Origin of the sequence: Cryobacterium sp. M91 (assembly GCF_002929615.1) — a bacterium.
GTDB lineage: Bacteria > Actinomycetota > Actinomycetes > Actinomycetales > Microbacteriaceae > Cryobacterium > Cryobacterium levicorallinum.
This window is the reverse complement of sequence record NZ_PJJT01000088.1, coordinates 173,015-229,583: the sequence shown is the minus strand read 5'-3', so window position 1 is coordinate 229,583 and position 56,569 is coordinate 173,015. Positions and strand designations below refer to the sequence as shown.

Genomic DNA, 56,569 nt, shown 5'->3' with positions numbered 1-56,569 from the left:
TGCGGATCGAGCCCGGGCGGCGGAGTGACGAAGCTCAGCAGGGGGCTGACCAGAAGCGAAGAGGAGCTCATCGGAGAAAGTCCATCAGTGTGGGCTGCAGCACCTTGGCGGTGACAGCGAGGGCGGATTGGTAGGAAACCTGTTGCAATTGCAGTTCGAGCACGATCTGGGTGAGGTCGACGTCTTCGAGTCCAACGCGTTGGGTCTCGAGCGCCCCGGTCTTGCTCAGCAGGTTCTCCTGCGCGCGTTCGACTTGCACCTGGCGGGCACCGATGGTGGCCCACTCGCTCGTCATCGTGCCCATTCGGGTGTCGATATTTGTGAGGTGGCTGCTGACCGTAGCGTCCGTGGTCGAGGTGCCGCGCAGGCTCGCGATGACACCGTCGAGTAGATCGAAAACGGATTCCCCGGCGCTCCCACCGAAAATCGCCGCACCATCGCCATCCACTCGAACCGTCGTGTCGGCGCTGATGCGCCGTTCCACGGGGCTGTTGGGTACGCCGCTTCCGCTGACGCCGGTGTAGGACAAGATCCCGGTATCAGGATCAGCAACGAAGGCTGCCTTAGCGTCGGAATTGCCCGCGAACACGCTGCGGCTGAGGTAGGTGGTGTTCGCCTGCGTGAGCAGCTCGGCCTTCAGGCCCTCGAGCTCGACGGCGATGGCTTCCTTGGCGGTGGCGCTGACGGCGCCGTTGGCGCCCTGCACCGTGAGGTCCCGCACCCGAATCATAATGTCGCTCGTGGCCGACATGGCGGAGTCGATGGTGGTGAGCCAGTTGTCGCCGTCGTTGGCGTTGCGGTTGTACTGGCCGGTCGCGGCCTGCTCGGCCCGCACGGCGAGAGCGGATGCCGCGGCCGTCGGGTCGTCGGACGACCGGTTGATGCCCTTGAGCGTGCTGGCCTGTTCCTGCAGCTTGGACAGCTGTGCCATGTTGTCCTGCAGGTTGCGCTGGGCCGCGCGCATCTGGGTCTGGCCGGTGACACGAGTGATCATGATTTACCTTCCTACCAGTCCGGTGCGGTTGATCAGAGTATCGAGCATCTCGTCCACGGCCGTCAACACGCGGGCGGCGCCCTGGTACGCGGTCTGGAACATGAGCAGGTTCACGTTCTCCTCATCAAGGTCGACGGAGGAGTTGGCAAGCTGCTGGCTGGAGGCGTAGGTGGCCGTGGTGCTGGCCAGGTTAGCCTGCTGCAGCTCGGACTGGGTCGCGACAGCGATCTTGGAGACGAAGTCTGACCAGGTCGTATTGGGGGAGATGACAGGGTTTCCATCGACGTCGACAGCCTTGCCTGCGCCGAGCTGGGCGATGGCATCCGCTATGGAACCGTCGTAGGCGCCACCGTTTTCGATGTCGCCAGCGACGATTTCTGAACCCTTCGTGGGAACGACATAGAGGCCGAGGGCGGCAGGTTTACTCGCGTCGGACAAGAAGAACTCGCTCGACAGCGCTCCCGTTGACGACTTGCCAGTCATATAGATGTCGTTGACCTTCGTCCTGAGTTCCGTCGCGAACTCGTTGTAGCCGGTTGCTGCGGTGACCAAGTCACCGGTCGGAGCCAACAACGTCAACGCCCCCGCAATCTCTCCGCCGTCAATCGTCACAGCAGACGTACGCGCGGAATCGGCCCAGGCGAGGGTGACCGCGCTGCCGCCCATGGCGTCGTCGAGCGTTGAAGCCCCAGACACCGTCAGCGCACTGGCCGTCCCGCCACTCACGAGCGCGTTGCCGCCAATCAGCACGTTGACCGTGCCGTCACTCTGCGCGACAACGGATGCCCCGGTGAGCGCCGAAATCGTCGTCGTCAGCAGTTCGCGCTGGTCGAGCAGCTCATTGGCGCTGCCGCCGGTGGCGAGCGTCGTGCGAATTTGCACGTTGAGGGCGGCCACCTGGCTCGCCGCGGTGTTGAGCTCGGACACCATGCTGCCGAGGTCGCCGCGTACCGAGGAGTACTCGGTGCTAACCGCCTGGTAGCCCTGGGCAATCATGGTGGTCAGTTCGCCGGTAGTAGAGAGGAGCAGCGCGGCGGGAGTGGCCGAGTCTGATCCGTTGGAGAGTTCCTGCCAGCCCGCCCAGAATTCGTCGAGCTTGGCCGAGATGCCGTTCTCGCCGGGCTCGTTGAGCGAGGTCTCAATGCTGCTCAGGGAGTTCGCGCGCACCGCGGTGTAGCCGGCGGCCGCTGCGGAGTTACGCACGTGGGCATCCAACTGGGCATTGCCGAGGCGGGCGATACCGTCGACCGAGACACCCTCGCCCACGCGCAAGCCGCCCGTGAGCTGGCCGGTTTCGGCCAGGCTGCCGACCGCCGAGGTAGTCACCCGCTGGCGGGTGTACCCGACCGTGTTGGCGTTGGAGATGTTCTGCCCGACGACGTCGAGACCTTTTCTGGCCGCGACGAGTCCCGAGTAGGCCGTGTTCAGACCGCTGAAGGTACTCATCGCGACTTCCTCACAGGTTTCGGTCGAAGATTCGGGCGTTCGTCACCGGGGCGCCGGTCGCTCCGCTCGCGTTGTAGGTCTTGGCACCGACGTTCGCGCTGGCCATGGTCTCCTGCGTCGACCGAGCGGCGTTACGAATGAAGCGTTCGTTGGAGTCGCGCAGCTCTTTGATCTGCGCGGTGAGATCGCCCATGGCCTTGAGGTGGGCAGCGAAGATTTCGCCCCACGGACCGGTCGGCGCATTGGCGACGAGCTCGCGCAGGGTCGAATCGTCCTGCGTTCCCCACTGGGTAGCGAGGGCGGCGACTTCGACCGAGCGACCGAGGCCGGCCTCGCGCACCAGGTTCAAGACCTGTTCGACCTCGCGGGTGGCGTGCTGGAGCCAGCGTGACTTGCCGCCCTGCAACAGCAGTTGTTCCTCTTCGAGCTTGAACACCAGCAGTTCCAGGAGTTCCCGTTCGCGCCAGAGCAACGCTGAGAGTTCATTGGCGCCCATGAGTCCTCCAACCACCTTTATCGGTCTAGTTCGGCACCTACCCACGTAGATGCAACGATTCCGTCAATCTCACTTTCGGCCGGTCACCCGAAAGCGTTAGAAAAAAAGCTCGCAATTCACGAAAACTCCAACAGTTTGCCGCCGTGATGTTGCCTAAATGCCGGACCACAGCTCCCGGAACGTGCTAATCCCCACTTCGAGGGACAGCAAATTAGCCAAATGGGTAAAGAAGTGCTACCCATTTACCCTTTTCTGGGGTAGATTGAGCCTGTCAGGCCATGGGTCTATCGCGTGTGTCGCCTGAGCGGGCACGATTTGACAGGTAGTGAAATATTTCTGGGGGCCGGCTTGTGAATAGAACTGATCGGAACGCCCTCGTCGTCGAGAACCTTCCGCTCGTTGGATACCTGGTATCCGAGGTCTGGGCCAAGGCTCGTCACCTGTCTCGCGATGATCTGGCCTCGGCTGGCTCCGTCGCCCTTATTACTTCAGCGGATGCCTTCAATCCCGATCTAGGGGTTCCCTTTGGCGCCTTCGCTCGCCGTCGCATCATCGGTGCTTTCGCCGACGAGATGCGTTCCAACGACTGGGCCACCCGCACCGCGCGTCGCCGCATCAAGGAAACCCTCTCCGTGCAGGACACGCTGTCCGCAGCTCTCGGTCGCACGCCCAACGTCGAAGAAGTTGCCGCCGCGCTCGGTGTCGATCGCGATACCGCCGCTGCCGGCCTCTCCGATGCTGCCCGCACGTTGTCCACTCTCGACGACACCACCGCCGAATTTCTCGTGGCCGACACGGCCCTGCCCGAAGCTTCGTTGCTCTCCGATGAGCGACTGGTCTACCTGCGCGCTGCTATCGCGGCTCTGCCGGAGAAAATGCGCGAGATCGTCGAGCAGGTCTACTTCGACGCCCGATCGGTCAAAGAGATTGCAGCCGACCTGGGTACCACCCACTCGGCCGTGTCTCAGACCCGAGCCGAGGCCATCCGCTTGTTGCGTGATGGACTGGGCACCCACTACGCCGATGACACCGAGGCTGAGTATCAGCCGGAGTCGCGCATCGCACCAGCCCGTCGCAGCGCCTACCTCGCTCGACTGGCCGACCTGGCAGCCGTGGGCATGACCCGCGCGGTGCGAGGCCCACTCCCAGGGGTTGCCCTACCCGAGGTCGCGGGCATCGCGTCCTGACCCCCGCATTACCAATTCACTGCCTAGTTTCACCTCACTAAACAGCACCGGCCCACGGACGGGCCGGCGTGACAATCACCTCTCACGGAAGAAAAAATTATGAGCATTCAGGTCAACACTTCGAACTCCGCGTCGGCTGCCCTGCGCAACCTGGCAGCGTCGCAAAGCAGTCTCGCTCAGCCAACCGTCGCCCTCTCGGGCGGAATTCGAGACCGTGTCGTTACCGACACCGTCGAATTCGACGGCAAGCTCTCCCAGGTCGCGACTGAGAACAAGATCGCCGCAAGCACTCCGCTGCGCGACAGCGAAATGGCCGCCGAGATGAGCAAGCACACGCAGGAGAATATCCTCGCGCAGCCGGGCGTTGCCATGTCCGCCCAGGCCAACCAGTCGAACTCCGACGTGCTGCAGCTGCTCCAGCCAGCCCGTAAGTAGTCGTCGCGGCCGCTCCAGCGGCTGCGGTGTGTTCCTGCCACTACCCCGTCGACTTCGGTCGGCGGGGTTTTGGTGTTCTTGGGCCTGGTATTTCTGCGTGCTCCCGATCACTGTCGTCTACGCTGAATGACATGGCCGACTTGTCGAAATACCTGCCGCTCAGTCAGCGACGTATCGGTGACGAATCCGGTGCGAACTCGAACTGGCGCGACTATCTCGTGTCCACTCTCACGGCAACCGCCGACCTGCTTGCGGAGCTTTCCGACGAGCAATGGGAGACACCGAGCCTCTGTGCGGGCTGGCGGGTTCGGGATGTCGCCGGCCACGTCGTCTGGCGAGTTGGCAGCTCGAACCGGCAGCTGGTTAGCACCGCGGCCCGTGCTTATCTTGGGCACTTCATCAATCCCAACCGAGCGATCGACGTACTCAGCCGCGCCGCGGCAGAAGCGCCCCCGGCCGACCTTGTCGCTCAGATCAGGCAGATCGCCGCGGACAAGGCTGCCGGCCACGGGCGCCACGGCATTACCGAACTCACCGAGGCCGTCGTGCACGGCCTTGACCTGGCGCATCCGCTCGGCCTCAAGCTGCCAGTGGCGCCGCCGGTATCCGGCGCGGTGGCACTGCGCCAGAGCCTGATCGCCCCGACCGAGATCAAGGCCATACTGCGCGCTCGCACGCTGGTAGCGACGGATGCGAACTGGCGCGTCGGTCGCGGCCCCGAGCTTCTCGGAACGGCAGAGGCGCACCTGCTGTTCCTGTTCGGCCGCCCCGGCGGTTCACTCGCAACGCCGCTCTAGAATTTCACACAAGAGCTGGCGACGCGCCAGGAAGCAGCGAGAGAATCACGGATGGTCGCGGCGGGACTCCGAGGTCAGGGTCTCACGCTGGCTGACGTCGGTGCCGTTCTTGCGGTAGCCCTGCAGCGCATGACTGCGGTTGAGGCCTCCGGCCGGCGCGCGTGTCTGCAGGCCAAGGCTGGACGCCTTGGTGGCGTGGCACGTGTTTGGGCTCGCGGCACGTGATCGAACCAGTGCCGGCTTCCCAAACACGTGCCGCGACTCTTCTCCTGGAGTCGAGGCGTCCCGACTTCGTTTTGCCTGAACGGATGCTGCCGCAACCTCTTCGACGAGTCCGTCTGACGTCGGTACCGGGCTAGACAAGACGTAACCCCGAGTGGGGCGCGACCGAAACCGCGTAAAACCGGGGATGTGGCGTGTTGCTACAGTGTGCGCGGATGATTCTCGAATATTGGGGTAGACAGTGAGTACCCCAGAGTGGGGGCACGCGAATTTACTCATGAATGATCATGCGGCGTGTCGTTTTATTCATCGTAGATTTCTAGCCTCATCTGGCCTTTTATGAGGGGCACCCATTCGGGGTAGGCCTCGTCAACCACCAGCGCGATGGGGGAGTCGACGTGTCCCGCAAGCGGGGGTGGGCTGTTTTCAGGGCCGAAGGCCTGGGGAAGGCGGGGCATTACGACCAATGTGAGCGGCAACATCCGCATAAAAACGGGGTTAAATCGGGGGTGGACAGGCAAATGTGCCGCCAAGACCTCCCGACGAATGCACTCGTATATAGAGGGAATACCGGCGAAATTAAGTTAATGAGTTTTAATCGCCGCACTGCTTACCCCCATGGGGGGGCGGCCGATAGGTGTAGGTACCGGCCCATGGATGGGCCAGTGTAACAACACCCACTCACGGAGGAATCATCATGGGCATGCAGGTCAACACAAACATCGCGGCAAACAATGCTTACCGCAACCTCGCAACAACGCAGAACGACCTGTCGAAGTCGCTGGAGAAACTTTCCAGTGGCCTGCGCATCAACCGTGCCGCGGATGACGCAGCTGGTCTCGCAATCTCCGAAGGACTGAAATCTCAGGTCGGTGGCCTCACGGTTGCCGCTCGTAACGCTCAGGACGGCATCTCGGTCATCCAGACCGCTGAAGGTTCGCTCAACGAAGTCACCTCGATCCTCCAGCGCATGCGCGACCTGGCCGTTCAAGCCGGTAACGACTCGAACAACACGGCATCTCGCGGTGCGATCAGCACTGAGGTGAGCTCCCTGCGCCAAGAGCTCACGCGTATCTCAGACGCCACTAACTTCAACGGCACGAAGTTGCTCAGTGGCGACGTCGATTCGGTTGCGGCCGGCAATCAGACGTCGTTGTCCTTTCAGGTCGGTGCAAACGGCGATGCCAGCAGCAAGATCTCGGTCGACCTCGCAGGCGCGAACGTAAAGTCCGTTGTATCCGCTCTCAATTTCGGGACCACGGCTGTGAAGTCGGCTTCAGCAGCGACAGTGACGTATGCCCAGGGTTTTGAGATCACTCAGGGCAGCACGGTAGTGACCATCGCTTCACCCGGGACCGCTCCTACCAGCAACGCGGGAGTTGCCACCAACCTCAACGCCGATGCCGGGTTTGCTCAGAACTTCACCGCATCGACCGATGAGGCCGGCAAGCTGGTCGTGACGTCCAAGTCGGGCAGCGCGTCTGCCATCACCATCGACCAAAACACCTCGGGCGCACCCACCGTCTTCGCGACGGCGGTAACGGTCGTTGCCGGATCGACCACCCTGGGATTTGACTCGTCTGCGGCTGCTCAGGCATCCATCACGGCGATCGACGCGCAGATTCAGAACGTTTCAACGGCTCGCGCTGAACTCGGTGCAAACCAGAACCGCTTCGAGAGCGTCATCAAGAACCTGGCCGTCTCGAAGGAAAACCTCACCGCTGCCGGATCGCGTATTCGCGACACCGACATGGCCGAGGAAATGGTCAAGTACACCCGTGCGAACATCCTGTCGCAGGCCGGCACCGCCATGCTCGCGCAGGCGAACCAGAGCAACTCGGGGGTGCTGCAGCTGCTCCAGTAACACCTGAAGTAGGCGTCACCAGCGAGATCGACCGCTGATCTAAGCCAGGTGGCATCCGCTCATGAATGCAAATTCGTGAAGCGGATGCCGCCGGGCTTATTTGTCGTGCCACAAAGTTTTTCGTGATTTCTTCTAACCCCTTCGTCTACCCCCGCCGATAGCTTCGGGTGCCGGGCCATGGATGGGCCGGTGAAGTTAGACCCAATCACGGAGGATTCATCATGGGCATGCAAGTAAACACAAATATTGCGGCGAACAACGCATACCGCAACCTCGCAACAACGCAGAACGACCTGTCCAAGTCGCTGGAAAAGCTCTCCAGCGGCCTGCGCATCAACCGCGCCGCGGATGACGCAGCTGGTCTCGCAATTTCCGAAGGCCTGAAGTCGCAGGTCGGTGGCCTCACGGTCGCCAGCCGCAATGCTCAGGACGCAGTGAGCGTACTGCAGACCGCTGAGGGCTCGCTCAATGAGGTTACCTCGATCTTGCAGCGCATGCGTGACTTGGCTGTTCAGGCCGGTAACGACTCGAACAATGACAAGTCTCGTGAAGCGATCACTGTCGAGGTGGACGCTCTGACCGCGGAGCTCTCCCGCATCGGCACGTCGAGCAACTTCAATGGCAAGCAGTTGCTGGATGGCACTGCGAACTTGAACTTTCAAATCGGCGCCAACACAGGCGACTCGATCAACGTCGACCTGCGCACCGCTGACATTGATCTCCTGGCCACGCAACTCGGCACAGGAACGGCTGGTATCAGTTTCGGCCCTTCAGCTTCGGCTGGAACGGCAGATTTGAAGTTCACTGCGGGCGACAACACTGTCCAAACGGGCGTAAGGGTAGCTGCAACGGACAGCGCAGACGAGATCGCAGCCGCGCTGAACGGTGACGTCGACTTCGTCGGTGGGTCCCTAAAAGCCACGGTCGTTGACGGAGACGTCGTCGTTCGTTCGACTGCCGGCCAGACCGTAGTTATGACGGCAGACTCTGGCATCACGGCTGGCCCGAACATTGCCGCTGGCGGGTTGGACTTCATGAGCTCCGGAACGGCAGCCGATGCTATCGATACGATCGACGGTTTCATTTCCAGTGTGTCTGAGACCCGCGCGCTGATCGGTGCAAACCAGAACCGCTTCGAGAGCGTCATCAAGAACCTGGCCGTCTCCAAGGAGAACCTCACCGCTGCCGGTTCGCGTATTCGCGACACCGACATGGCCGAGGAAATGGTCAAGTACACCCGTGCGAACATCCTGTCGCAGGCTGGCACCGCCATGCTCGCGCAGGCGAACCAGAGCAACTCGGGGGTGTTGCAGCTTCTCCAGTAACACCAGAACAACCGAACAAACAGGTCGATTCTGACCTGAGTCTGGCCGCAGTCAGAGAGCGAATTGGACGTCGCACTTCAGCTGCGGCCAGGCTATTTTCGTGTTCTCGTTGATTAGAACAATCGTTAGTGTCGGTCAATTGCTATCGGAAATAGCTCTAAACCGGGATTGAAACGAGGCTGGCCGGACTTGGCTCTGAGGCAGTCTCCTCGTGGCCCTGCGGACTAATCGACTAATAGGAAGTTTGCACTGAGTCTCCGTAGAAGCGGGGGCGTGAGGCCGGTTTCCTGCGCAAACGGCTCCCCGGGGCTGGTAGGCAGCGCAGCCACGGATCTGTCGACTAATGGATCTTCATATCGTGAATCGGCCGAGTCTATTGACGCTGGTAGGCTTCTGGTGAATCAATGGGGTAGTGGTTCAAGGGGTCGTGTTTGATGAATATGCGCGTCTATTCGCGTACTTATTCGCTAAGAACAGCCGCGATTGCGGATGCTCAATTCCCCTTGCTGAATTCTCTATGGGGACATTGGGCGCATGAGCGCCGGGCGCCGGTATCGCAGCCCGCGTCGACCCGGCCACCGGAGACGGCTCGCTTTGGTCGATGCAGATCTCGGCAAGCTCGATCAACGGCGGGGTCGGGTCTTGCGGACGGGGCACGGCTTGCGAGGCCAGCATGAGACTGGTGCGAGTCGCTGTCGGAGTCGTGCCCGTCCCGTCGGACGAGCCCTTGTCGTGGGTCGAGCTTGTCTAGACCAACATCGTCTGGCGTGAGCCGGTCTCAGGGACGCGCCCATCCCGTCGGTCGAGCTTGCCGAGACCAGCATTGACTGGCGTGAGCGGTCTCGGGAAGCCAGCCATTTGGCATCCGCTGTGAAGGCAGGCCTGTGGATAACTTTTTATGAGCCGGCCGGCACAGTGCCACTCTGGTGGCCATGCCCTATACGTACATGGTGAAGTGCTTCGACGGGACGTTCTATATCGGCAGCACGTGGAGCCTGGAGCGTCGAATCTGGCAGCACAATCATGGAAAGCAAGAGGGCGGTGCCAGTTACACGGCTGCTCGGCGCCCGGTCGTGCTCGTCTACTTCGAGGAGTATGAGCTCATGATCGATGCCTACGGTCGTGAGAAGCAGCTGCAGAACTGGGGCCGCAAGAAGCGGGTCGCGCTCATGGAGGGGCGGATCGCCGATCTGGTGAAGCGGATGCCGCCGGACGGTCCGGACGGATCAGTCGACCCGGCTGCCTGATACGGCTCGCGTTGGTCGATGGAGATCTCGGCAAGCTCGATCAGCGGTGGGTGCGAATGCGCGTTAGGTCGCGTCGGTCGATGGGGATCTCGGCGAGATCGATCAGCGGTGTGGGCGGGTTCGCAGGGCGGGCGGCCGAGCCCAGTGGGGGACTCACTCGAGCCGGTCTCGGGGACGCCCCCATTTCCGAGACCAGCGTGGACTGACGCTGGCGGTCTCGGGATGCCAGCCATGCTGCATCCGTTGGTCTGCCGTGCTCGCGGGACACTTTTACGAGCTAGCCAGCAGTGTGTCGAAACGATGAGCGGCAGGCGCGGAAGATGGCTGGACGAGGGCCAGTGTGCGCGGACTGGCCCCTTTCGGACGACCGGCGTCACTTTGATCACTAAAGTGTCCATTCTCACACTAAAGTGTCTATTGTGACACTTTAGTGTCAGCTGGGTAGAGAACGGAAGGGCAACCATCGTGAACCTGAGTCAGCCATTGAGCGTAATACTGCCGGGTCTTGACGGGCCGATTCTACGCACGCTGAGTAAAACCACACTTCCGTTGACCGGATCGCGAATCGCTGAACTCGTCGAAAACTCCAAGACCGGCGTGAGAAAGGCCCTCAATCGTTTCGTGAATCAGGGCACTGTCTTGGTCCACAGGGCGGGGCCTTCCCTGCTCTATCAAGCGAACCGGGAACATCTCGCTTGGCCGGCCATTGAGGCCGCCGTGCACGCAGCAGATTCGTTCTTGGTCGAGCTCGAAGCGCGAATAGTCGCGGAGCTCGGGGCGCACCTCAATCCGGTCGACGCCGTGCGGTGTACGGTTGCCCTATTTGGCTCAGTCGCACGGGGAACCAGCACACTGCACAGTGATATCGATCTGCTTCTTCTCTTTCCTGATTCCGTCCACGCCGACGCAGCGGAACTACTTGTCGACTCGCTTGCACAGCACGTCCCGAAATGGACAGGCAATGCCTGCAACGTTTTGGAGCTTGACCACCTGAGATTGCTGGCAATGAAAAACGCCAATGACCCGATGATAAGTTCCTTGCTCTCGGACGCTCGCACCATTTTTGGTCCGAACCTACAACGCATGATGGCGGAGTTGTAACCCGTGGCACGTACCAAGAAGTTGACGCAGTCCGATGTTCGGCAACGCGCGGGTACAGCGCGCGAGCACCTGCAGGTTGCTCTTGAGCGGAAGGAATACATTGACGGGCAGATCGGGCCGTCGGCAGAAGCGCAAGTGTGTGCGTCGAACGCAATTTCAGCTGGTATCGCAGCAGCGGACGCCATCTGTGGCGCTGTATTGGGAGAACGTGCCAACGACCAGGACCATACTGCAGCAGCGGATTTGCTGGCGGCAGTCCAGCCCAACGGCCCTGCTCTCGCGAAACTTCTGCGCCGCTTGCTGACGGATAAATCCCAGTTGCAATACGGCGGCTACTGCACTGCAGCTGTTGCCAGAAAGATGACAGGTCATGCTGAAGTATTGGTAGGCGCGATGAAAGGGTTTGGAATAAGAAGTTGACGCTGACGCGCAGCTGGCCGTGAGACTGGCGCTAGCGGCCTCGGGAAGCTCGCCACTTTGCATCCGCTGGTACGGCGTGCGGACCGACCGGGCACGATTTAACTTCGGGGGACTCCCCTGCAGTTAGGCGAATCGCGTCTGCACGTGGCCGCGCCCAAAACGGGTAGCCGCTACGCCGGTTACCGTAGCGCGTACCGATATCGGGGGTGCACAGCGGGCGCGCACACGGCGCGCTGTCTCGGCCCCGACTCGCGCTGACGGTTTACGAACCTGAGGGCGGTGCACGCACAGATTCTCGCCGGGTTTTCTAACCGGGAGGCCCGCGCGGTCGATAGCTTATGGTACTGGCCCATGGATGGGCCGGTGCAGCATCATTTGTTCATGGAGGACTCATCATTAGCGCGCACAGAGACACACATAGTGCTTGCCGCCAGGGCGTACGGCATTCGCCGAACCTTGGCCGAGGTGAACTCCTGATCAAAACGGATGCCGCCCCCGCGTTCACGACGCCGCATCCATCCCATCCGGTTTATCACCAGGGCTGACCCTCAATCTTGTATGGCGGAAGCGAACCGGCGAACTGGACCTCGCCCAACACCGCCGCCATACAGACCCCGTAATAAATGATTGACTGAGCATCAGGAGAGGCACCCCATGTCGATGGCAGTCGATGGGCTCATCAGCGGTCTGGACACGACGTCCCTCATCAACTCCCTCATGACCCTCGAGGCTGGTCCCCAGAACCAGCTCAAGGCCAAGGTCACGAGCACGAACACGCTCATGACCGCCCTGCAGGGGCTGAATAGTCAGATCGCTTCCCTCGCGACCCTCGCCGCGAAGGCAACGGCGACCAATGCCCTCGACCTGTACTCGGCGAAGAGTAGCTCGACCGGCGTATCGGTGACGGCCGGCGCATCCGCTACGGCCGGCTCGATCGACATTGTGGTCGACCAGCTGGCCAAGGCGCAGGTGTCGGTTTCTGACGCCGTGTCGGTGTGGCCCGGATCGAATTTTTCAATCCTGGATGCGTCGGGCGTGGCGACGGCAATTGTCGCCGACTCGGCCAGTCTCGACGATGTCGTCACGGCCGTAAATGCGGCGGATGCCGGAGTGAAAGCCGTAAAGGTTGCTGCCGGGACCGATGGCAGCGGAAATGCGCTGTATCGTGTGCAATTCACCGCGACCTCGACCGGTGCGTCGAGCGCCTTTTCGTTTGAATATGACGCGGCCATCACGCCGCCTGGCATGACGCAGATTACGGCCGCTCAGGACGCCAAAGTTCGGCTCTGGTCCGGAACCGGTGCCGAACAGACCATCACCAGCTCGACCAACACCTTCAGTGACCTGCTTCCGGGAGTGTCGGTGACGGCATCCGCTGTAGCAACCGAAGCCGTGACCGTGAGCGTGTCGCGCAACGATGCAGCGGTAAGCACGATCGCCTCCGACCTGGTGACCGCCCTCAACGGGGTGTTCGCGCTGATCTCGACCAAGAGCGCCGTGGTGAACAGCACCGACTCGAGCGGCAAGGCCATTTTGTCGGCCGGCGTGTTCAGCGGCGATAGCACCGTGCGCGACGTGAAGCAGCAGATTCTGAACGCTGCCAGCCAGCCGATCAACGGGCGTTCCCCTTCGGAGATCGGTATCAGCATCACCAAGAGCGGCACGATGGAATTCGATTCGGCCAAGTTCGCCACGGCCATGGCCGCCGACCCGGACTACGTGAAGGGCGTGCTCGCCACGATCGCCTCCCGGGTCGAGGCTGTCGCCGAGAACGCGTCGGACAAGTACGACGGCATGATCACGTCGAGAATCACCGGGCAGGAATCGCTCGTGAAGAGCCTCGGCACGCAGATCGACAGCTGGGATGTGAGGCTGGCCTCGCGGCGGTCGACCCTCGAGCGCACCTACTCGGCCATGGAAGTACAGCTCAGCAATATGAACGCACAATCCGCGTGGCTCACCGCCCAGGTGAGCGCACTGACCAGCTCGACGACGAAGTGATACCGATGACGATGACTGCAGCAACCCAGGCCCAGCGCTCGCGCTACAACCGCGACGCGGTGCTTTCGGCGACGCCGGTGCGCCTGCTCACCATGCTGTATGACCGCCTGCTGCTCGACCTGAACCGGGCCGAGGCCGCGCAGCTGCGCCAAGACTGGCAGATCGCGTCGGACAACCTGCTGCACGCTCAGGCCATCGTGTCTGAGCTGAGCACCTCGCTCAACGTTGAGGCGTGGGACGGCGGCGAGGGGTTGTTCTCGCTATATACGTATGCGTCGACGGCCATGATGAGCGCGAACACGAGCCGCAACGCGGAGCGCACCCGTGAGTGCATCGCCCTGCTCGAGCCGCTGCGGCAGACCTGGCACGAAGCGGCCGGGATGCTGCCGGCCGCGCCGGACCCCGCGGCTCGCGTCGGCGGAATACTCGGCATTGGGTAACCTGTCGGCTTGGGAGGCGGTGCTCGAAGACCTCGAGCTGCGAGTGGATGCTGCGGCTCGGTCGATCATGGGCGTCACCGACGGCGGGCGGTCGGGTTCCGGCGTGGCCGGGTCGAGCGCGTCGGCTGGTTCTCTGGCGGTCTCGGCAAGCTCGACCAGCGAGTTTTTGGGTGCGAATGTTTTGGCAGCGGCAGACTCCGCCGCGAACTGGGCGCCACCGCGGGGGCTCGGAGCTATTCCGGCGGAACTCGCGGAGCGCGTACGGGACCTGCTGCACAACCAGCACAAGCTCATTGGCGAGCTGGAGACGGCGCGTAATCTGACCGCGAAGCACCTCGCCGCGGTGCGGGCGGTGCCGCCGAAGCGCGACGCGCGGGCATCCGTTTATCTCGACGTTGCCGGCTGACGACCTCGACGCAGCGCGCCCCGCGCCGGCTAGAAAGCTGTATCGCAACAATTTCTGAATTCTTTCAGCAAAACTCCTAACGCAGCATCTCCCCCAGCCGATAGGTCCTATCGAGCACGGATTGCTCACCATCGGGCCAGGGATTGGCCGTTTATGTCTTTCGTCGACGAAACGGGTAGTTGTGCTTGATTCCGTGACCTCTGTGGCCCTCACCAGCGCACTGGATGGCCTCGCGCTTCGCCAGCGCACCATCGCGAACAATATCGCCAACATCAATACGCCGAACTATCACGCCAAGGTCGTCTCGTTCGAGAATGCCCTGGCCCAGTCGGTGCAGGCCGGCGAAGGCAAAGTCACCGCGGCCACGACGCGTTCCACCGAGGCGACGAACCTCAACGGCAACAACGTGAACCTCGATACCGAGACCCTCGCCAACATCGACGCCCTGCTGCGCTACCAGTTCGCGGCGAAGGCCGTTGACGGCCCGGCGACGGCGATGCGCACCGCGCTGCGGACCAGCTGATGACCGACGCGATCAGCATCTCCGGCAGCGGAATGACGATGCACCGCAAATGGCTCGACGCCATCGCCGACAACCTGGCCAACGCCAACACGGTCAAGGCCACCAACGGTCCAGCCTTCCAGGAGCGCTTCATTGTGGCTCAAGAGGGTCAGGGCACCTCCGGGGTTGGGGCATCTGCCGCTTTCGGAGACGCGGCCGGCACTCTCGTCTATGAGCCGACGCATCCGCTCGCCGATGAAGCTGGCTATGTGCGTTACCCCGACATTGACATGGCCGAGCAGATGGCACACCTCATCATGGCTCAGCGCGGATACCAGGCCAACGCGGCCGTGGTTGACCGGGCCAAGACCGCTTACGAAGCAGCACTACAGATCGGACGTGGCTGATGCCTATTGGCGCAATCGGCTTTCCCCCCGCCATCATCGGCGCCAGCACCACTGGCGGCGTCATGGGCTCTTCGAGCACCACCGCGACCGGTGGGGCCGGTTTCGGGAACGCGCTGTCCGGCGCCGTCGACAACCTGCAGGGTCTGTCGTCCGCATCCAACGAACTTTCCATCCAGGCCGTCAACGGCAGCCTCGATGACATTCACACCGCCACCATTGCCAGTACCCGTGCACAGCTCACGATGGAGCTCGTCGCCGCCGTTCGTAACAAGGGCGTCGACGCGTTCAACGAGATCATGAGGATGCAGGCATAATGCCCCGTCAGGTAAGTTCCATCTTTCGCCGCTTCGGCAATGCCGTTCGCGAATTCACCGTCGCCCAGCGCACGGTGGCCATCATCGGCATCGCCGTGCTCGTGCTCGGCGCATCCGCGCTCGGTATGTTCCTCACCAAGCCCGCCTACACCCCCCTGTTCACCGGCCTCAGCGGCACGGACGCCAGCAGCATCGTCGACCAGCTCACCGCCGACGGCGTCAGCTATGAACTCGCCGACGGCGGCGCCAGCATCCTGGTTCCCGAAGCGGATGTTTACAGCCAGCGCATCAAGGCTTCCGCGGCGGGCCTGCCCTCCTCGAGCACCGGGGGATACTCCCTGCTCGACACGATGGGTGTCACGTCGAGCGAGTTCCAGCAGTCGGTCACCTACAAGCGTGCGCTCGAGGGCGAACTTGCCCAGACCATCGGAGCGATGAACGGCGTGCAGAGCGCGTCGGTGCAGCTGGCGATCCCGGAAGACACCGTCTTTGTGTCCGAGAAGAACGCGCCGACGGCATCCGTTTTCGTGCAGGCCCGCAACGGCGTCACCCTCTCGAGCGACCAGGTTCAGGCGATTGTGCACCTGACCAGCGCCTCCATCGACGGTATGAAGGCCTCGGATGTGGCTGTCATCGACTCGACCGGCACCGTTCTCTCGGCCGTCGGCATCGGCGCCACCGGCTCCGCCGACAAGCAGGCCTCCGACTATGAATCCGGCGTGCAAAGCGCCGTGCAGGCCATGCTCGACAAGGTCGTCGGTGTCGGCAACGCCACCGTTGTCGTCGCCGCTGACCTGAGCACCGAATCAGCCTCCCGCGTCGAAGAGTCCTTCACCTCCCCGACCGAGGCGCTCACCCTGAGCGACTCGGTCGACACCGAGACCTACACCGGCACCGGCGGCGCCGCGGCCGGGGTGCTCGGCACCGATACGGCGGCCACGACAGAAGGCACCGACGGTACCTTCAGTTCCGAATCCACCACCCGCAACAACGCCGTCAACAAGGTCACCGAAAACCGCACCATTCCGGCCGGATCGATCACCCGTCAGACGGTATCCGTCGCCCTCAACGCCGACGCCGCCGCGGGCATCAACGTTGCAGACGTCACTTCGCTGGTCACCTCGGCGGCCGGTATTGACGCCGTGCGCGGCGACGCCGTGACCGTTGAGGTCATGGCCTTCAGCACCGCCGGCGCAACCGCAGCGGCCGACGCGCTCAAGGCGTCGACGGATGCTGCCTCCGCAGCGGCCACCGCCGAGATCATTCGCATCGCCGTCATCGTGCTCGGCATCGTCGCCGCCATCGTCATCAGCCTCGTGTTCTACGCTCGCCGGTCCCGCCGTCAGCGTCGCGAGTCGGTCGAGATCGGCGAACTCAGCGAGACTCGGGGCATGCTCGGCGGCGTCGGCGGTGTCGGCGCTCTCACCGGCCCCGGCGCCAACCCCTCGAACTCGGCCATCGCCGGCCCCGGTTCGCTGTTCTTCAACCCGACCGACCTGCCGACCCAGGTCATTCGTACGGTTCACTTTGAACCGACCGAAGCAGACATTCGTCGTGGTGAAATCGACGCACTGGCCCAGAACGACCCCCGCGGCATGGCTGAGCAGCTGCGCGGCCTGATGGACGACCGGCAGAGCGTATGACCGAGACCGTAGCGATCCCCACGGTCGCCCGAACGGATGTTCCCCTCACCGGCACCCAAAAAGTGGCCGTCGTGCTCATGAACATGGATCGCCAGCGCGCGACCGAGGTGATGAAGGAATTCACCGAGGTCGAGGCCGAGGACATCGTCTCCGAGATCGTTCAGCTGCGCAAGGTCGACTCCAGCATCGCCGAGGCGATCCTGACCGAGTTCCACGAAATGACCCAGCGCGGCGGACGTCACGCCCGCGGCGGCCATGACTTCGCGATGGGCCTGCTCGAGGCCTCCTTCGGCGCTGAGCGCTCGGCCGGCATGATGACTCGCGTGGCGACATCGATGGCCAGCAAGGCGTTCGAATTTCTCGACTCCTCTGAACCCACCGATGTGCTCAACCTGCTCGACGGCGAAATGCCCCAGACCATCGCCCTCGTGCTCGCCCACCTGCGCCGCGACCAGGCCTCCGGTGTGCTCACCGGCATGGACCCGAGCCTGCGCACCGACGTCGCCCGCTGCATCGCCACGATGGGCAGCGCCACCCCCGAATCCATCCGCGTCGTGACCGAATCGCTCAAGCAGCGGGCGGGTTCCCTCGCCTCCCGCGAGGTCACCGAGGTCGTCGGCGGAATTCAGCCGCTCGTCGATATTCTCAATCAAGCGGATGCCGCCACCGAGCGCGCCCTGCTGGAGGGCCTCGAAGAGAGCGACCCGGATCTGGCCGAAGAAGTTCGCTCGCGCATGCTGACCTTCAACGACATCGTCAAGCTGGAAAGCCGCGACGTGCAGCAGGTTCTGCGTGGAATCGACACCACGGTTCTCGCGATGGCGATGAAGAGCACCACCTCCGCGGTTTCCGAAGTCATTCGCGCGAACCTGTCCGAGCGCAACCGCGATGTGCTCGACGACGAGATCCGCAGCCTGGGCCCGGTTCGCATGAGCCAGGTCGAGGATGCCCGTGCCAGTGTTGTGCGCGCCATTCGCGACATGGAAGCCCAGGGAATCATCACCGTGCAGCGCGGATCGGACGACGAATATGTCAGCTGACACAGTTTTCGGCCGAATCTCTTTTCCCCGCCTGCACGACGATGAGCGCATCCGCGCCGACGAAACCGCGCGGGCCCAGGGGCATGCCGCCGGTTACGCCGAAGGCCTGCGCGCGGCGACGGTGGAGATCGATCGCATCAAGCTCGACCTGCAAGCCGAACGTGAGCAGGGCGAGCGTCTCGTTGCGGCGAAAATGGATCGCGGCGTGCGCGTGCTCAATGCCGCAGCCACAGCCCTCGACCAGCGCCGCCTGCCGGTGCTGGTCGACGCCGAAAACACCCTCCTGGCCTGCGCGGTGCAACTGGCCGAAGCCATTATCGGCAACGAACTCAGCCGCACCGAGCCATCCGCTCGTCGGGCCCTCGACCGCGCCATGCGCTCGGTTGATGACGGCGACCGCACGTCGGCCCACAACATACGCATGAATCCCGAAGATCTGCCGCTGCTCGACGCGACGACCGTGCGCCTCAGCGGCGTGACCTTCATCTCCGACGCACAGATCAAGCGCGGGGATGCCATCGCCGAATTCAACGACGGAATTCTCGACGCCCGCATCGAGACCGCCCTGGCCCGAGCGAAAGAGATTTTGCTCGCCGATGCCGCGGGCCAGACCCCATGACCACGACGACCGCGTGGCGCCCGCACGCCGACGCCTTCGCCTCGGCGCTGCGGGTCGCGCGCCCCGAGCGGATCGGCGTCGTGTCGTCGATCGTCGGCCTCGGCGTCGAAGTACGGGGCTTGCGCTCCGCCATCGGTGACCTCGTCGTTCTCGGCGGTGAAACGGATGCGCCGGGCATCGACGCCGAAGTCGTCGCGACCACCCGCGACAGCATCCGCTGCATGCCGCTCGGCCGCATGACCGGACTCCGCGCCGGAGCCCCAGCGCGCGCCGCGCACAGCCCCCTGCTCGTTCCCACCGGTTCCGGCCTGTTCGGCCGCGTCATCGACGGCCTCGGCCGCCCGATCGACGGCAAGGGCCCGCTGGTCTCCGACGGCGCCGTGGCGCTCGAAAACGACAGCCCTTCGGCCATGCACCGCGCCCGCATCACCACTCCGCTGCACCTGGGAGTGCGCGTGCTCGACACCCTCACTACGGTCGGTCGCGGCCAGCGACTGGGCCTGTTCGCCGGCAGCGGCGTCGGCAAGTCCTCGCTGCTGTCGATGATCGCCCGCGGAACGGATGCCGAAGTATCGGTCATTGCCCTGGTCGGGGAGCGCGGCCGTGAGGTGCGCGAATTCCTCGAAGACGACCTCGGAGCCGAAGGCCTGGCCCGCTCCATCGTCGTGGTGTCGACGTCTGATGAACCCGCCATGATGCGACTCCGCGCCGCCTTCACCGCCACCCGCATCGCCGAATCCTTTCGCGCGTGCGGCGCCGACGTCATGCTCATGATGGATTCGCTCACCCGCGTGGCCATGGCCCAGCGCGAAATCGGCCTGTCGGTCGGCGAACCGCCGGCCACCCGCGGTTACCCGCCCTCGACCTTCTCCGTGCTGGCCCGCCTGCTCGAACGCGCCGGTACCGACGAGGTCGGCTCGATCACGGGCATGTACACCGTGCTCGTCGACGGTGACGACCACAACGAACCCATCGCTGACGCTGCCAGGTCGATTCTTGACGGCCATGTCGTTCTCGACCGCAAACTCGCCATCACCGGCCATTTTCCCTCCGTCGACGTGCTCGGCTCGATCTCGCGCGTGGCATCGCGGGTGAACTCGCCCGAGCGCAACGCCATAGCGACGACCCTGCGCACGGTGCTTGCCGCGCGGTCGGCCGCCCAGGACCTGCTCGACGTCGGCGCCTACCGCGCCGGGACCAACCCGCTGGTTGACGCTGCCGTTGCGCACGATGCTGCCATCAAGTCCTTTCTGCAACAGCGGATGGACGACCAGACTCCCTCAGACGCGGCCTGGCAGCAGCTCGCCGGGCTCACCCGCAAGCTGGGTAGCGTCTAATGGGCCGGCTCTTTCCGCTGGCCGGTCTGCTTCGCCTGCGCCACCTGCAGCAGGACCAGGCGGCGAGTGACCTGGCCGAAGCGAATGCGCGAGTGGCCGCGAATGAAGCGCGACGCGGCCGGGCACGGTCGGCCCTCAGCGCTACGTCGATCACGCCGGACACCGTCGCAGCCATGAACGCCATGGCCGCCGCACGGTCGTCGTCCCGCAGTATGCTCGCCGACCTCGATGCCCTCGGCCGCAACAACGCCGCGTCGCTTGGAGAGGCGCAGGCGGTCTTCGATGCGGCCCGCGCCGAAGCGCTCGCCCTGGAAAAGCTCGAGGTACGCCACCACGAAACCGTCGCGGCCGAAGACCTGCGCGCCGAACAGATCGTGCTCGATGAAATCGCCTCAACCCGGTGGCACCAAGACCCCACCGGCACTCCAACTTCGCCCGAGAAAGGTGATTCAGAATGACCATGATCGCCGCAATGGGACGCATCGAGCAGATCCAGTCGATGATGCAGCAGCTTGCCTCCGGACCGCGCGCTGCGACGACCACCGTCGCCGCAGCCACGGCGACCGCCGCGACAGCCTCGGCCGAGAGCTTCGCCGCGTCCATGGCCTCCGCGCTGGGCACGGCCGGCGGGGCATCCGCTGCCGGGGCATCCGCTGTCGGAGCGACCGGCGGAGCGACCGGAACCAACGTCGTCGACGCCGCCAAGAAGTACATCGGCGTTCCCTACGTCTTCGGCGGTGAGGACTCGAGCGGAATGGACTGCTCCGGCCTCGTGCAAAAGGTATATTCCGATGTTGGAATAGATATGCCGCGTCTGGTTTCCGGCCAGATGAAGATGGGCACCGAGGTGGCATCGCTGGCCGAAGCCCAGCCCGGCGACCTCATCGTCACCGGCGGCGGCGACCACATTCTCATCTACGCCGGCGACAACAAAATCATCCACGCGCCATACGCCGGGCGCGACGTCTGCCTGCGTGACGTCTATATGTCAGATTCGGAGATCACGACCATTCGTCGCATTATTCCCACCGCTGCGGCGGGAACCAGGGGCGCCGCCAGCGCAGACATGTTGAGCGCCGCCTTCGCGGCCATCGCCAAGGGCGGCGCGGCATGAGCCTCGCACTGAACCAGTTCCGTTCCGGCGAAGCAGCCGGCCTGACCGGCGCCCCCCGCACGGGCGCTGCCACCGGCACCCCCTCGGCCAGAGCCCCCTCGGCCAGTGCCAACGGTTTCGCCTCGGCCATGGCCGATTCCGTCGCCGATTTTCAGACCGCTCACCGCTCTGCCACAGCGGATGCCGACCGCTCCCGTTCCGCCCAGGAGGCTCGCGCCGACGACCACGCGCGCGCCGCCGACCAGGCCGCAGCCTACCGGGAACGCCGTTCGATGTCGGGCGACCGCCCGGCCGCGCTGCAGGATCGTGCCGATCGTGCTGCGGATCGTTCGGCCGATCGTTGGGCCGATCGTGTTACCGACAGTGCTGCCGCTCGCACCGCCGACCGTGCTGCGGACAGCGCTGCTACCCGTGCCGCGGATCGTGCGAGCGATTCGTCGTCAGCAGGCTCGACCACGTCGTTGGCCAACGCTTCGTCGGCCAACGCTTCAACGGCCACCGACTCGGTAGCTGCCGACTCCGCTGCTGACCGTGCCGGTGCCCGAACCGGAAACGGCGAACAGTCGTCGACCGGGCAGGATGCGAGCTCGACCGAGCCGACAGCAGCTGCACAGTCCGCCGACTCCGCGGTCGCTGGCGCAACCCCGCCGCACCTCGGTACTGTCGCTTCGAACGCGTCGGGCCTGGAAACAGGCGAGCCCGCCGCCGGCGCGCCCGGCGCTGCCCTCACCTTCGGTGTGTCGCCGGACACCGCAGAACCCGCCGCAGAAGCCGCTGCCGGTACCGCGGACGCTGACGTTCTTGACGCCGACACCGCTTCGATGGGCACGACCACCGGTTCCGCCGCCGTCATGGCCGCTACGAGCCTGGCCGGTGCAGTGGCCGCACCGGCGGCCTCCGCCGCCTCGACCGGAGCCACCGCCCGCACGGCCGCGACCCCGGCACCGGCGTCCGGCGTCGGCACCGGCGCCACGGCATGCTCGGGCAGCGCCGCCGCCGCCGTCATCGCGCCGACCGCATCGGGCGCGCCCGCAGGGGCGGCCGGAGCGCAGGCACCGAACGCTGCCGCCGCTGCGGCAGCCACGTTCCTGACAGCCGTAGCAAACGAAGCCGGTCGCGGCCCGAAGCTCGGCGCCGTGCGCATCGTCACAACGGATGCCGCAGCTCCGTCCCCGACGCCCGGCCTCGCCGCGCCGACCGTACCCGCGGCCGGCCTGACGCCGGTCGCGGCACCCGCGCCCGTCGCATCCGCTGTGCCGGTGTCTTTGGCCGCGCAGATCGCCAAGCCACTGTTCTCGCTGGCTAATGTGGCACCCGGCCAGCACACGCTGACCATCACCGTGAACCCCGACAACCTCGGCCCGGTCACCGTGCGTGCTCACGTATCGCCCGACAATATTCGGGTGGAGCTGTTCGCTCCCACCGATCTGGCCCGCGAAGCACTGCGCGCCATCATGCCCGACCTGCGCCGCGACCTGGCCGGCGGGGGACTGAGTGCGCAACTCGATCTCTCGTCGCAGAACCAGGCGGGGGATCTGGCCGGAGATTCGCCGGGCACCAAGCAGCCCCGGCCCGAGCAATCGCCCAGAAACCTGCTGGCGCGCGAGCCCGACATTCCTAACGGCGAGCAACCGCTTCTCCCCTTCACATTCGGATCCGCGTCGACCATCGACGTAATGGCTTAGAAAGAGAGACCAACCATGCCAGTAGACGCAGTAGCAGCCACAACCGCCGGGTTGTATTCCGGCGCGAGCACCCGTACTCCGAGCCAGTCGATGGACTCGGAGGTGTTCATGAATCTGCTGGTCACCCAGCTGCAGAACCAGGACCCCTCCTCGCCGATGGACACCAACCAGATGATCGCCCAGACCACCCAGCTGGCGATGATGGAGAAAATCACCGAGATGGCCACAGCCAGCCAGGAGAGCTTCTCGCTGCAGATGCGCTCATCCGCCGCCGCGCTCGTCGGCCAAACCGTCACCTACACGATGTATGACGGCACCGAGGCTACCGGAATCGCTTCCTCTGTCTCGTTCAAGGACGCGGTTCCGCAGGTCACGATCGGCGGCAAGTCGATCGCCCTTGACGCTGTCTCCGGGGTCACCACGGCCGCTTCCTCCTCCTAGCTTCGCTCCACCCCCACTTTTTTATCCTCGTTCGCTTTCTTGAAAGGCACATTCTCATGCTTCGTTCTCTCTACTCCGGCATCTCTGGTCTTCGTTCGCACCAGGCCATGCTCGACGTCACCGGCAACAACATCGCCAACGTCAACACCACCGGTTTCAAGGCCTCGGCCGCTCAGTTTCAGGACACGCTCTCGCAGCTGACTTCCGGCGCCGGCGCTCCGCAGGGCGAGGTCGGTGGCACCAACCCGGCCCAGATCGGGCTCGGCGTGCAGGTTGCGGGCATCTCCACGAACTTCTCCCAGGGTTCCTCGCAGGCCACCGGCAAGTCCACCGACCTGCTGATCTCCGGCGACGGACTGTTCATCACCAAGATGGGCGGCGAAACCCTCTACACCCGCGCCGGCTCGTTCGACTTCGACTCCGCCGGCCGCTTGGTCACGCCCGACGGTTCCATCGTGCAGGGCTGGGGCGCGAACAACGGCGTTGTCGCCGACGGCGGCCCGACGAGCAATATCACGCTGCCGGTCGGTGCGATCATCGGTGCGACCCCCACGACCACTGCGGCATTCGGCGGTAACCTGCCCTCCGATGCTGAAGACGGCACGGTCCTGACGCGCGACTTCACGGTCTACGACGAGCTTGGTGCTACTAGCACCGTGACGCTTACGTTCACGCGTTCACTTGGGGCCGCATCTGATCCGACGGACGGCTGGAAAGTTTCTGATGGAGCCGACTACTCGGCAACCCTAACGTCGTCCACCACCGAAGCTGGCACGTTTGACGTCACGGGGGGCACCATGAAGATCGGCGACGTCGCCATCGACTTGAGCAACATCGCGGGCTACGCCGGCATCACCAGCGTTGCCGGTGCTGCGGACGACGGCAACGCCGCCGGAACGCTCAACTCCTACACGCTGAGTGCCGACGGAACACTGGTCGGGCTGTTCAGCAACGGTGAGCAGCTCGCCATCGGTCGTATCGCCCTCGCCAACTTCGTCAACCCGGGCGGACTGGAGAAGGCCGGCGGCTCGGCCTACCGCGCCACGTTCAACTCGGGAGACCCGACCATCGGTACCGCCGGCACCGTTGGACTCGGCTCGCTCTCGAGCGGCGCCCTCGAAATGTCGAACGTCGACCTGTCGCAGGAGTTCACGAACCTCATCGTCGCGCAGCGTGGCTTCCAGGCCAATGCCCGCATCATCACCACCTCCGACGAGGTCCTGCAGGAGCTCACCAACCTGAAGCGCTAACCCCGCCTCCGGCGGCCCAAAAAGGGGGGGGGGCACCCTCCCAATTCCGACGGGTGCCCCCCTTTTTTTCCCTGCCCTCAGTCTCAGTGGACAACTTCGTGGGGTCCTGGCCCGCTCGCACCCCACAATCTTGTCCACTCAACTGTGGGCCCTGGGACCTGGGGCTGCCCAGGCTGTCGCCGCCGCGTCCTCAGCGGACAACTGCGGGCGGTCCCGGACCGCCCGCACCCCACAAAGTTGTCCACTCAGCCCAAGCCTGTGCATAACCTCAACGGGCGAGCACGGGATGCGTCATCCTCTTGTCGTGACCGAACGCCGCAACCTCCCGCCACACCTGCAAACCCACTCCTTTACCGTGGCTCGCGGCACGGAAAACGGGCTCTCCACCGGGCGCATGCGCGCCAGCGACCTGGCCCGCCCATTCTGGGGCGTGCGCACACCGGCATCCGTTTCGCTGAGCGTGCGCACCCGGTGCTCCGCCCTCGCCACACGTATGCCGGTGGGCAGCTTCTTCAGTCACGACACGGCAGCCCTGCTGCTGGGTGCACCGCTCCCGCTCCATCGCTCCGGCGTTTCCACCACCCTGCACGTGGGTGTTCCGCTGCCCGGCCGCGCCCTGCGACTGAACGGCGTCACCGGACACTCCTTGGCAGTGCACGACACCGACCTGATCGACTGGTTCGGCCTCAGCATCACGAGCCCGGCACGCACTTGGTGCGATCTCGCTGACACCCTGAACCTGCGCCAGCTGGTCGCGGTGGGCGACTTTCTGATCCACTGGGAATCGCCCCTGGCCACCTTCGACGAACTCGCCCGCGCCGTCGACGGCCATCGGCGCGGAAAGCTGCTCCTGCACAAGGCTCTCCTGCTGCTGAGCGACCGCGCCGAATCCTCGCCGGAGTCTGAGCTGCGGGTCGTCGTGGTGACGAACGGTCTGCCGCGCCCACTGGTCAACGAGAACGTCTTCTCCGCCTCCGGACGGTTCCTGGCGCGCGCGGACCTGTACTTCAAGGACTACGGCGAGCTCCTCGAGTATGAGGGCGACCAGCATCGAACCGACCAGCTGCAGTGGCGCCGAGATCTCACCCGCACCGCCGACCTGGAGTCCGAGGGGTTTCACGTGACGCGAGTCAATGCCGAGGACCTGCGACACGAGGCTGCGCTCGTGGCGCGGATCGCCCGCAACCTGCACCGTCGCGGGTGGCTCGGGTCTCCCCGAGCCGTTCAGTAGACGACTTCGGTGGGTGATCGGGGGCGCGCACCCACCGAAGATGTCCGCTGAACGGATGCTGCGGGACACGGCACCTAAGCAATCTAACGCCAGCAGCGCAATGACCGACAGTAGCCGTTGACACCTCGTCTGGGGGGTGTCAGAAACCAGGGAAGAGCTCATGATCGTACTCACGCGGCTGAATGAGAGCCACTTTGCGATCAATCCCGACCTGATCGAACGTATCCACGCCAACCCGGACACGACGCTCGTCATGGTCGATGGCGCCAACTTCATCGTGACCGAGTCCATGGACGAAGTCATCGAAAAGATCGCGAGCTATCGGGCTCACGTCATCGCCCTCGCCTATGACCCGACGGCCAGTGACCTGCCGCGGGGACCACGGGCCATCTAGTGGATCCCGCAACAATCATCGGCATTGTGGTCGCCTTCGGCGCCCTGTACGCCATGCTCACCATCGAGGGCGCCTATGTGTCGTCCCTTCTGCTTCCGGCGCCGATGATCCTCGTGTTCGGAGCGACCATTGCCGTGGGGATCGCCGGCGGAACTGTGCGCGACACCATCACAGCGTTCAAGGCGCTCCCCGGAGCGTTTCGCGGCAAGACCACACCGCCAGTGCAGGTCATCGACCAGGTCGTCGGCATCGCCGAGACCGCGCGCAAATCCGGCCTGTTGGCGCTCGAGCAGGAAGCCGACAACGTTTCCGACCCGTTCCTGCGTGGCGCCCTGCAGAACATCGCCGACGGTACAGACGGCGACGAACTGCGCATGCTGCTCGAGGACGAAATCGCCACCAAGGCCAGATCGGGTCGGAGCGCCTCGAAGTTCTTCACGAGCCTCGGCGGCTACGCCCCGACCGTCGGCATCATCGGCACCGTCGTATCGTTGACCCACGTGCTGGAGAACCTGGACACACCGGAGACGCTCGGTCCGATGATCGCCGCAGCGTTCGTCGCCACCCTGTGGGGACTGCTCTCGGCCAACTTTCTCTGGCTTCCTATCGGTGCGCGGTTGCGCCGCCTGTCCGACATCGAAATCGACCGACTCACGCTCCTGATGGAGGGTGTCCTCGCCGTGCAGGCCGGCAGTCAGCCGCGTCTGCTCGGCGAACGCCTGCGTGCCATGGTTCCGCTCGAAGACCTGCCCAAGGGTGAGGCGAAAGCGAAAGCGGCCGGCGTCGCGGGTGAGGCGCCCACCGGCAAGGTCAAAACGAAGTCCAAGGGCAAGAAGGCCACGGCTGAAGACACCGCCGAAGCAGCATGAGTGCACGCGGACGTAAGCGCAAGGGGCGTCAAGACGACGAGCCGGAGCACTTCGACGAACGCTGGATGGCCTCGTATATGGACATGGTCACCGTGCTGATGTGTATGTTCATCGTGCTGTTCTCCATGTCAACGGTCGACCAGAGCAAGTACGAAAAACTGGCTAATTCCCTGGCCACGGGTTTCGGTACCGTCGAGGTCGGCAGCATCGACACCGCTGAAGGCGTCGTCGTCCCCGCCGAAATGGTCGACGACGTGGCCGAGGGGTTCATCGACGAGACCCTCACCGATACCGAACAGGCCGTGGCTGAAGTGGTCAAACTGAACGCGATTGAAGAGAGCATCAATGCCAACCTGTCGGCCGCCGGTATGGCCGAGCGGGTGGAATTCTTCATCGACGAGCGTGGGCTGACCATGGGGTTGGTCGGAACTGACTCCTTCTTCGCCCCGGACAGCACCGCGCTCAGCGCCGTTGCCGTAGCCGTGCTGGATGCTGCCGCACCGGCCATCGTCCACTCCGCGCTGCAGATATCCGTCGAAGGCCATGCTGACAAGCACGGACAATCGGCGACCTTCGCCACCGACTGGGAGCTCTCCTCCGGGCGGGCAACCCAGGTGCTGCGGCGCCTGGTGGAGCAGGGTGGCGTCAATCCCACCCTCATCGGCGCCGTCGGCTACGGGTCGGCCCGGCCGGTGTCCGAGGGAAGCAGCCTGTCGGAGATGGCCCAGAACCGGCGCGTCGATATTGTGCTGCTTTCCACCCTGCCCGATAGCGTGCGAGACCTAATTCCCGCGGCCGTCGATGGCACGTTGTCGCAGGAGACCAGCGAAACCTCGACGGATGCCGGCGAAACGGAAGACAACGCTCCCGCCACATCAGGGCATTAGGCATCCGTTAAGCGATTTTTGCTCAACTTCTAACATTTTGGCCCGCACGGCCGATAGTGCAAACGTGACGGTCCAGGAACAGATTCAAACAGGTGCGCCCATTAAGGCGGTGAAGTCGGTGGAGTTGTATGACTTCCGCCGGCCGACGACATTGGCGCGCGATCATGCCCGCGTCCTTGAACTCGCCTTCGAGACATTTGCCCGCCAGTGGGGCACTCAGATCACCGCGCGGGTTCGTGCGCTCTGCACGATCACCTGTGATCAGGTGCTGATGCAGACCTACGACGAATATGCCGGATCGCTGCCGCCCAAGACGGCCATGGTGCTCTGCACGATCTCCGCTCTGGAGGCCAAGTCGGTCATACAGCTGCCGACGGTGACCGGACTGACCTGGGTGAACCACATGCTCGGCGGCAACGGTTCTCAGGTGATTCCGGCCGGGCGCAACTTCACCCCGATCGAACTCGCACTCATGCGCCAGATGATGACCGAGGCGCTCGAAGATCTGCGCTACTCGTTCGGCCCGCTGCTGGTCAATGACTTCACCGTCGATGGCATCCAGTACAACTCGCAGTTCGCTCAGGCTGCGGCCCCGGCTGACCTGATGATCGTCGCGACCTTTTCGATTCGCATCGAACGCAACACGACGACCGCGACACTGGCCATCCCCGCCGCGGCACTCATGCCGCAGCTTGGAGAGGCCAACCCCATGCGCATCACCACGAACTCGGCCGAATACCTGCAGGCACAGCTCGCTGCCGTTCCGGTCGATGTTGCACTGCGGCTGACCCCGGCCCGAGTGTTGCCCAGCAGAATTCTCTCCCTCATGGTCGGCGACGTGCTCCCCATCCCGCACCCCAAGCATCGCCCGCTTGATCTCGCCGTCGGAGACCAGGCCCTGGCCCGGGCTGCCGTCGGAGCCAACGGCTCCCGCCTCGCCTGCATCGTCATCGACACCGAAGAAAGCACCCCATGATCTCCAACCAGTCAGTCTCCGAAGCCGCCGTCGACGCACTCCTGCGCGTTCTTCCCACGGCCGTGCCCCTGCACGCCACCGCGCACAGTGGCAGCGCAGCACTGACCGCCCGGTTCGGCTCCAGCGTGGTTGCTTCCTTCGTCGGGTCCAGCTCCGCCGATTTGGCCGTCGTGCTCATGGATGCGTCCTCGCTCGACGCCGCGTCCGGCGCAGCCCCGTCACTCGTCTCCAGCCAGGACGTGCTGCGGCCCGCTCTGGAAAATGCGGCGAGCGTGCTCGGCATCGGTGTGCTCGGCGATTCCCGCGTCGAAGACGCCTCTACCCTCTTTCTCGCCGACGACACCCAGGTGTTCGAGCTCAGCGCCGGCGGCGTCGTGACCGGCTGGTTCGCGATTCGTCTGCGCTCCAACGGCACCATCAGCGGGGGATCGGCCACGATCAATAAGGCCGTTCTCGGCAACCTCGGTCGCATTAACAACGTCGAAATGACCCTGACCGTGGAGATCGGCCGCACTCGCATGGCCGTTCGCGACGTGCTCTCGCTCGAACCCGGCGCCGTCATCGAACTCGACCGTTCCGCCGGCGCCCCCGCCGACATTATGCTCAATGGCCGTCTCATCGCCCACGGCGAAATCGTCGTTGTCGACCAGGACTACGCCGTACGCATCACCCAGATTCTCGACGTCGTCGAAGGCCTCTAGTACATGGATACCCTCATCGTCGCCCTGCGGGTCGTCCTCTCGCTCGGCGTGGTGTTCGGGTTGCTCTGGTACCTGCAGCGCCGCCTGGTCCAGGGTGGTCGGGCCAAGCTCTCAGCAAACTTCGTCACCGTGGTCGGCCGCGCCAACGTCGGCCAGAAGGCATCCGTTGTCGTCGTCGACGTTGACGGCCAGCGACTCATTCTCGGCGTCACCGAGCACGCCGTCAGCGTGCTGCACGGCAGCCCGGCCTCCATCGACGATGCCGGTGAAGCGGATGCCGTCGCCACACTCACCGACACCACCACCGTCCCAGCCCAGTCATCAGCCCAAGCCTCCGCCGCCATTTTCGCCCGATCCCTCGACTCGGCCGCGTCGGACGACACCCTCGCGCCGACCCTCGCATTCCGCCCGCGCCGCAAGGGCACGCCGGCACCGAAAACCACACCGCCCTCCCGCCTGGCCGGCTCGATCCTGTCCCCGGCCACCTGGACCCAGACCGCCGCCGCCCTTCGGAACGGCCGGTGAGCACCGTACTCCCGCGGTCGACCAACCCTGGCAACGTCGCGCGCGTCGGCATCCTGATTCTCTTCGTGATCGTGCTCACGGCCGTCTTCCTCTGGCTGGGCGCTCACGCCTCCCACGCCGTGACGGTCGACCCGACCGATCCGACCGAGCCCACCGACCCGACCAACCCCAACGACAGCGGCGGTGGCGGCCTGAGCGTCGACATCAACGGTCCCAACGGCGCGCCGTCCTCGGCCATCGTCACGCTGCTCGGAATCACGTTGCTCTCGGTGGCCCCGGCGTTGCTGCTCATGATGACGAGTTTCACCAAGATATTCGTCGTGCTCGCGATGACCCGCAACGCGCTGGCCCTGCCGTCGATTCCGCCGAACCAGGTGCTCGCCGGACTGGCCCTGTTCCTGTCGCTGTTCATCATGTCGCCGGTGCTCACCGACATTAACAGTGTCGCTCTTCAGCCCTACCTCGACGGCACCATGACCTTCACCGACGCCCTCAACCTCGGCTCCGAGCCGCTGCGTCAATTCATGATGGCCAACACCCGCGGTGAAGACCTCGCGCTGATGACCCGGGCAGCCGACCAGCCGAATCCGGACAGCCCCGACGATGTGACGCTGTTGACGCTCATCCCGGCGTTCATGATCTCCGAGCTGCGCGCCGCCTTCATTATCGGCTTCGTCATCTTCATCCCGTTCCTGGTCATCGACATCGTGGTCTCGGCCGCTCTCATGTCCATGGGCATGATGATGCTCCCGCCGGTCATGATCTCGCTGCCCTTCAAAATTTTGCTGTTCATTCTCGTCGACGGTTGGGGACTCATCATCACCTCGCTCATCGGCAGTTACCAGATGGTCATATGAATACCAACGCGGTTCTCGACATCGGCCTGCAGGCCCTCATTCTCGCCGCCAAGCTCTCGGCGCCGATGCTCATCACGGCCCTCGTCGTCGGCTTTGCCATCTCGCTGCTGCAGTCGATCACCCAGATTCAGGAAGTCACGCTATCCTTCGTGCCCAAGGCCATTGCGGTCGCCTTCGCGCTGCTGATCTGCGGGCACTGGATGATTTCCGAGTCCGTGGCCTTCACCAATCAGATGTTCGAGAAGATCCCCTCCCTCCTCGGCGGTGGCTGAGTGGAATTCGTTCTCAACTACGCCTGGATCGAAGCGGTCATGCTGTCCGGTGTGCGCATGGTGGCGTTCATCGTCATCGCGCCGCCGTTCTCCTACAACGCCATTCCGCTCCGTATTAAAGGCATGCTCGCGGTCGCGTTCGCCCTGGCCATGTCGCCGCGCGTCGCCGATGGCTACGTGTCGCAAAATACGGCGGGCTTCATGGGCGCCCTCGTGCTCGAAATCGTGGTCGGCGCGCTGCTCGGCTTTCTGGTCTACCTCGTCTTCGCTGCCGTGCAGTCCGCCGGAGGCCTGATCGACATGTTCAGTGGATTCCAGATGGCCCAGGGCTTCGACCCACAGTCCATGGTCAACGGCGCCCAGTTCACCCGGCTGTTCCAGATGACCGCCCTCGCCCTCATGTTCGCCTCCGGCGCCTACCAGCTCATTATCGGCGGCCTCGCCCGCAGCTTCACCGCCATTCCGCTCGGCGGCGGCATCGACTTCGCTGACCCCGCGCAGGCGCTCATTGCCGCCGTCACCCAAATGTTCCTCGCGTCCGTGCAGATCGCCGGCCCGCTGCTCGTCGTGCTTTTTCTAGCGGATGCAGGCCTCGGCTTGCTCACTCGCGTCGCCCCGGCCCTCAACGCCTTCGCCCTCGGTTTTCCCCTCAAGATTCTCATCACCCTCACCCTCGCGGCGACCGTATTCGTCGCCCTCCCGCAGATCGTGTCCTCCCTCACCGGCGAGGCGCTCGATGCACTCATGGGGGTGCAATAAATGGCTGAGGATTCCGGCGAAAAGACCGAACTAGCCACCCCGAAGCGCATGAAGGAGGTGCGTGAGAAGGGTCAGCTCTCCAAATCCCAGGACATCACGGCCTGGCTCGGCGTCGGCGCGGCAGCCCTCATGCTGCCCACCACGATCGAGCGGGGCGCGGCCGCGGGCACCGACCAGATGTTCATGATCGGTACCCTCACCGCCAGCCCGGACACCGATGTTGCGGTGGAGGCGCTCGGTAACGGGCTGGTCTCGATGGCCGAGGTGCTGACCCCGTTCCTCGTGGTGGTCCTGGTGGTAGTGCTCGGCGGAGCGGCGCTGCAGGGCGGCATCCACTTTAAGAAGTTCACGGGAAAATACGAGCAGTTCAACGTCATCACCGGCATGAAGCGGGTTTTCGGCGGCCAGGCACTATGGGAAGGCGTTAAGGTTCTGGCCAAGACCGCCGTCGTTGGCTTCGTGCTGTACATGGTCATTCAGGGTCTCATGCCGGTGCTGATGACTGCGGGCGGACTCCCTGTGTCGGAGCTTATGATCGCGGCGACGGGCGGCGCGGCAGCACTCCTGCAGGCCGCCGTCGTGGCCGGTCTCGTGCTCGCCGCCGCCGACGTCTTCGTGGTCATGCGGCGCAACCGCAAGAAAACCCGCATGTCCAAGAAAGAGGTCAAGGATGAGAACAAAGCCGCCGAGGGTGACCCGCTGATCAAATCCCAGCGCCGGTCTCGTCAGATCATGATGAGCCGCAACCGCATGATTTCTGCGGTAGCGGATGCCGATGTCGTGTTGGTCAATCCGACTCACGTCGCCGTCGCGCTCAAGTACGAACCGGGCCGGTCAGCGCCGCGGGTCATCGCCAAGGGACTCGGCCACGTGGCCGCCCGCATTCGTGAGCAGGCCGACACCGACCGGGTGCCGATCGTGCAGGACATCCCCCTGGCCCGAGCCCTGCACGCGGCCTGCGAGATCGGCGAGGAGATTCCCGCCGATATGTACAACGCCGTGGCCCGGGTCCTCGCCTTCGTGATGGCCCTGAAAGCCCGCGGCAGTACCGGGGCCGGCGTGCACACCATGTCCTCGCCGTTCGGCGGCGCCCGCCCGATGCCCTCAAGCCAAACCCAGACCACCCAAACCCAGACCACCCAGACCACCCAGAACCAGACCACCCAGAACCAGACCACCCAGAACCAGACCACCCAGAACCAGACAGCCGGAGGCCGTTGACGTGAATAAGAACCTCGCAAAGCTCGCCGTTCCGGTCGGCGTGGTCGGCATCATTTTGCTGCTGGTCGTCCCCATTCCGGCGATCATGCTCGACATACTCATCATCGTCAATATCATGCTGGGCCTGGTCACCCTGCTTACGACCATGTTCGTCAAGAAGCCCCTGGAATTCTCCGTCTTCCCATCGCTGTTGCTGGTGGCGACCCTGTTTCGACTCGGTCTCAACGTCGCATCCACTCGTCTGGTGCTCGGCGACGGCTACGCCGGGCAGGTTATCGAGGCCTTCGGTCACGTCGCCGTCGGCGGCTCGATCATCATCGGCTCGGTCATCTTTCTCATCCTCGTGGTCATCCAGTTCGTCGTGGTTACCAAGGGTGCCGAGCGCGTGGCCGAGGTGGGCGCCCGATTCACCCTCGATGCCATGCCCGGCAAGCAGATGGCGATCGACGCCGACCTCAGTGCCGGCCTGATCACCGACGCCGAGGCCAAGGCCCGCCGCGCCGAGGTCTCCGCCGAAGCCGATTTCTACGGCGCCATGGACGGTGCGTCGAAGTTCGTCAAGGGTGACGCCATCGCCGGCCTCATCATCATCATCATCAACCTGGTCGGTGGCATCGCCATCGGCATGTTGCAGCGCGGCATGGAAATCGGCGACGCGTTGAACACCTACGCGTTGCTCACCATCGGTGACGGCCTGGTCACCCAGATTCCCGCACTCCTGATGGCCGTCTCCACCGGTATGATCGTGACCCGGTCCAATGCGGAGACCGACATCGGGTCGACGGCATCCGCTCAGCTGACGCAGTCGCGCGTGGCCCTGGTCATCGCCGGCGGCGCTGCCATTCTGATGGCGATCATTCCTGGCATGCCGGTGCTGCCGTTCCTGATCGTCGGTGGAACCCTCATCGTGGTGGCGCAACGGCTGAAGGTTCGTGAGGCGAGTAACGTCGCCACCGCCGCCGCGAGTGAAGCGGCGGAGAAGAGCGTGGCCAAGACCGACACGACCGAGGACCTGATCGAGCAGATGCGGGTGCACGCGTTGGAGATCATGCTCGCCCCCGACCTCGTCGATATTGTCTCGGGCGCCTCGGACGACCTGCTCGCCCGGGTGCGCGGACTGCGGCGCAAAATCGCCATGGATCTCGGTGTCGTCGTGCCGCCGGTGCGCACCAGGGACAGCGTCGACCTGCCGTCGTCGACCTATGTCATTCGCATCGCCGGCGTCGAATACGGCCGCGGAATCGCCCCGGCCGGCAAGGTACTCGCGCTCGGTGACTTTCTCGACACCCTGCCCGGCACAGAAACCGTGGAGCCTGTCTTTGGACTGGCCGGCAAATGGGTGCCGAGCGAGATGCGGCACAGCGCCGAGATGACCGGCGCCACCGTGATCGACCGGGTGTCCGTCGTGGTGACCCATCTGTCCTCGATCATCACGATCAACGCGGCCCGGCTACTCACCCGCGAAGATGTGCGGGTACTCACCGACGGCGTCAAGCAGGTCAACCCCTCATCGGTCGACGATCTGATTCCCGGCCTGCTGTCCCTCGCCGAGGTGCAGCGGGTACTCCAGGGACTGCTGATCGAGCAGATCCCGATCAACGACCTGCCCCGCATCTACGAGGCCCTGTCCCTGCGCGCAAAAACTTCGAATGACCCGGAAGGTTTGATCGAGGCGGCGCGCATGGCTCTCGGACCGGCGCTGACCGCGCAGTACCTCGATGGCTCCGTACTGCGTGTGATCATGATCGAGCCGGCCCTGGAGCAGAGCATGCTCGAGGGGATGCGTCCCTCCGATCAGGGAACCCAGATTCTGATGGACCCGGCCCGAATCGAAGCGGTGCTCTCCTCGGTGCGAGCGTCGGTCGCCACGGTCGAAGCGAGTGGACTGTCGGCCGTGCTGGTCTGTGCTCCGGCACTGCGCCCGGCCATCCGCCGGCTGGTCTCGACCCAGACCGGCGGACTTCCGGTGCTGTCCTACCAGGAAGTCACCTCCGCGAACGTCACCATTGAGACGGTAGGTGTGGTTCGTGGAACCGACTCGATTTCTGCTTAAGGGACCGACCCTGCGCGAGGTGCAGGAGCGGGTCCTGCTCGTGCACGGTCGGCACGCGGTCATTATCGCTGCCGAACGGGTCACCGTCGGCGGCATCCGCGGCTTCTTCGCACGCCAACACTATGAAGTCACCGTCGAGGTGCCCGCGCCGGAGTCGCAACGACGCGCGGCCCATTCCGGGCTCGACCTGAACAAACGCCTCGGAATCGCCGCGCTGCTGGACGACGCCGACGATGCCGAATACGAAATTGCCCGCACCGCTCCGCAGCTGTCAACGGCTTCGGACGGCTTCGCGGCCCTCATGGACGAGCTGACGTTTGCGACGACGCTACCTTCAGGGCTGCCGGCCGGCGCCGGGTACGAGGGCGGCGGGGCCCCGTCAACGTCCGGCCCCAGCCGGGTCAGCACCCTCGCGGTTCCCGCGCCGCTCACCCGGCCGGGAGACCTCGTACTGATTCTTGGTCTTGGCGAGGACCCGGTCACCATTGCGCGACTGATGCAGCGGCTCGCCGGGGGTGGTGACGTGTTCACCAGCGGTACCGTCGTCGGTGCCGATCGAGTGGATGACCGGCGCAGCGCCCGCGCGGCCCGTGCCCGCGGGGTCGAAACGGGCTGCAGCGCCTTTATCGCCTTCGGCATCGACCCGGCCTCCGACGCGGAGGCCCGTGCGGCCGACCTCGAGGCGATCGGCGCCGACCAGATCTGGGTTGTCGTGGATGCCGGGCGCAAGAGCGAGGACAGCACGCGCTGGGTGAACATGGTCAACGCGGTCGTTCCGATCGACGCGGTCGCGGCCATCGGCCGACACTTCACGACCTCACCGACCTCCGTTGAATCGTTCGGGCTTCCGGTGGAATGGATGGACGGCCGCGTAGCCGCGCCGCCGAGTGGGCGACGGGCGGCACGTCCGGGGCAGGCCTAAAGGATAGGCTGGAACAATGCTGGTCCTGACACGCAAACCCGGGGAGAAAATCCTCATCGGTGACGACATCGTCGTCACCGTGCTCGACGCGCGCGGAGACAGCGTGCGCATCGGAATCGACGCCCCGCGCGGGGTGAAGATTCAGCGTGACGAGGTGCTGCGTGCGGTCATCGAGGCCAACATGGCGGCGAGCCACGTCGACGAGAACGCCGAAGACCGCATTAAACGGTCGCTCGGCATGCTCGCTGCGCTGCAATCGGCGCAGTCACATCAGTCCCAGGCCGAGGCGCGGCCCAAGCCGCCGCAATCCCCGGCCGTGCCAGCAGCGGCCGCAGTACCCGTGGCAGCCCAGCCGCCCGCGCAGCCATAGCCGTCGCCCCTGCGGGTCACTCGGTGATGTGCCCGCGCAGCTCGTCGATTTCCCGGCGCTCGCGCTTGGTCGGCCGCCCGGCGCCGCGATCTCGCATCGGCACCAGCGCGACCTCCTCGCGCGGCGGCGGTGGGGGAGTGTGGTCGACGTAACACTCGGCGGCGAGCGAGGCCCCGACCCGCTTGACCACGAGGCGCGACACGATCAGCACCCGGTCGAATCCGGCCGTGCGAACGCGTACCTCGTCGCCGATATGCAGCGCCTGCGCGGCCTTGGCCTTGTCACCGTTGACCTTGACGTGCCCAGCGCGGCAGGCGGTCGTGGCCATGGACCGCGTCTTGAACAGGCGAACGCCCCAGCTCCAGCTGTCGACCCGGGCAGAAGTAAGCTCCATCACACGACTCTAGCTGGCCTCGGCCTGCGTCACGCGGCCAGACGGATGGAGTAGAGCAGCAGCAGGGTCACGAGAAATCCGCTCAGAAAATTGAGCCGGAGAAAGCGCTTCCAGCCTCGGTTTGCGCGGCCCGACTCGGCATCGCTGACCGTCCAAAAGGGCCGAACCGCGAGAATATACGGCACGACGAGCAGAGCGGCCAGCGGCCCGGGCCACGGTGTGAACATCATGAGCAGGCCGGCCAGGGCCCAGAAGGTGATCGCGAGGCGCACCGTCGGCCAGGCGCCGAGCGCCGTCGCGATCGACGCGATTCCGGCGTGGCGATCGGGTTCAACGTCCTGCACGGCGCCGAAGGCATGGCTGGCCATGCCCCATAGAAAAAACGCCGCGAGCAGGGCCAGCAGTCCAGGGGTGATCGTGGCGCCGGCCACGACGAGGCCGTAGACGGCCGGGCTGACGAAGTGCGTGCTCGAGGTGATCGAGTCCAGAATGGGACGTTCCTTGAACCGCAGTCCGCGCACCGAGTAGGCGACGACGGCGAACAGGCTCCCGGCCAGGACGACCCATGACAACGGATGCTCCGCCCCCGCCAGCACCAGCATCGCCGCCCCCACAAGCCCCACGTTCACGACGCCGGCGCCGATCACCAGGTGGTGCAGAGCGGGATGCAGCAGAGCCCCCTCCGCGCCGCCCTTCCGAGGATTGCGCAGATCGGACTCGTAGTCGAAGACATCGTTGATGCCGTACATCAGCAGGTTGTACGGAATGAGAAAGAACAGGGTGCCAACGATCAGCAGTGCATCGATGCGTCCGGTGGTCACGACATAGGCCGCGGCGAAGGGAAAAGCCGTATTGATCCAGCTGAGGGGCCGGGACGACAGCACCACCTGGCGGGTCTTCCATGACACCGTGCCGAGCTGCTCAGTCATCCGTTCGTCCTATCTTGGTACGGCCCAGGAGAACCCACAGTGCGGGCAGCAGAATCGCCGCGGCGAGTGGGTAGGCAAAATCTTCGATCGGAGCGAGACCGACGAACAGACCCGAAATATGCGCCGGGTCGTAGCTGAACAGTCCAGCCCCGATCATCAGGTTATCGAAAACGGCCGTGAGTAGCAGGGTCAAGGCGAGGGCCAGCGTGACGGACACCACGAATCGGCGGGAAATCAACTGGCGCGCGAGCGCCATCGTGGCAATCGTGGCGGCCACGGCCAGAAAGATCGTATTCAGGATGAGATAGGTCATGCTCGGGTTTGCCGGTGCAGCACGAGCTGGGCCCCCCGTACCAGGATCATGGTGAGATAGCAGAGAAAGGTGAGAAAGACGAGCTCCTCGAGCGGTAGCTCCGGCGCCAGCTGCAGCCCGGTCATCAGGGTGGTTTCCCCGCGGTAGAAGATGCCCAGGCCGATTCCGAACAGGTCCCAGGTCAGAAAGAACAGCACGCCGATGCCGACCACGAGCGCGGCTCGAACCGGCGAGTGCCAGAAGAACAGACCAAAGCGCCAGTCCAGAACGACCATGCCGCCGAGCGAGACCAGCAGGGTGAGCAGGTACAGCAGGGTCACGATTGCTGCGGCGCAGACTTCACCGGGTCTCCGGCAGCCCCGTTCAAGTGAGTCGGACGTGCGGGCAACGGTTCGGCGAGCGGTCCCGTGGTCGTGTCGTGGCGCATCCGCTTAAGCAAAATCTCGGCGCTGATCAGGCACATAGGCAGCCCAATACCGGGAATGGTTGTACCGCCGGCGTAGTACAGTCCCGAGATTTTCTTCGACATGTTCGAACCGCGCAGAAAGGCGCTCTGCCGCAGGGTGTGCGCGGGGCCGAGGGCGCCGCCCTTCCAACTGTTCAGGTCAGCGGCGAAGTCGGCCGGACCGACGGTGCGGCGCACCACGATCCGGTCGGCCAAGTCGGGGATACCGGCCCAGCGGGAGACCTGCTCGATGGCGGCATCCGCGATCAGCTCGATCGTCCGCGAGCCGGCACCGTTGACACCACCGTGGCCAAGGGTCACGTCGGGCGGCACCGGCACCAGCACGAACAGGTTGCTGCTTCCAGCCGGCGCCACCGACTTATCCGTGGCGCTCGGCATGCAGACGTAGAGCGAGGCCGGTGACGGCACCGAGGGGCGCTTGCCGAAAATCTGCCCAAAGTTCTTACCCCAGTCCGTGGTGAAGAACAGTGAGTGGTGCTGCAGCTGGGAGATTTCCCCGGTCACGCCGAGCATGACCAGCACGGCCCCGGGGCCCGAGACGCGCTTGTCCCACCAGCGCTGGGGATAGGTTTGCAGTTCGGCCGGCACCAGCTCGGTCTCCGTGTGGTGCAGGTCCGCCGACGACACGACCGTGTCGGCGTGCAGATACTGCAGCTGGTCTTCGGCGTCCAGGTAGCTCACCCCGGCGATGGCCTTCTGATCGCTGACCCGAATCGCGGTGACCCGTGCGCCGGTGACAAGCTGCACACCCTCGGCGCGAGCGAGGGCGGAGATGCTGTCGATCAGGGTTCCGAAACCGCCCTGCGGGTAAAGCACGCCGTCGGCCAGATCGAGATGGCTCATGAGGTGGTACATCGACGGCGTCAGGTTCGGCGCCGACCCGAGAAAGACCGCCGGGTAGCCGAGGATCTGCCGCAGTCGGGGGTCGCTGACAAAGCCGGCCACGAACTTGTCCAGTGGTTGCAGCAGCAGACGGGCCAGCCGTCCGAGCCGCCGCAGCACGTCGGGCACTAAAAACGGGCGAAACGATTCGTAGCTGGAGTACAGAAAACGCTGCACGGCCAGGTCGTAGGTCTCGGCGGCCGAGTCGAGATAACGGCGAAGCGCCGCCCCGGCCCCCGGCTGCAGCTGCTCAAATAAGCGGATGTTGGCGGCCCGGTCAGCGAGAATATCCACCGGGGCCTTGTCCCCTTCAAAGTGCACCCGATAGCCCGGGTCCAGCTTGACGAGGTCGAGTTGTTCGGCTGCGGAGGTGCCGAGCAGGCGGTAGAAGTGCTCGAATACCTCGGGCATGAGATACCACGATGGGCCGGTGTCGAAGCGAAAGCCGCCGGTGTTCCACACGCCGGCCCGCCCGCCGAGCTCGGAACGGGCCTCGAGCAGGGTCACCTCATGGCCCTCGCGGGCGAGCAGGGCTGCACTCGCGAGGCCGGCGATACCGCCGCCGATCACGATCGTGCGGATACGTCCGGTGCCGGTGGTTCCTGGGCCGGTCATCGCTTCCACGCGCCGGGTCCGAAGGTAGCGGTCAGAGCAATCACGAATTTTTCTCCATCCGGCACCCGAACGCGGGAGCGCAGTAATCGATCGGCCGGTGTCGACCGTAGTCGATTCGACAGGCGGGTGAACAGGCCCTGCGCTGCGGCCACGGCCCGGCGGCAGCTGGCGGGCAGCAGGGGCAGCACGGCGCTGGCGATCTCGAGGTCGGCATCAATGTCTTCGAGGATCGCATTTTTCTGCGGGTCGCTGAGGTTCAGCGGGTCGATTCCCGGAAAGTAGTTGCGGCCGAGCACCTCACGATCGCAGGACAGGTCGCGCAGAAAATTGATCTTCTGAAAGGCCGCGCCCAGGTGGCGGGCACCGTCTTCGAGCACACTGACTTCGGCGGCCGTGCGGGGTGAGTGCTGCAGAAAGCAGCGTAGGCACATGAGCCCGATCACCTCGGCCGAGCCGTAAATATATTCGGCGACGCCCTCGGCGGTGAATGGTTCCGGGTCGAGGTCCCGGCGCATCGACGCAAAGAATGGGGCGATCAGACTGGAGTCGATGCCCGTCTGGCGGGCCGTTGCAGCAAAGGCGTGCACTACCAGGTTCGTACTGTAGCCGCGTACGATCGCCCGCTCGGTCTCGAGTTCGAGCTCGTCGAGCAGGTGCCGCTGTTCCTCGATGGAGACACCGGCCTCGGCGGCGGCGCCGTCCACGATCTCGTCGGCGATGCGCACGAGGGCATAGATGGTGCGCACCGGCGTGCGCACCTGGGCGTCGAGCAGCCGGGTGGCCAGTCCGAACGAGGTGGAATAGTGCCCGATGACGGTCGTCGAGCTCGCCCGGGCCGTCTCGGCGTACTTGTTCAGGTTGGTGGTCGTGCTGCCGGTTTGAACCGCGGCCCGAAACGGGCCCATCAGCGTGACCGATTCACGGCGGCTTCGGCGAGTTCAATCAGGCTGGCGCGCAGTTCCGCCGGAATGATCGCCGGGTCGAGGGCCTCCACCGCCAGTCGGGAGTGGTCGTAGGCCAGGCCTTCGGCCGCTTCCTTCGCTCCGCACGCGCGCAGGTATTCCCTGGCACGTTCCGCTTCGTCGTCATTCAGGTCGACCTTGCCGAGATAGGGAGCGATCAGCGACCAGCTGGCGGTGCTGCCGGCGTGGGCGATCAGGGCGGTCTGCTTTCCCTCGCGCAGGTCGGCCGTCACGCTCTTGCCGGTTTTCAGTGGATCGCCGAAGACGCCGAGCAGGTCATCGGTCAGTTGGAACGCCACTCCAACGAGCCGTCCGTAGCGGCCGAGAACGCTAATCGCATCGGCCCCGGCCCCGGCCAGTACCGCTCCGGCCTGCAATGGGGCTTCGAAGGAATACACGGCGGTCTTATTCTCGAGGGTGGTGATGACCTCGGCCACCGTGAGCGGATGCCGCGCCGAACTGTTGGTGACGTCGGCCAGCTCCCCGGCTGCCGAGACGAAAACCGCCCGGTCGAGCAGGTCGAGCAGGCGCAGCCGGGTGGGCACATCGACCGGTAGTTTCGCCAGCGCGCGGTGTGCCTCACTCAGGGCGAGATCGCCCGCGAGAATTGCCGCCGCCGCAGCCCAAACCCCGGCCTGGTCGGCTGCTGCACCGTGGGCGAGCGCGCGGTCACTGAAGCGACCGGCAATGTTGGCCACTCCGCGGCGGGTCAGATCGCGGTCGATGACGTCGTCATGGATGAGGAAGGCCGTGTGCAGCAGCTCGAAGCTCACTGCGACCGGAGCGACGAGGCCCTGATCGCGCCCGCCGAAACCGGCATACGCCGCCAGGACCAGGGCGGGGCGCACGCGCTTGCCGCCACTGCTGGCCTGGGCCAGGGAATCCCAGAGGGCGACGTAGTGCTCGCCGTAGTCGCTCGCCCGCAGCCGTGCGGCAGCGAAGAATCGAGCCAGCTCGATTTCTACTCCGGCCGGAACCGTGTCAAGCATGAACACGGTCCACGTGCTGTACTTGTGCCGGCAGTGTTGGCGGCGACCCGTTGGGCTGGGGTGCTGCTCCGTCGTGCGTGTGATCATCAACCAGCAGAATTTCGTGTTCATACAGCGCGTTGGCGGTGTGCACGTAATCTCCTTTTTAGGTCAACCCGATCAGTACACGAATAACTAACCAGGTTAGCGACTCCTCACGTTAGCATGGTCATATGATCCAAGATGAGCGTAACCCCCTGCAACAGGGGGCGTACTGGTATGACCCTGAGAAACATGGTGTTTCTTTCGCCATCGAGGTCTTGCGTGCCGTGCGTCGCTTTCGCGTAGCCGATGCCGCCATGCGTCATCGTGCGCAGGCCGAGATGAACGTCAACGAGACCGATCTGATGGCGCTGCGTCATCTCATCGCCTGCGAGCGGCAGGACCGGGTCGCCAGCCCGAAGGATCTCAGCGAATTCTTGAACATCTCCTCGGCGGCCACGGCAAAACTTCTCGCGAGATTGTCGGCATCCGGTCATATTCGCCGCGAGGTTAACCCGGCAGACGGGCGCGCGCAGCGGCTGTTCGCCACGCAGTCGTCGCACGACGAGATGCGCGACTCGCTTGCTGCCACTCACGAGCAGATGATGCGGGTCGTCCTCGAGCTCACCGGCGACCAGCAGATCGCTGTCGTGCATTTTCTTGATTCGATGTGCGCGATAGCTACGGTGCCGCACGCTCCGAAGGTACCGGCCGATGAGCTGGCTCCGGAGCGCTCGGAATCCTGACCCTGGCCATTCTTCCCGCATACGGTTGCGGGCAACGCAGCTTAAGATGAATCAGTGACTCAACTCTCTGCTCCCACTTCGCCGTCCTCCGCCGCCAGCCACGTCGAAGCACTTCTGGCCTCCTACCCCGATTTTCCCCAGCCCGGCATCGTGTTCCGCGATCTGAACCCGGTCTTCGCCGATGCCCTCGCCTTCCGCGCGATCGTCGATGACCTGGCCGACCAGCACCGCGGCCAGTTCGATGCCGTGGCCGGCATCGAGGCGCGCGGCTTTCTGCTGGCGGCCGCCGTCGGGTACGCAGCGCAGGCATCCGTTCTGGCCGTGCGCAAGGGCGGCAAACTGCCCGGCACTGTGCTGACCGAAGAATATGACCTTGAGTACGGCTCGGCACGCCTGGAACTCGAGGTCGGCCAGCTGCCCGCAGGTACCCGCGTCTTGATTCTCGACGACGTGTTGGCAACGGGTGGCACCATCGCTGCCACGAGCCGGCTGATCGAACGGGCCGGCTACACCGTCTCCGGTGTCGGCGTCGTGCTCGAACTGACCGATCTGCACGGTCGCGAACGTCTGGGCACAGCCCCGATGCACGCCATCATGTCGATCTAGGGACCGAGAATCCACCGATAGCGGCAATTCGCCGGCCGCCTGAATTCTTTTTGGGGTCGCAGACGGGCATGCTTAGAGCATGACTGACGGTTCTAGCGTGTCTGGTGCGGCTGCGGCCGGTGTGCCTCGTCCTGGCGTGGATCGAGATAGCGGCGACGCCTGGGTTTACAGTCCGGACGGCCGCAAATATTGGGGCCGATTCGGGGCGGCCGGTCTGCTCGTGCATCATCCCGACCGTGGGGTGTTGCTGCAGCATCGCGCGGTATGGAGCCATTTTGGTGATACCTGGGGACTACCCGGTGGCGCCCGTCACGAGAACGAAACCGCGTTCGACGCGGCGCTGCGCGAAGCGCGGGAAGAAGCGGGCGTCCCGGCCCACCTCGTGACTTTGAAATTCACGTCGCGATTCGAGCTGGGATTCTGGTCGTACACGACCGTCGTTGTCGAGGCCACCGAGGTGTTCGAGCCGGTCATCAGCGATCTGGAGAGCATTGCCCTGCGGTGGGTGCCCGCCGACGGGGTGGACCTGCTCGCGCTGCATCCCGGTTTCGCTGCCAGTTGGCCGGCGCTGCAGGCGCGACTGGGCTGACCGAACCGCCGGGCGTGGAGCGCATTGCCGTGCGGTTCCGGTCGGGCGCTCGATAGAATGCGTATGTGACAGGCCCAGTGAACGCCACGGTGAGCGATCGGGTATTCAACCTGCCCAACATGCTGAGTTTTCTGCGTCTCCTGCTCGTGCCGGTGTTCCTGGTGCTGCTGGCTCTGGGGGAGGATGCCTGGGCGCTCGTCGTGCTCAGCATCTCCAGTTTCACGGACTGGCTGGATGGCTTTCTGGCCCGCCGTTGGAACCAGATCACCCGCCTCGGTCAGTTATTGGATCCGGCCGCCGATCGCCTCTATATCTTCGCTGCGCTGATCGGCCTGGCCTGGCGCGACCTCGTACCGTGGTGGATCGTGCTCGTCGTGGTGGGGCGCGATTTGTTTCTGCTGGCTCTGGGAATCGTCCTCGCGAACTTCGGTTTCGGACCGCTCCCGGTGCACCAACTGGGCAAGGTCGCTACCTTCTGCCTGTTCTACGCCCTGCCGATGCTTATGCTGGGGCAGGCATTTCCGCAGCTGGAATGGTGGTCGCAGCCGGTGGGGTGGGCCTTCGGAATCTGGGGCGCTTTTCTATACTGGTGGGCCGGCATTATCTACGCCATTGAAGCGATGCGAGTGATTCGACTACCGAGGGTCTTCGAGGGTGTATCTTCCGATACGCTGGAGCGATAGGAGGTGCATGATGGTCGATCTTTCCGGTAGGAATAATTCCGAGGAGCAGAACGAGCACGTGCCCGCAGATCAGCCAGAGAACCCGACGACAGGCGAAGCAATGCCCAGCAAGGCGCAGTCCACCCCAGCATCGTCCAACGCGGTGTCGTCCAACGCGGTGTCGTCCAACGGCTCAGTGCCCAACGGCTCAGTGCCCATCGACGCCGTGTCCGGCGAAGCGACGACGGTGCACGACATGCTCAGCACCGATACGACCATGAACTTCAGCCAGGAGTTCGCCGTCCAGATCGCGTCGATCGACTCCAACGTGACCGCAGAGGAACAGGAGTCGATCGCAGCGTTGCCGTCGGGCTCTGCGCTCATGGTGGTGCGGCGTGGCCCCAATGCCGGCGCCCGCTTTCTGCTGGACGCCGATCTCACGAGTGTCGGCCGGCACCCCAACGCGGACATCTTTCTCGACGATGTCACCGTGTCCCGCCGTCACGCCGAATTTCTGCGCAACGGCACCGCGTTCACCGTCAAAGACCTCGGCTCGCTCAACGGCACGTACTACGAGGGGGAGCGCATCGAAACCGCGCGCCTCACCGACGGTACGGAGGTGCAGGTCGGTAAATTCCGCCTGACCTTCTACGCCTCCCGCCTTGACCTCGCCCGCGCGGCGAGCGAATAGTGGCGGCAAGCGCCGCTCAGGCCCGGCCCGTGTCGGCGGCGAAGGCCCAGTCCCCGGGCTCGGCGCCGTTGCTGAGCATCGGCCAGGTTCTGGCACGCCTCACGCCGGAATTCGCTGATCTCACCCCGTCCAAGCTGCGTTTTCTGGAGGAGCAGGGTCTGGTCTCGCCGGCTCGCACTGAATCGGGCTATCGCAAGTTCTGCACGGGCGACGTGGATCGGTTACGGCTGATTTTGTCGATGCAGCGCGATCACTACCTGCCGTTGAAAGTTATCCGTTCTTATTTGGACGATCTGGACGCCGGACTCTCTCCGGTGCTGCCGGGCGGAACGACCCCGGGGCCGTCGATGCTCGGCACCGTACGACGGCTCTCCCGGGAAGACCTCCTGCGCGAAGCGGGAGCATCGGCGACCCTGCTGCACGATGCCGTTTCGGCGTCGATCATCCTGCCCGCGGATTACTACGGCGATGGGGCACTGAACGTGCTGCGTGCCCTCGTGGAGCTGCAGCGCAGCGGCATCGAACCGCGCCACCTGCGTGGCTTCCGTGGGGCCGCTGAACGTGAGCTGGGTCTGATTGAGAGTGCCCTGGTGCCCCTGGCTCGGCGTAAAGACGCCTCGAGCCGGGCAAAGGCTGCCGAAATGGCGGTAGAAATCGCCGGTCAGCTCGAAGTGATTCGGGGCAGCCTGATTCGCTCAGCTCTGGGTCGACTGACCAAGTAGGTCGTAGACTGATTCAAGCACAAACCGTCGTGAAGTCGGGTGACGCCGTCGCAACGGGTGTCTTAGTCGGTGCCTGGCGCCGACACGCCAAACCGTTGGCGCGAATGTCAGGCACTTAGGCACCCGACCTCGGTACCGTAGCTAGATCGATCCACAGCAGGACGTCGTCGCATCACCAGCTGCAAGGCGCAAACCTTCAGCACTAGTTTTCTCATTAATCCTTTTGCACCACGTATCTTTTGCACCAGTTCCACACCACAGTGAATCAGGGCGCCACCGCCAGCTGAATCACCGCACCACGTAAACCCCCGAGAGGCAACCCATATGAGTGAGCTCAAGCCTGACGCTGACGCTTCGCGTTACTCGTTAGGACTGCTGTTCACCGATGGCATGCCCGAGCTCGATGAGAACTCCGGCTACCGCGGCGCTGTCGCTGCGCGTGCCGCTGGTATCAGCTATCGCCAGCTCGACTACTGGGCCCGCACCGGCTTGGTCGAGCCCACTGTGCGTGGGGCGGCCGGATCCGGCTCCCAGCGCCTCTACGGCTTTCGAGACATCCTCGTGCTCAAACTCGTCAAACGCCTGCTCGACACCGGAATCTCACTGCAGCAGATTCGCACCGCGGTCAACCAGCTGCGCGAATCGGGAATCAGCGATCTCGCCCAGACCACTCTCATGAGCGATGGCGCGAGTGTCTACCTCTGCACCTCCAACGACGAGGTCATCGATCTGGTCAGCCGTGGCCAGGGCGTCTTCGGCATCGCCGTTGGCAAGGTGCTGCGTGAGGTCGAGACCAGCCTGGTCGAGCTCGACATGCAGCCCGTCGACCCCGCCGACGAGTTGGCAGCCCGTCGCACAACCCGCAAAATCTCCTAGCAGCGCCCTCCGCGAGCGCCCACCCACAAACCCGCAGACACGGTCGGGTCGGTCGATGGTGATTTCGAGCTCGATCAGCGGATGGGGACGAGCGCAGGCACTGACGGGTCGGTCAGGCCGGTAGGGCAAGCCTGCAGTCGAAGTACTTGGTCACGCTGCGAAGCAGCCGTGACCCGCGTCGGGCGCGCCCATCCCGAAGTCGATGCGGGGCGCGGTTGTCTGCGGGGTGCGAGTTTCGCCGTTTCGGATTCCACCGAAGCAACGGCGATGTCTGAGCCGATCAGCAGATGACTGCACCCGCATCGCCCACCCAAAATCTTGTAAATCCAAAAAGCCGCGGTTCGAACTCAGCGACCTCGCAGGAGCCGAGTTTCGAACTAGTGCGCGGAAACCTCGGCGTACTCGCCGATGCGCGCCGTGCGCAGCACCCGGTCGAGCAGCTGGTCGAAGTAGCCGGCCATTTCGAGGGCACTGTCACCCGGCCAGATGTGCAGCGGCTTCGCAGCCCCCTGCGCCTGCTGCAGCGAGGTGCGCTCGGGCAGCTGCGGGCTGAGCACGAGCGGCCCGAACATGTCGCGCAGCTCCTTGATCCGGAACTGGTGCTCGAGCGACGCCGTGCGGGCCCGGTTCACGATGATTCCGAGCGGCTGCAGCCGCGGACTCAGCCCACGGCGAATTTCTTCGATCGCGCGCAGCGCCCGGTCGGCCGCTGCGACCGAGAACAGGCCGGGCTCGGTCACAACCGCAACCCGGTCGCTCGCAGCCCACGCTGTGCGCGTGAGAGCGTTGAGCGAGGGCGCACAGTCGATGAGTACGAGCTCATAGTCCTTCTCGATCGTCGAGAGTGCTTCCTCGAGTTTCCAGATATCACGGATGCTCGGGTGCGGCCCGTCGAAATTGATGGCCGAGGGGCTGCCGATCATGATGTCAATCGTGCCTGGGCGATTCCGCGTCCAACCGCTGGGCGCAATGGCGGCCCGAACGGTTTTTTCCTTCGGCGAGCTGAGCACATCGGCGACATTGAGGTGACCGGCAACCTGAATGTCCATTCCGGTGGAAACATCGGACTGCGGATCGAGATCCACGACCAGTGTCCGCACGCCGCGGGCGAAGGCTGCAGAAGCCAGACCAAGGGTCACCGTGGTCTTTCCTACGCCTCCTTTGAGGGAGCTAACGCTGAGTACGTGCATGAGTAGCAAGGTTACCTTCACTAGTGTTAGAGAACCTAACCGTTAGCTGTGCGCCCGGCTGCCCTCGAAAGGCTTGCATGTTTGAGAAAATCCTTGTTGCCAACCGCGGAGAGATTGCGATCCGTGCCATGCGCGCGGCGTACGAGCTCGGAGCCAAGACCGTGGCTGTGTTTCCGTTTGAGGATCGGAATTCTTTGCACCGCTTAAAAGCGGATGAGGCGTATCAGATCGGCGAGGCCGGGCATCCGGTTCGCGCGTATCTCGACGTGAGTGAAATCATCCGCGTGGCGAAGGAATGCGGCGCCGACGCCATCTACCCCGGCTACGGTTTTCTGTCGGAGAACCCCGAGCTGGCCGATGCGGCCGCCGCTGCCGGCATTACGTTCATCGGCCCGGGCGCCGACGTGCTCGAAATGGCCGGCAACAAGGTCACCGCGAAGGAGCACGCCATAGCGGCCGGCGTTCCCGTGCTGAAGTCGACGCAGCCGTCGACCGATGTTGAGCTGCTGATCAGCCAGGCCGACGAGATCGGTTTTCCCATCTTCGCCAAGGCCGTCGCCGGTGGTGGCGGGCGTGGCATGCGTCGCGTTGCTAAGAAGAGCGAGCTGCGTGGAGCGCTCGAAGAGGCCATGCGTGAGGCCAACAGCGCTTTCGGCGACGCCACGATGTTCCTTGAAGCTGCGGTGCTTCGGCCCCGGCACATCGAGGTGCAGATTTTGGCGGATGCGTCCGGCGAGACGGTGCACCTGTTCGAACGCGACTGCTCGGTGCAGCGTCGGCACCAGAAGGTCATCGAGATCGCTCCGGCGCCGAACCTGAGCGATGAGATTCGGGTGCAGCTCTACGCCGACGCGATCAAGTTCGCCCGCTCGATCGGCTACGTCAACGCCGGCACGGTCGAGTTTCTGCTCGACACCGTCGGCGAACGCGCTGGGCAGCACGTGTTCATCGAGATGAACCCGCGCATCCAGGTGGAACACACCGTCACCGAGGAGGTCACCGATGTTGACCTGGTGCAGGCGCAGATCCGCATCGCGGCGGGGGAGACCCTCGAAGAGATCGGCCTGACCCAGGGCGAGATCCGTCTGCGCGGTGCCGCCCTGCAGTGCCGCATCACCACCGAAGACCCCGCCGCCGGGTTCCGACCCGACACCGGCAAGATCACCACCTATCGCTCTCCCGGTGGCGCCGGCATCCGCTTGGACGGTGGCACGATCAACCCGGGCGCCCAGATCAGCCCACACTTCGACTCGATGCTCGCCAAGCTCACCTGCCGCGGCCGCGACTACGCCGCCGCAGTCGTGCGGTCCAAGCGCGCGCTCGCGGAGTTCCGCATTCGGGGCGTCTCCACCAATATTTCGTTCCTGCAGGCCGTGCTCGACGACCCCGACTTCGCCGCCGGTGACCTGAGCACCTCGTTCATCGACGAGCGTCCGGAGCTGCTGCGCGGCCGGGAGTCCAAGGACCGCGGCACCAAGATTCTCAACTGGCTGGCCGACGTCACCGTCAATCAACCCAACGGCGCGCCGCCCACCACGGTGCACCCGCGCGACAAACTGCCACAGCTCGACATCACGCAGCCGGCCCCGGACGGCTCACGCCAGAAGCTGCAGCTGCTCGGCCCAACCAAGTTCGCCGCCGACCTGCGTGGCCAGACCGCACTCGCTGTCACCGACACGACGTTCCGGGATGCCCACCAGTCGCTGCTCGCGACGCGGGTGCGCACCAAGGACCTCGTCGCTGTCGCCCCGTATGTGGCCCGGCTGACGCCGCAGTTGCTGTCGGTCGAAGCGTGGGGCGGTGCCACCTACGACGTGGCACTGCGTTTTCTTGGCGAGGACCCGTGGGAACGCCTTGCGAGCCTGCGCGAAGCCCTGCCGAACATTAACCTGCAGATGCTTCTGCGCGGCCGCAACACCGTCGGCTACACCCCGTATCCGACGGAGGTGACCGACGCGTTCGTGCGGGAGGCCACCGCCACCGGTGTGGACATCTTCCGCATCTTCGACGCCCTCAACGACGTGTCGCAGATGCGTCCGGCGATCGACGCGGTGCTGAACACCGGTACCGCCCTGGCTGAGGTCGCCGTCTGCTACACCGGCGATCTGCTCGACCCGGCCGAGAATCTCTACACCCTCGACTACTACCTGCGCCTGGCCGAGCAGATCGTCGCCAGCGGCGCGCACGTGATCGGCATCAAGGACATGGCCGGGCTGCTCCGTCCGAGCGCCGCCGAGAAGCTCGTTAGCGCGTTCCGTGAACGGTTCGACCTGCCCGTGCACGTGCACACCCATGACACCCCGGGCGGCCAGCTCGCGACGCTGCTCGCCGCGGCGCGAGCCGGTGCGGACGCCGTGGACGTGGCATCCGCTCCGATGGCCGGCACGACCAGCCAGCCGTCGGCATCCTCTCTCGTCGCCGCCCTCGCCCATACCGAACGCGACACCGGCATTTCGCTCAAGGCCACGACCGACCTCGAGCCGTACTGGGAAGCCGTGCGCACCCTGTACCGCCCGTTCGAATCGGGCCTGTCCGCCCCGACCGGCCGGGTATACTCGCATGAAATTCCGGGCGGGCAGCTGTCGAACCTGCGCACCCAGGCCGTTGCCCTCGGCCTGGCCGACCACTTCGAACTGATCGAAGACATGTACACCGCCGCGAACACCATCCTCGGCCGGGTGCCCAAGGTCACCCCGTCGTCGAAGGTCGTCGGTGACCTCGCCCTCTACCTCGCCGCGGTGAAGGCCGACCCGGCCGACTTCGAGCAAAACCCGGACAAGTACGATGTGCCGGACTCCGTGATCGGATTCATGGCCGGCGAACTCGGCGAGCTGCCCGGCGGCTGGCCGGAGCCCTTCCGTACCAAGGTGCTCGCTGGACGCAACGTGCGCGTCGGCGTCACCGAGATCACCGCGGGGGAGCGCGCCGCGCTCGAAGCCACGAGCGCCGAACGTCGCTCGATGCTCAACCAACTGCTGTTCCCGGCGCCGACCCGCCAGTTCGAACAGGTCAAGGAGACCTACGGTGACCTCTCGGTCATCGACACGCTCGATTACCTCTACGGCCTGCATCAGGGCCAGGAACACGCCGTCGAGATTGAAAAGGGCGTTCGCCTCTACGTCGGCCTCGAAGCCATCGGTGAAGCCGACGAGAAGGGCATGCGCACCGTCATGACCATCCTCAACGGCCAGCTGCGCCCCGTCTTCGTGCGCGACACCAGCATTACGGTGCAGACTAAAATCGCTGAGAAAGCGGATGCCAACCAGCCCGGCCAGATCGCCGCGCCCTTCTCCGGCGTGGTCACCCTGCAGATCGAAGAAGGCGCCCAGGTCGAAGCCGGCCAGAGCGTCGCGTCGATCGAAGCCATGAAAATGGAAGCCGCGATCACCTCGCCGATCGCCGGAACCATCGAGCGGGTCGCCATCCCGCTCACCCAGCAGGTCGATGCCGGCGATCTGCTCGTGGTGGTGCGTCCACGCTAAGATTAGGGCCGTTATCGATCAGTTGAGGATGTGCCGTGCCAGACAAACGTACTGACGACCAGAGCGCGCCCGCGGGCCCCGTGTCGGCCACCGCCAAACGAACCCGGGACGAGCATCGCGGTACCGATGACCGCGGTGCGGAATACCACAGCGAGCTGCCACCGCACACGATCGACAACCTCGCAGCCTCCCTGCCCGAGAGTTTGAGCGTTCCCATCGACGTGCCCGCCGCTCCGCGGCGGGCCGTCGCCGCGGGGGGACTGAGCACCTCCGTCGAAAACACCCGCGCCCTGCCGACCCCGGCCACCCACACCGTCGAAATCAACACGCCGGCCCCGGCCAGGGCGGCTGGCGCCAGTTCCGCCATCGAATCGCTTTCCAGAACGGATGCCGCAGCGTCGGTTCGGCGCGATCGCATCCGCTCCGAAAACAGCTCAGCCCCCGAGTCGGCGGCCATGCTGACCTCGGATCGCCTGCTCACTGTGAACCGCAAGACCCGCAAGGCGCCGCAGGGCGCCTGGCCGGAATTCATCTACGCGCTCTCGCTGCACCTGGTCAATCTCGGCGACTCGCCCAAGGTGCGCGCCTACAAGGAGATGGATGAGCGCATTCGTCGCAAGTTCGAAGGCGGCACCCGGTTCGTGCCGATCCTCACCCGCAAGGGCGGCGTCGGCAAGACCACCGTCACGACGCTGCTCGGCATGGCGCTGGCCGACGCTCGAGACGACCGCATCATCGCGATCGACGCCAACCCCGACCGCGGAACGCTCTCCGAACGCGTGAGCAAGCAGACCCGCTCGACCGTGCGCGATGTCGTCTCGAAGGCCGCATCGATCGGCAACTTCACCGATTTCTCCACGCTCGTCTCGCGCGATGAAACCCGCCTCGACATTCTTGCTTCGGACACCGACCCGCTGCTCTCCGAAGCCTTCGATGAGAACGACTACAACGTCGTCGCCGACCTGGCCGCGCGTTACTACTCGATCGCCCTCACCGACTGCGGCACCGGCATTGTGCACTCGGTCATGCGCGCCACCCTACAGCGGGCCGACTCAATCGTCATCGTCTCTGGAGGAAGCGTCGACGAGGCGCGTTTGGCCTCCGAGACCCTGACCTGGCTCGAAGCGAACGGCTACGGCGACCTCGTACGCAACGCGATCGTCGCGCTCAACACGGCCACGCAGGGCACCAACCTGGTGCGCCTCGAAGAGATCGAGTCGCACTTCCGCTCACGGGTGCGAGAAATCGTGCGCATTCCCTACGACCCGCAGCTCGCCGCCGGCAGCGTCGTGTCCTACAAGGACCTCAGGCCGATCACTCGGCTGGCTGCGCGCACCCTGGCCGAGCTCGTCGTCGAGGGTCTCCCTGCCGACCGCAGCGCCTAACCCGACCCGCCCAGGGGATACGCTGAATCCGCTTGAACCAGTCGTGCCCTCCTGCTCAATCTGCCTCATCCGCTCACCCCGAGGAGTGTCCCCGTGCCCGAACGTCAGATCCGTCTCTTCGGGGATCCGGTGCTGAAGACCGTCTCCGACCCCATCGACGGAATCGACGACCGCGTTCGCGGCCTCGTGCGCGACCTGGTCGACAGCGTGCGCCTACCCGGCCGGGCGGGCGTCGCCGCCTCCCAGATCGGTGTCAACCTGCGCGCCTTCAGCTACAACGTCGACGGCGACATCGGCTACATCCTCAACCCCACCGTCGTCGAACTCTCCGGCGAACCCGACTTGGTGGACGAGGGCTGCCTGTCCGTTCCGGGCCTCTGGTACCCCACCAAGCGCTACCCCTTTGCCCGGGTGACCGGAATCGACCTCGACAATAACCCGGTCGAGCTCTCCGGCACCGGAATTATGGCCCAGGCGCTGCAGCACGAGACCGATCACCTCGATGGCTTTCTCTACATCGACCGTCTCGACAAGGAAAACCGGCGAGCCGCGATGAGGGAAATCCGCGAGTCCAGCTGGTTCTAGCCCCGCACCCCCGCGTACTGACCGGAGCGTGAACGCTCGGCGCTGACCCGGCATGGGCGAAGCCTCATGCCCCGTGACATGAGGGAACGGGGAAATGTTCGGCGGGGTTGCGAGTTCAAGGTTTGAGCGAGGAGCGGAGGGCTTTCCCGGGCTCGACCCGCCAGAAACCGCACTGAGCCCGACCCACGCGGACCGGGCCCAATCTCGCCCTACTCCCGCAGCGAGATCCCTTCAGTCACCGGCGCGTTCGAATACATCGTGTCGATCTCCTGAGCGAAGTCGCGCAGAATGATGTTGCGTTTGATGCTCATCTTCGGCGTCAGGTGCCCGCTGTCCTCGGTGAGCTCGACCGAAAGCAGCGTGAACTTGCGAATCGATTCCGCCCGCGACACACCCTCATTGGCATGGTCGACCGCGCGCTGAATTTCGGCGAGCACGGTTTTATTGACGGATGCCTGTTCCAGCGTCATTCCGGCATCCTCTTGATGGTTGTTCAGCCAGACCGGCAGCATGTCGGGGTCGAGGGTGATGAGCGCTCCGATGAAGGGCTTCTGGTCACCGACGACGATCACCTGTCCGACCAACGGGTTCGCCCGGATCGGGTCTTCGAGGGCGGCCGGAGCGACGTTCTTGCCGCCGGCCGTGACGATGATCTCCTTCTTGCGCCCGGTTATGGTGAGAAAGCCGTCAGCGTCGAAGTCGCCGATGTCGCCCGTTTTGAGCCAGCCGTCGTCGAAGGTGTCTGCCGTGGCCTGCGGGTTCTTCCAGTATTCCTTGAAGACGTTGACGCCCTTGACTTCGATCTCACCGTCGTCCATGACGCGCACTGAAACGCCGGGCAGTGGCGGTCCGACCGTGCCGATTTTGGCCTGAGTGGCCAGGCCAACGTTGGCGGGGGCGGTCGTTTCGGTCAGGCCGTAACCCTCGAGAATGACGATGCCGAGGCTCTTGAAGAAGTGGCCGAGGTGGGCGCCGAGCGGGGCCGAGCCGGAGACCGCCCAGACGACCTTTCCGCCCATGGCAGCGCGCAGCTTGCTGTAGACCAGCTTGTCGAACAGGGCGAACTTGATCTTCATGCCGAGCGGAATCGACGTTCCCGCCTGTACGAGCTTGGAATGCTCGACCGCGACGTGGGCTGCGGAATCGAAGATCTTGCCTTTGCCACCGGCCACGGCCTTCTGCTGGGCCGAGTTGTAGACCTTTTCAAACACCCGCGGCACGGCGAGCAGAAAGGTCGGTTGAAAGCTGCCCAGCGCCGCCAGGAGGGTTTTGGTGTCGGCCTGGTGCCCCACGCGCACCCCGGCGTGCACGCACAGCACCGAAATGAAGCGCGCGAAGACGTGGGCGGTCGTGATGAAGAGGAGGGTTGAGGCGCCCTCCGGGTGCACCAACACCTCTTTGAGTGCGACCGCTGCATTGCGGCTGGTCTCGAGGAAGTTCGCGTGGGTGAGCACGCAGCCCTTGGGCTTGCCGGTCGAGCCGGACGTGTAGATCAGGGTGGCCATGTCATCGCCGACAGCGAGGTTGCGGCGGCGTTCGATTTCGGCGTCGGTGATGTCAACGCCACCGGCTACGAGCTTGTCGAGGTCCCCGAGATCGATCTGCCACACGGAACCAATGGAGGCGAGTTCTGGATGAACTTCATCGAATCGGGCGAAATGATCGGCGGTCTCGACGATGACGGACGTGGCGCCCGAGTCGCTGAGGTTCCACTGCACCTGGCTGGGGGAGCTGGTCTCGTAGACCGGAACCAGAATCGCCCCGGCAAACCAGACCGCGAAGTCGATCAGGGTCCACTCGTAGCGCGTCTTGCAGATCAATCCAATCTTGTCACCTGGCTCAATGCCGGCGGCGACGAGGCCCTTGGCCAGCGCGACGACCTGGGCGTGGAATTCCTTCGTGGTGACGGGAAGCCACTGGCCGTTTCGCGGCAGAGAGAACAGAACGAGGTCTGGAGTCGCAGCGAGGCGGTCCATCAGGAGGTCGGTGATGTTGGCGCCAGGATCGGCGGGAACAACGGCGGGCATATCAAACTGTTTCACGGCAACTCCTTTGGTACCGGCTGAACGTGCCAACTGCCCAGCGCCTAAGAATTCTTAGGGTGAGCGGGTGTTTCGTCCAGCGGCAAACTGGTTTACTACACTCTAGAGGGTGTCCTGCACAGCCGCCCGGCTGACAGGCACCGCTTCCCGAATGCCCCAAACGAAAGGTGCCCCGTGCACGCCATAGGTATCGATATCGGGGGCACCAAGATCGCCGGAGCGCTCGTCGACGAAGCGGGCACGATCATCCGCTCTGAGCGCACGCCGACCACCCCCGGCAACCCGCGCGAAATTGAAGACGCCGTCGTGGCCATGATTCAGAGCCTGTCCGAGGGCGAGAACATCGTCGCTGCCGGTGTTGCAGCGGCCGGGTTCATCGATTCTGCCCAGTCGACCGTGTATTACGCGCCGAACATCAGTTGGCGTAACGAACCGTTCCGCGACAAGCTCGAGGCGCGCCTGGACCTGCCCATCATCATCGAGAACGACGCCAATGCCGCCGGCTGGGCCGAATTTCGCTTCGGCGCCGGACGCGCCTACACCGACATGGTCACCCTCACGATCGGCACAGGGGTGGGCGGTGCGATCGTGACCAACAACGCACTGTTTCGCGGTGGATTCGGCGCGGGCGCTGAACTCGGCCACCTGCGCG

62 protein-coding genes (2 of these 62 cut by a window edge) are annotated in these 56,569 nt (G+C 64.6%); 48 read left to right on the top strand and 14 right to left on the bottom strand.

Features of this window, described 5'->3' with window-relative positions; genetic code table 11:
• The 4 genes in view from CXY80_RS14430 to CXY80_RS14415 are tightly spaced (at most 10 nt apart) and all read right to left on the bottom strand, a layout consistent with a single transcriptional unit that may run on beyond the window.
• Window positions 1–71 carry the 5' end (the start) of a flagellar assembly protein FliW gene (locus CXY80_RS14430; RefSeq protein WP_104132898.1) on the bottom strand. Its footprint begins 334 nt before the window's first position, so only the first 71 of its 405 coding nucleotides appear in the window; its start codon is at window positions 69–71; the stop codon falls past the left edge of the window.
• Complete coding sequence (gene flgL, locus CXY80_RS14425; RefSeq protein WP_104132897.1) at window positions 68–994, bottom strand: flagellar hook-associated protein FlgL; 927 nt, start codon at window positions 992–994, stop codon at window positions 68–70. The genes CXY80_RS14430 and flgL overlap by 4 nt, the downstream gene beginning before the upstream one ends.
• Window positions 995–997: 3 nt before the next feature.
• Entirely contained in the window at window positions 998–2,440 is a 1,443-nt protein-coding gene (gene flgK / locus CXY80_RS14420) for a flagellar hook-associated protein FlgK (protein WP_104132896.1), read from the bottom strand.
• A 10-nt stretch (window positions 2,441–2,450) separates the two neighbouring features.
• On the bottom strand, window positions 2,451–2,936 hold the full coding sequence (locus CXY80_RS14415; protein ID WP_092450676.1) for a flagellar protein FlgN: 486 nt from the start codon (window positions 2,934–2,936) through the stop codon (window positions 2,451–2,453).
• Between the two features lie 350 nt (window positions 2,937–3,286).
• Between CXY80_RS14415 and CXY80_RS14410 the strand changes: the two genes are divergently transcribed.
• The 3 genes from CXY80_RS14410 (at window position 3,287) to CXY80_RS14400 (ending at window position 5,355) form a co-directional block, all read left to right on the top strand.
• Entirely contained in the window at window positions 3,287–4,123 is an 837-nt protein-coding gene (locus CXY80_RS14410) for a sigma-70 family RNA polymerase sigma factor (RefSeq protein WP_092450674.1), read from the top strand.
• A 99-nt stretch (window positions 4,124–4,222) separates the two neighbouring features.
• Complete coding sequence (locus tag CXY80_RS14405; RefSeq protein ID WP_104132895.1) at window positions 4,223–4,558, top strand: flagellin; 336 nt, start codon at window positions 4,223–4,225, stop codon at window positions 4,556–4,558.
• 131 nt (window positions 4,559–4,689) lie between these two features.
• Complete coding sequence (locus CXY80_RS14400; protein ID WP_104132894.1) at window positions 4,690–5,355, top strand: maleylpyruvate isomerase family mycothiol-dependent enzyme; 666 nt, start codon at window positions 4,690–4,692, stop codon at window positions 5,353–5,355.
• Window positions 5,356–5,400: 45 nt separating this feature from the next.
• On the opposite strand, the gene CXY80_RS14395 is transcribed toward CXY80_RS14400, so the two are convergent.
• A complete protein-coding gene (locus tag CXY80_RS14395) occupies window positions 5,401–5,718 on the bottom strand; it encodes a hypothetical protein (RefSeq protein WP_146070745.1) in 318 nt (105 codons plus the stop codon).
• 556 nt (window positions 5,719–6,274) lie between these two features.
• Here CXY80_RS14395 and CXY80_RS14385 point away from each other — a divergent pair.
• From CXY80_RS14385 to csrA, 34 genes are all read left to right on the top strand, one after another.
• A complete protein-coding gene (locus CXY80_RS14385; RefSeq protein WP_104132891.1) occupies window positions 6,275–7,441 on the top strand; it encodes a flagellin in 1,167 nt (388 codons plus the stop codon).
• Between the two features lie 221 nt (window positions 7,442–7,662).
• Window positions 7,663–8,766: a flagellin gene (locus CXY80_RS14380; protein WP_104132890.1), complete on the top strand. Its 1,104-nt coding sequence runs from the start codon at window positions 7,663–7,665 to the stop codon at window positions 8,764–8,766.
• Window positions 8,767–9,698: 932 nt separating this feature from the next.
• Window positions 9,699–10,013 (top strand): GIY-YIG nuclease family protein, encoded by a 315-nt coding sequence (locus tag CXY80_RS14375; RefSeq protein ID WP_104132912.1) that lies wholly within the window; start codon window positions 9,699–9,701, stop codon window positions 10,011–10,013.
• A gap of 465 nt (window positions 10,014–10,478) precedes the next feature.
• Window positions 10,479–11,114 carry a nucleotidyltransferase domain-containing protein gene (locus tag CXY80_RS14370; protein WP_158251662.1) on the top strand — a complete coding sequence of 212 codons (636 nt, stop codon included), beginning with the start codon at window positions 10,479–10,481 and terminating at the stop codon, window positions 11,112–11,114.
• 3 nt (window positions 11,115–11,117) lie between these two features.
• Window positions 11,118–11,534 (top strand): hypothetical protein, encoded by a 417-nt coding sequence (locus CXY80_RS19175; protein WP_146070744.1) that lies wholly within the window; start codon window positions 11,118–11,120, stop codon window positions 11,532–11,534.
• 654 nt (window positions 11,535–12,188) lie between these two features.
• The gene (fliD, locus tag CXY80_RS14360) at window positions 12,189–13,535 is read left to right on the top strand and encodes a flagellar filament capping protein FliD (protein WP_104132887.1); all 1,347 of its coding nucleotides are present in this window, start codon (window positions 12,189–12,191) and stop codon (window positions 13,533–13,535) included.
• Between the two features lie 11 nt (window positions 13,536–13,546).
• Entirely contained in the window at window positions 13,547–13,975 is a 429-nt protein-coding gene (fliS, locus tag CXY80_RS14355; protein WP_199182275.1) for a flagellar export chaperone FliS, read from the top strand.
• Window positions 13,968–14,381, top strand: a complete 414-nt coding sequence (locus tag CXY80_RS14350; RefSeq protein ID WP_104132885.1) for a hypothetical protein — start codon at window positions 13,968–13,970, stop codon at window positions 14,379–14,381. The genes fliS and CXY80_RS14350 overlap by 8 nt, the downstream gene beginning before the upstream one ends.
• 181 nt (window positions 14,382–14,562) lie before the next feature.
• Complete coding sequence (locus tag CXY80_RS14345) at window positions 14,563–14,904, top strand: flagellar basal body protein (protein ID WP_104132884.1); 342 nt, start codon at window positions 14,563–14,565, stop codon at window positions 14,902–14,904.
• Complete coding sequence (locus CXY80_RS14340; RefSeq protein WP_092450648.1) at window positions 14,901–15,290, top strand: flagellar basal body rod protein FlgC; 390 nt, start codon at window positions 14,901–14,903, stop codon at window positions 15,288–15,290. Before CXY80_RS14345 ends, CXY80_RS14340 begins: the two co-directional genes overlap by 4 nt.
• Window positions 15,290–15,604 carry a flagellar hook-basal body complex protein FliE gene (locus tag CXY80_RS14335; RefSeq protein ID WP_092450645.1) on the top strand — a complete coding sequence of 105 codons (315 nt, stop codon included), beginning with the start codon at window positions 15,290–15,292 and terminating at the stop codon, window positions 15,602–15,604. Before CXY80_RS14340 ends, CXY80_RS14335 begins: the two co-directional genes overlap by 1 nt.
• Complete coding sequence (gene fliF, locus CXY80_RS14330; RefSeq protein WP_092450643.1) at window positions 15,604–17,247, top strand: flagellar basal-body MS-ring/collar protein FliF; 1,644 nt, start codon at window positions 15,604–15,606, stop codon at window positions 17,245–17,247. Before CXY80_RS14335 ends, fliF begins: the two co-directional genes overlap by 1 nt.
• Window positions 17,244–18,287, top strand: a complete 1,044-nt coding sequence (gene fliG, locus CXY80_RS14325) for a flagellar motor switch protein FliG (RefSeq protein ID WP_104132883.1) — start codon at window positions 17,244–17,246, stop codon at window positions 18,285–18,287. The genes fliF and fliG overlap by 4 nt, the downstream gene beginning before the upstream one ends.
• A complete protein-coding gene (locus CXY80_RS14320; RefSeq protein WP_158251661.1) occupies window positions 18,277–18,906 on the top strand; it encodes a FliH/SctL family protein in 630 nt (209 codons plus the stop codon). Before fliG ends, CXY80_RS14320 begins: the two co-directional genes overlap by 11 nt.
• Window positions 18,903–20,243: a FliI/YscN family ATPase gene (locus CXY80_RS14315; protein ID WP_104132881.1), complete on the top strand. Its 1,341-nt coding sequence runs from the start codon at window positions 18,903–18,905 to the stop codon at window positions 20,241–20,243. Before CXY80_RS14320 ends, CXY80_RS14315 begins: the two co-directional genes overlap by 4 nt.
• The gene (locus CXY80_RS14310; RefSeq protein WP_104132880.1) at window positions 20,243–20,701 is read left to right on the top strand and encodes a flagellar export protein FliJ; all 459 of its coding nucleotides are present in this window, start codon (window positions 20,243–20,245) and stop codon (window positions 20,699–20,701) included. The genes CXY80_RS14315 and CXY80_RS14310 overlap by 1 nt, the downstream gene beginning before the upstream one ends.
• Complete coding sequence (locus tag CXY80_RS14305) at window positions 20,698–21,357, top strand: C40 family peptidase (protein ID WP_104132879.1); 660 nt, start codon at window positions 20,698–20,700, stop codon at window positions 21,355–21,357. Before CXY80_RS14310 ends, CXY80_RS14305 begins: the two co-directional genes overlap by 4 nt.
• The gene (locus CXY80_RS14300) at window positions 21,354–23,042 is read left to right on the top strand and encodes a flagellar hook-length control protein FliK (protein ID WP_104132878.1); all 1,689 of its coding nucleotides are present in this window, start codon (window positions 21,354–21,356) and stop codon (window positions 23,040–23,042) included. Before CXY80_RS14305 ends, CXY80_RS14300 begins: the two co-directional genes overlap by 4 nt.
• Before the next feature lie 15 nt (window positions 23,043–23,057).
• Complete coding sequence (locus tag CXY80_RS14295) at window positions 23,058–23,483, top strand: flagellar hook assembly protein FlgD (protein ID WP_092450627.1); 426 nt, start codon at window positions 23,058–23,060, stop codon at window positions 23,481–23,483.
• 56 nt (window positions 23,484–23,539) lie between these two features.
• Window positions 23,540–24,733 (top strand): flagellar hook protein FlgE, encoded by a 1,194-nt coding sequence (locus CXY80_RS14290; RefSeq protein ID WP_104132877.1) that lies wholly within the window; start codon window positions 23,540–23,542, stop codon window positions 24,731–24,733.
• 304 nt (window positions 24,734–25,037) lie between these two features.
• Complete coding sequence (locus CXY80_RS14285) at window positions 25,038–25,964, top strand: hypothetical protein (protein ID WP_104132876.1); 927 nt, start codon at window positions 25,038–25,040, stop codon at window positions 25,962–25,964.
• Window positions 25,965–26,124: 160 nt separating this feature from the next.
• Window positions 26,125–26,358: a flagellar FlbD family protein gene (locus tag CXY80_RS14280; protein ID WP_092450621.1), complete on the top strand. Its 234-nt coding sequence runs from the start codon at window positions 26,125–26,127 to the stop codon at window positions 26,356–26,358.
• Complete coding sequence (locus CXY80_RS14275; RefSeq protein WP_104132875.1) at window positions 26,358–27,227, top strand: motility protein A; 870 nt, start codon at window positions 26,358–26,360, stop codon at window positions 27,225–27,227. The genes CXY80_RS14280 and CXY80_RS14275 overlap by 1 nt, the downstream gene beginning before the upstream one ends.
• Window positions 27,224–28,114 (top strand): flagellar motor protein MotB, encoded by an 891-nt coding sequence (locus CXY80_RS14270; protein ID WP_104132874.1) that lies wholly within the window; start codon window positions 27,224–27,226, stop codon window positions 28,112–28,114. The genes CXY80_RS14275 and CXY80_RS14270 overlap by 4 nt, the downstream gene beginning before the upstream one ends.
• A gap of 64 nt (window positions 28,115–28,178) precedes the next feature.
• On the top strand, window positions 28,179–29,090 hold the full coding sequence (locus CXY80_RS14265; RefSeq protein ID WP_233195390.1) for a flagellar motor switch protein FliM: 912 nt from the start codon (window positions 28,179–28,181) through the stop codon (window positions 29,088–29,090).
• Window positions 29,087–29,791: a flagellar motor switch protein FliN gene (gene fliN / locus CXY80_RS14260; protein ID WP_104132872.1), complete on the top strand. Its 705-nt coding sequence runs from the start codon at window positions 29,087–29,089 to the stop codon at window positions 29,789–29,791. Before CXY80_RS14265 ends, fliN begins: the two co-directional genes overlap by 4 nt.
• 3 nt (window positions 29,792–29,794) lie before the next feature.
• Window positions 29,795–30,316, top strand: coding sequence for a flagellar biosynthetic protein FliO (locus CXY80_RS14255; RefSeq protein ID WP_104132871.1), 522 nt, complete (start codon window positions 29,795–29,797; stop codon window positions 30,314–30,316).
• Window positions 30,317–30,366: 50 nt separating this feature from the next.
• A complete protein-coding gene (fliP, locus tag CXY80_RS14250; protein WP_092450746.1) occupies window positions 30,367–31,173 on the top strand; it encodes a flagellar type III secretion system pore protein FliP in 807 nt (268 codons plus the stop codon).
• Complete coding sequence (fliQ, locus tag CXY80_RS14245; RefSeq protein ID WP_092450609.1) at window positions 31,170–31,445, top strand: flagellar biosynthesis protein FliQ; 276 nt, start codon at window positions 31,170–31,172, stop codon at window positions 31,443–31,445. The genes fliP and fliQ overlap by 4 nt, the downstream gene beginning before the upstream one ends.
• Window positions 31,446–32,204: a flagellar biosynthetic protein FliR gene (locus CXY80_RS14240; RefSeq protein WP_092450607.1), complete on the top strand. Its 759-nt coding sequence runs from the start codon at window positions 31,446–31,448 to the stop codon at window positions 32,202–32,204. It abuts the gene before it with no gap.
• The gene (locus CXY80_RS14235) at window positions 32,205–33,425 is read left to right on the top strand and encodes a flagellar biosynthesis protein FlhB (protein ID WP_199182274.1); all 1,221 of its coding nucleotides are present in this window, start codon (window positions 32,205–32,207) and stop codon (window positions 33,423–33,425) included.
• Window position 33,426: 1 nt separating this feature from the next.
• A complete protein-coding gene (locus tag CXY80_RS14230; protein WP_092450603.1) occupies window positions 33,427–35,478 on the top strand; it encodes a flagellar biosynthesis protein FlhA in 2,052 nt (683 codons plus the stop codon).
• Entirely contained in the window at window positions 35,453–36,400 is a 948-nt protein-coding gene (locus CXY80_RS14225; protein ID WP_134495598.1) for a hypothetical protein, read from the top strand. The genes CXY80_RS14230 and CXY80_RS14225 overlap by 26 nt, the downstream gene beginning before the upstream one ends.
• Before the next feature lie 16 nt (window positions 36,401–36,416).
• A complete protein-coding gene (gene csrA, locus CXY80_RS20800; RefSeq protein WP_092450599.1) occupies window positions 36,417–36,770 on the top strand; it encodes a carbon storage regulator CsrA in 354 nt (117 codons plus the stop codon).
• Window positions 36,771–36,786: 16 nt separating this feature from the next.
• Here the strand turns inward: csrA and CXY80_RS14215 are convergent, their stop codons facing one another.
• The 7 genes from CXY80_RS14215 to CXY80_RS14185 are packed head-to-tail and all read right to left on the bottom strand — an operon-like array spanning window position 36,787 to window position 42,320.
• Window positions 36,787–37,164 (bottom strand): RNA-binding S4 domain-containing protein, encoded by a 378-nt coding sequence (locus CXY80_RS14215; protein ID WP_092450597.1) that lies wholly within the window; start codon window positions 37,162–37,164, stop codon window positions 36,787–36,789.
• Between the two features lie 29 nt (window positions 37,165–37,193).
• Window positions 37,194–38,093 carry a prenyltransferase gene (locus CXY80_RS14210; RefSeq protein ID WP_092450595.1) on the bottom strand — a complete coding sequence of 300 codons (900 nt, stop codon included), beginning with the start codon at window positions 38,091–38,093 and terminating at the stop codon, window positions 37,194–37,196.
• Window positions 38,086–38,406, bottom strand: coding sequence for a lycopene cyclase domain-containing protein (locus tag CXY80_RS14205; protein WP_104132870.1), 321 nt, complete (start codon window positions 38,404–38,406; stop codon window positions 38,086–38,088). Before CXY80_RS14205 ends, CXY80_RS14210 begins: the two co-directional genes overlap by 8 nt.
• Window positions 38,403–38,726, bottom strand: coding sequence for a lycopene cyclase domain-containing protein (locus tag CXY80_RS14200; protein ID WP_092450590.1), 324 nt, complete (start codon window positions 38,724–38,726; stop codon window positions 38,403–38,405). Before CXY80_RS14200 ends, CXY80_RS14205 begins: the two co-directional genes overlap by 4 nt.
• Entirely contained in the window at window positions 38,723–40,369 is a 1,647-nt protein-coding gene (gene crtI, locus CXY80_RS14195; RefSeq protein ID WP_104132869.1) for a phytoene desaturase family protein, read from the bottom strand. Before crtI ends, CXY80_RS14200 begins: the two co-directional genes overlap by 4 nt.
• On the bottom strand, window positions 40,366–41,274 hold the full coding sequence (locus CXY80_RS14190; protein ID WP_104132868.1) for a squalene/phytoene synthase family protein: 909 nt from the start codon (window positions 41,272–41,274) through the stop codon (window positions 40,366–40,368). Before CXY80_RS14190 ends, crtI begins: the two co-directional genes overlap by 4 nt.
• Window positions 41,274–42,320 (bottom strand): polyprenyl synthetase family protein, encoded by a 1,047-nt coding sequence (locus tag CXY80_RS14185; RefSeq protein ID WP_158251660.1) that lies wholly within the window; start codon window positions 42,318–42,320, stop codon window positions 41,274–41,276. The genes CXY80_RS14190 and CXY80_RS14185 overlap by 1 nt, the downstream gene beginning before the upstream one ends.
• A 212-nt stretch (window positions 42,321–42,532) precedes the next feature.
• Here CXY80_RS14185 and CXY80_RS14180 point away from each other — a divergent pair, with 212 nt between their 5' ends.
• From CXY80_RS14180 to CXY80_RS14150, 7 genes are all read left to right on the top strand, one after another.
• Complete coding sequence (locus CXY80_RS14180; protein ID WP_092450586.1) at window positions 42,533–43,087, top strand: MarR family winged helix-turn-helix transcriptional regulator; 555 nt, start codon at window positions 42,533–42,535, stop codon at window positions 43,085–43,087.
• Window positions 43,088–43,141: 54 nt separating this feature from the next.
• The gene (locus tag CXY80_RS14175; protein ID WP_104132867.1) at window positions 43,142–43,693 is read left to right on the top strand and encodes an adenine phosphoribosyltransferase; all 552 of its coding nucleotides are present in this window, start codon (window positions 43,142–43,144) and stop codon (window positions 43,691–43,693) included.
• 79 nt (window positions 43,694–43,772) lie between these two features.
• The gene (locus CXY80_RS14170) at window positions 43,773–44,282 is read left to right on the top strand and encodes an NUDIX domain-containing protein (protein WP_092450581.1); all 510 of its coding nucleotides are present in this window, start codon (window positions 43,773–43,775) and stop codon (window positions 44,280–44,282) included.
• A gap of 65 nt (window positions 44,283–44,347) precedes the next feature.
• Complete coding sequence (locus tag CXY80_RS14165) at window positions 44,348–44,965, top strand: CDP-alcohol phosphatidyltransferase family protein (protein WP_369828699.1); 618 nt, start codon at window positions 44,348–44,350, stop codon at window positions 44,963–44,965.
• Window positions 44,966–45,200: 235 nt separating this feature from the next.
• Complete coding sequence (locus tag CXY80_RS14160; RefSeq protein WP_092450743.1) at window positions 45,201–45,635, top strand: FHA domain-containing protein; 435 nt, start codon at window positions 45,201–45,203, stop codon at window positions 45,633–45,635.
• Window positions 45,635–46,357, top strand: coding sequence for a MerR family transcriptional regulator (locus tag CXY80_RS14155; protein WP_092450579.1), 723 nt, complete (start codon window positions 45,635–45,637; stop codon window positions 46,355–46,357). Before CXY80_RS14160 ends, CXY80_RS14155 begins: the two co-directional genes overlap by 1 nt.
• 324 nt (window positions 46,358–46,681) lie before the next feature.
• Entirely contained in the window at window positions 46,682–47,233 is a 552-nt protein-coding gene (locus CXY80_RS14150; RefSeq protein ID WP_092450577.1) for a MerR family transcriptional regulator, read from the top strand.
• A gap of 377 nt (window positions 47,234–47,610) precedes the next feature.
• Here the strand turns inward: CXY80_RS14150 and CXY80_RS14145 are convergent, their stop codons facing one another.
• A complete protein-coding gene (locus tag CXY80_RS14145) occupies window positions 47,611–48,423 on the bottom strand; it encodes a ParA family protein (RefSeq protein WP_092450575.1) in 813 nt (270 codons plus the stop codon).
• Between the two features lie 77 nt (window positions 48,424–48,500).
• Between CXY80_RS14145 and CXY80_RS14140 the strand changes: the two genes are divergently transcribed.
• The 3 genes from CXY80_RS14140 to CXY80_RS14130 all read left to right on the top strand — a co-directional run bounded on the left by CXY80_RS14140 (window position 48,501) and on the right by CXY80_RS14130 (window position 53,875).
• Window positions 48,501–51,905, top strand: coding sequence for a pyruvate carboxylase (locus CXY80_RS14140; RefSeq protein ID WP_104132866.1), 3,405 nt, complete (start codon window positions 48,501–48,503; stop codon window positions 51,903–51,905).
• Between the two features lie 35 nt (window positions 51,906–51,940).
• Window positions 51,941–53,290 carry a MinD/ParA family protein gene (locus CXY80_RS14135; protein WP_233195388.1) on the top strand — a complete coding sequence of 450 codons (1,350 nt, stop codon included), beginning with the start codon at window positions 51,941–51,943 and terminating at the stop codon, window positions 53,288–53,290.
• Window positions 53,291–53,383: 93 nt separating this feature from the next.
• The gene (locus CXY80_RS14130; RefSeq protein ID WP_092450571.1) at window positions 53,384–53,875 is read left to right on the top strand and encodes a peptide deformylase; all 492 of its coding nucleotides are present in this window, start codon (window positions 53,384–53,386) and stop codon (window positions 53,873–53,875) included.
• A 209-nt stretch (window positions 53,876–54,084) separates the two neighbouring features.
• Here the strand turns inward: CXY80_RS14130 and CXY80_RS14125 are convergent, their stop codons facing one another.
• Window positions 54,085–55,917 (bottom strand): long-chain fatty acid--CoA ligase, encoded by a 1,833-nt coding sequence (locus CXY80_RS14125; protein ID WP_092450569.1) that lies wholly within the window; start codon window positions 55,915–55,917, stop codon window positions 54,085–54,087.
• Window positions 55,918–56,091: 174 nt separating this feature from the next.
• On the opposite strand from CXY80_RS14125, the gene CXY80_RS14120 reads away from it, so the two are divergent.
• Window positions 56,092–56,569, top strand: the 5' portion of a protein-coding gene (locus tag CXY80_RS14120) for an ROK family glucokinase (RefSeq protein ID WP_092450567.1). The gene runs 467 nt beyond the window's last position; the window shows 478 of its 945 coding nt (coding positions 1–478); it begins with the start codon at window positions 56,092–56,094; its stop codon lies off the right edge, out of view.

Bases quoted from the DNA above. Each gene is read 5' to 3' on its own strand.
- CXY80_RS14310 (WP_104132880.1), top strand. From the start codon at position 20,243: ATGGGCCGGCTCTTTCCGCTGGCCGGTCTGCTTCGCCTGCGCCACCTG.
- fliF (WP_092450643.1), top strand. From the start codon at position 15,604: ATGCCCCGTCAGGTAAGTTCCATCTTTCGCCGCTTCGGCAATGCCGTT.
- CXY80_RS14215 (WP_092450597.1), bottom strand. From the start codon at position 37,164: ATGGAGCTTACTTCTGCCCGGGTCGACAGCTGGAGCTGGGGCGTTCGC.
- CXY80_RS14380 (WP_104132890.1), top strand. From the start codon at position 7,663: ATGGGCATGCAAGTAAACACAAATATTGCGGCGAACAACGCATACCGC.
- CXY80_RS14295 (WP_092450627.1), top strand. From the start codon at position 23,058: ATGCCAGTAGACGCAGTAGCAGCCACAACCGCCGGGTTGTATTCCGGC.
- CXY80_RS14190 (WP_104132868.1), bottom strand. From the start codon at position 41,274: ATGGGCCCGTTTCGGGCCGCGGTTCAAACCGGCAGCACGACCACCAAC.
- CXY80_RS14280 (WP_092450621.1), top strand. From the start codon at position 26,125: ATGATCGTACTCACGCGGCTGAATGAGAGCCACTTTGCGATCAATCCC.
- CXY80_RS14150 (WP_092450577.1), top strand. From the start codon at position 46,682: ATGAGTGAGCTCAAGCCTGACGCTGACGCTTCGCGTTACTCGTTAGGA.
- CXY80_RS14300 (WP_104132878.1), top strand. From the start codon at position 21,354: ATGAGCCTCGCACTGAACCAGTTCCGTTCCGGCGAAGCAGCCGGCCTG.
- CXY80_RS14305 (WP_104132879.1), top strand. From the start codon at position 20,698: ATGACCATGATCGCCGCAATGGGACGCATCGAGCAGATCCAGTCGATG.
- CXY80_RS14375 (WP_104132912.1), top strand. From the start codon at position 9,699: ATGCCCTATACGTACATGGTGAAGTGCTTCGACGGGACGTTCTATATC.
- CXY80_RS14315 (WP_104132881.1), top strand. From the start codon at position 18,903: ATGACCACGACGACCGCGTGGCGCCCGCACGCCGACGCCTTCGCCTCG.
- fliG (WP_104132883.1), top strand. From the start codon at position 17,244: ATGACCGAGACCGTAGCGATCCCCACGGTCGCCCGAACGGATGTTCCC.
- CXY80_RS14335 (WP_092450645.1), top strand. From the start codon at position 15,290: ATGCCTATTGGCGCAATCGGCTTTCCCCCCGCCATCATCGGCGCCAGC.
- CXY80_RS14385 (WP_104132891.1), top strand. From the start codon at position 6,275: ATGGGCATGCAGGTCAACACAAACATCGCGGCAAACAATGCTTACCGC.
- CXY80_RS14400 (WP_104132894.1), top strand. From the start codon at position 4,690: ATGGCCGACTTGTCGAAATACCTGCCGCTCAGTCAGCGACGTATCGGT.
- CXY80_RS14145 (WP_092450575.1), bottom strand. From the start codon at position 48,423: ATGCACGTACTCAGCGTTAGCTCCCTCAAAGGAGGCGTAGGAAAGACC.
- csrA (WP_092450599.1), top strand. From the start codon at position 36,417: ATGCTGGTCCTGACACGCAAACCCGGGGAGAAAATCCTCATCGGTGAC.
- CXY80_RS14405 (WP_104132895.1), top strand. From the start codon at position 4,223: ATGAGCATTCAGGTCAACACTTCGAACTCCGCGTCGGCTGCCCTGCGC.
- CXY80_RS14210 (WP_092450595.1), bottom strand. From the start codon at position 38,093: ATGACTGAGCAGCTCGGCACGGTGTCATGGAAGACCCGCCAGGTGGTG.
- CXY80_RS14235 (WP_199182274.1), top strand. From the start codon at position 32,205: ATGGCTGAGGATTCCGGCGAAAAGACCGAACTAGCCACCCCGAAGCGC.
- CXY80_RS14205 (WP_104132870.1), bottom strand. From the start codon at position 38,406: ATGACCTATCTCATCCTGAATACGATCTTTCTGGCCGTGGCCGCCACG.
- CXY80_RS14180 (WP_092450586.1), top strand. From the start codon at position 42,533: ATGATCCAAGATGAGCGTAACCCCCTGCAACAGGGGGCGTACTGGTAT.
- fliQ (WP_092450609.1), top strand. From the start codon at position 31,170: ATGAATACCAACGCGGTTCTCGACATCGGCCTGCAGGCCCTCATTCTC.
- CXY80_RS14140 (WP_104132866.1), top strand. From the start codon at position 48,501: ATGTTTGAGAAAATCCTTGTTGCCAACCGCGGAGAGATTGCGATCCGT.
- fliS (WP_199182275.1), top strand. From the start codon at position 13,547: ATGACTGCAGCAACCCAGGCCCAGCGCTCGCGCTACAACCGCGACGCG.
- flgL (WP_104132897.1), bottom strand. From the start codon at position 994: ATGATCACTCGTGTCACCGGCCAGACCCAGATGCGCGCGGCCCAGCGC.
- CXY80_RS14255 (WP_104132871.1), top strand. From the start codon at position 29,795: ATGGATACCCTCATCGTCGCCCTGCGGGTCGTCCTCTCGCTCGGCGTG.
- CXY80_RS14185 (WP_158251660.1), bottom strand. From the start codon at position 42,320: ATGCTTGACACGGTTCCGGCCGGAGTAGAAATCGAGCTGGCTCGATTC.
- CXY80_RS14320 (WP_158251661.1), top strand. From the start codon at position 18,277: ATGTCAGCTGACACAGTTTTCGGCCGAATCTCTTTTCCCCGCCTGCAC.
- fliD (WP_104132887.1), top strand. From the start codon at position 12,189: ATGTCGATGGCAGTCGATGGGCTCATCAGCGGTCTGGACACGACGTCC.
- CXY80_RS14290 (WP_104132877.1), top strand. From the start codon at position 23,540: ATGCTTCGTTCTCTCTACTCCGGCATCTCTGGTCTTCGTTCGCACCAG.
- flgK (WP_104132896.1), bottom strand. From the start codon at position 2,440: ATGAGTACCTTCAGCGGTCTGAACACGGCCTACTCGGGACTCGTCGCG.
- CXY80_RS14170 (WP_092450581.1), top strand. From the start codon at position 43,773: ATGACTGACGGTTCTAGCGTGTCTGGTGCGGCTGCGGCCGGTGTGCCT.
- CXY80_RS14160 (WP_092450743.1), top strand. From the start codon at position 45,201: ATGCTCAGCACCGATACGACCATGAACTTCAGCCAGGAGTTCGCCGTC.
- CXY80_RS14415 (WP_092450676.1), bottom strand. From the start codon at position 2,936: ATGGGCGCCAATGAACTCTCAGCGTTGCTCTGGCGCGAACGGGAACTC.
- fliN (WP_104132872.1), top strand. From the start codon at position 29,087: ATGATCTCCAACCAGTCAGTCTCCGAAGCCGCCGTCGACGCACTCCTG.
- CXY80_RS14270 (WP_104132874.1), top strand. From the start codon at position 27,224: ATGAGTGCACGCGGACGTAAGCGCAAGGGGCGTCAAGACGACGAGCCG.
- crtI (WP_104132869.1), bottom strand. From the start codon at position 40,369: ATGACCGGCCCAGGAACCACCGGCACCGGACGTATCCGCACGATCGTG.